The organism is Paraburkholderia sp. CI2 (assembly GCF_014201055.1).
In the GTDB taxonomy this organism is placed as follows: Bacteria; Pseudomonadota; Gammaproteobacteria; order Burkholderiales; family Burkholderiaceae; genus Paraburkholderia; species Paraburkholderia tuberum.
In genome coordinates this window covers 1-57,671 of sequence record NZ_JACHDL010000014.1, presented here as the reverse complement: position 1 = coordinate 57,671, position 57,671 = coordinate 1, and the positions used below count along the sequence as shown (strand labels likewise).

At 63.4% G+C, this 57,671-nt stretch carries 41 protein-coding genes and 5 pseudogenes (1 of these 46 running past the window's edge); 28 read left to right on the top strand and 18 right to left on the bottom strand.

Annotated features, from left to right (window positions below):
* Positions 1 to 151, bottom strand: the 5' end (the start) of a protein-coding gene (glgC, locus tag HDG32_RS19815) for a glucose-1-phosphate adenylyltransferase (protein ID WP_184070021.1). It extends 1,112 nt beyond the left edge of the window; the window shows 151 of its 1,263 coding nt (coding positions 1-151); its start codon is at positions 149 to 151; its stop codon lies beyond the left edge, outside the window.
* A 474-nt stretch (positions 152 to 625) separates the two neighbouring features.
* Here glgC and HDG32_RS19810 point away from each other — a divergent pair, with 474 nt between their 5' ends.
* Entirely contained in the window at positions 626 to 1,738 is a 1,113-nt protein-coding gene (locus HDG32_RS19810; protein WP_184070019.1) for an alpha/beta fold hydrolase, read from the top strand.
* A 336-nt stretch (positions 1,739 to 2,074) separates the two neighbouring features.
* Positions 2,075 to 3,118 carry an STAS-like domain-containing protein gene (locus tag HDG32_RS19805; RefSeq protein ID WP_221307809.1) on the top strand — a complete coding sequence of 348 codons (1,044 nt, stop codon included), beginning with the start codon at positions 2,075 to 2,077 and terminating at the stop codon, positions 3,116 to 3,118.
* Between the two features lie 243 nt (positions 3,119 to 3,361).
* On the opposite strand, the gene HDG32_RS19800 is transcribed toward HDG32_RS19805, so the two are convergent.
* The gene (locus HDG32_RS19800) at positions 3,362 to 3,805 is read right to left on the bottom strand and encodes a globin domain-containing protein (protein WP_184070017.1); all 444 of its coding nucleotides are present in this window, start codon (positions 3,803 to 3,805) and stop codon (positions 3,362 to 3,364) included.
* A 936-nt stretch (positions 3,806 to 4,741) separates the two neighbouring features.
* Here HDG32_RS19800 and HDG32_RS19795 point away from each other — a divergent pair.
* Complete coding sequence (locus HDG32_RS19795; protein ID WP_184070015.1) at positions 4,742 to 5,071, top strand: hypothetical protein; 330 nt, start codon at positions 4,742 to 4,744, stop codon at positions 5,069 to 5,071.
* Positions 5,072 to 5,337: 266 nt separating this feature from the next.
* Here HDG32_RS19795 and HDG32_RS19790 read toward each other — a convergent pair whose 3' ends face one another.
* Positions 5,338 to 5,664 (bottom strand): HdeA/HdeB family chaperone, encoded by a 327-nt coding sequence (locus HDG32_RS19790; RefSeq protein ID WP_184070013.1) that lies wholly within the window; start codon positions 5,662 to 5,664, stop codon positions 5,338 to 5,340.
* Between the two features lie 316 nt (positions 5,665 to 5,980).
* On the opposite strand from HDG32_RS19790, the pseudogene HDG32_RS36495 reads away from it, so the two are divergent.
* From HDG32_RS36495 to HDG32_RS19775, 3 genes and pseudogenes are all read left to right on the top strand, one after another.
* Positions 5,981 to 6,626: pseudogene (locus HDG32_RS36495) on the top strand (hypothetical protein).
* 539 nt (positions 6,627 to 7,165) lie between these two features.
* On the top strand, positions 7,166 to 9,442 hold the full coding sequence (locus HDG32_RS19780) for a filamentous hemagglutinin N-terminal domain-containing protein (RefSeq protein WP_184070009.1): 2,277 nt from the start codon (positions 7,166 to 7,168) through the stop codon (positions 9,440 to 9,442).
* Positions 9,443 to 9,869: 427 nt separating this feature from the next.
* A pseudogene (locus HDG32_RS19775) lies at positions 9,870 to 10,151 on the top strand (alpha/beta fold hydrolase); the annotation flags it as partial.
* Positions 10,152 to 10,463: 312 nt separating this feature from the next.
* On the opposite strand, the gene HDG32_RS19770 reads toward HDG32_RS19775, so the two are convergent.
* Entirely contained in the window at positions 10,464 to 11,666 is a 1,203-nt protein-coding gene (locus HDG32_RS19770) for an acyltransferase (RefSeq protein WP_184070007.1), read from the bottom strand.
* A 487-nt stretch (positions 11,667 to 12,153) separates the two neighbouring features.
* Entirely contained in the window at positions 12,154 to 13,086 is a 933-nt protein-coding gene (locus HDG32_RS19765) for a DMT family transporter (protein ID WP_184070005.1), read from the bottom strand.
* A gap of 129 nt (positions 13,087 to 13,215) precedes the next feature.
* On the opposite strand from HDG32_RS19765, the pseudogene HDG32_RS19760 reads away from it, so the two are divergent.
* Positions 13,216 to 14,134, top strand: a pseudogene (locus HDG32_RS19760) (LysR family transcriptional regulator).
* Positions 14,135 to 14,407: 273 nt separating this feature from the next.
* Here the strand turns inward: HDG32_RS19760 and HDG32_RS19755 are convergent.
* Complete coding sequence (locus tag HDG32_RS19755) at positions 14,408 to 14,608, bottom strand: hypothetical protein (protein WP_184044241.1); 201 nt, start codon at positions 14,606 to 14,608, stop codon at positions 14,408 to 14,410.
* A 493-nt stretch (positions 14,609 to 15,101) separates the two neighbouring features.
* On the opposite strand from HDG32_RS19755, the gene HDG32_RS19750 reads away from it, so the two are divergent.
* The gene (locus HDG32_RS19750) at positions 15,102 to 15,893 is read left to right on the top strand and encodes an SDR family NAD(P)-dependent oxidoreductase (RefSeq protein WP_184070003.1); all 792 of its coding nucleotides are present in this window, start codon (positions 15,102 to 15,104) and stop codon (positions 15,891 to 15,893) included.
* Between the two features lie 126 nt (positions 15,894 to 16,019).
* Here HDG32_RS19750 and HDG32_RS19745 read toward each other — a convergent pair whose 3' ends face one another.
* Positions 16,020 to 17,015, bottom strand: coding sequence for an LLM class flavin-dependent oxidoreductase (locus HDG32_RS19745; RefSeq protein ID WP_090805675.1), 996 nt, complete (start codon positions 17,013 to 17,015; stop codon positions 16,020 to 16,022).
* A 325-nt stretch (positions 17,016 to 17,340) separates the two neighbouring features.
* Between HDG32_RS19745 and HDG32_RS19740 the strand changes: the two genes are divergently transcribed.
* The 15 genes from HDG32_RS19740 to HDG32_RS19670 all read left to right on the top strand — a co-directional run bounded on the left by HDG32_RS19740 (position 17,341) and on the right by HDG32_RS19670 (position 34,809).
* On the top strand, positions 17,341 to 18,942 hold the full coding sequence (locus tag HDG32_RS19740; protein ID WP_184070002.1) for a rhodanese-related sulfurtransferase: 1,602 nt from the start codon (positions 17,341 to 17,343) through the stop codon (positions 18,940 to 18,942).
* Between the two features lie 606 nt (positions 18,943 to 19,548).
* The gene (gene bamE, locus HDG32_RS19735; RefSeq protein ID WP_090803993.1) at positions 19,549 to 20,100 is read left to right on the top strand and encodes an outer membrane protein assembly factor BamE; all 552 of its coding nucleotides are present in this window, start codon (positions 19,549 to 19,551) and stop codon (positions 20,098 to 20,100) included.
* 59 nt (positions 20,101 to 20,159) lie between these two features.
* Positions 20,160 to 21,113, top strand: coding sequence for a patatin-like phospholipase family protein (locus tag HDG32_RS19730; RefSeq protein WP_184069999.1), 954 nt, complete (start codon positions 20,160 to 20,162; stop codon positions 21,111 to 21,113).
* 355 nt (positions 21,114 to 21,468) lie between these two features.
* Positions 21,469 to 22,158 carry an ABC transporter permease gene (locus tag HDG32_RS19725; RefSeq protein WP_090805677.1) on the top strand — a complete coding sequence of 230 codons (690 nt, stop codon included), beginning with the start codon at positions 21,469 to 21,471 and terminating at the stop codon, positions 22,156 to 22,158.
* A gap of 5 nt (positions 22,159 to 22,163) precedes the next feature.
* Positions 22,164 to 22,877: an ABC transporter permease gene (locus HDG32_RS19720; RefSeq protein WP_184069997.1), complete on the top strand. Its 714-nt coding sequence runs from the start codon at positions 22,164 to 22,166 to the stop codon at positions 22,875 to 22,877.
* Positions 22,878 to 22,968: 91 nt separating this feature from the next.
* A complete protein-coding gene (locus HDG32_RS19715; RefSeq protein ID WP_184044229.1) occupies positions 22,969 to 23,760 on the top strand; it encodes an ABC transporter ATP-binding protein in 792 nt (263 codons plus the stop codon).
* A gap of 28 nt (positions 23,761 to 23,788) precedes the next feature.
* The gene (locus tag HDG32_RS19710) at positions 23,789 to 24,832 is read left to right on the top strand and encodes a GlxA family transcriptional regulator (RefSeq protein WP_184069995.1); all 1,044 of its coding nucleotides are present in this window, start codon (positions 23,789 to 23,791) and stop codon (positions 24,830 to 24,832) included.
* 157 nt (positions 24,833 to 24,989) lie between these two features.
* Positions 24,990 to 26,225 (top strand): aspartate aminotransferase family protein, encoded by a 1,236-nt coding sequence (locus HDG32_RS19705; RefSeq protein WP_184069993.1) that lies wholly within the window; start codon positions 24,990 to 24,992, stop codon positions 26,223 to 26,225.
* A gap of 67 nt (positions 26,226 to 26,292) precedes the next feature.
* Positions 26,293 to 27,345 (top strand): arginine/ornithine succinyltransferase subunit alpha, encoded by a 1,053-nt coding sequence (gene aruF, locus HDG32_RS19700; protein WP_184070215.1) that lies wholly within the window; start codon positions 26,293 to 26,295, stop codon positions 27,343 to 27,345.
* Positions 27,342 to 28,379 (top strand): arginine N-succinyltransferase, encoded by a 1,038-nt coding sequence (astA, locus tag HDG32_RS19695; RefSeq protein WP_184069991.1) that lies wholly within the window; start codon positions 27,342 to 27,344, stop codon positions 28,377 to 28,379. Before aruF ends, astA begins: the two co-directional genes overlap by 4 nt.
* A gap of 2 nt (positions 28,380 to 28,381) precedes the next feature.
* Positions 28,382 to 29,845 (top strand): succinylglutamate-semialdehyde dehydrogenase, encoded by a 1,464-nt coding sequence (astD, locus tag HDG32_RS19690; RefSeq protein ID WP_184069990.1) that lies wholly within the window; start codon positions 28,382 to 28,384, stop codon positions 29,843 to 29,845.
* A gap of 12 nt (positions 29,846 to 29,857) precedes the next feature.
* Positions 29,858 to 31,198: an N-succinylarginine dihydrolase gene (astB, locus tag HDG32_RS19685; protein ID WP_184070213.1), complete on the top strand. Its 1,341-nt coding sequence runs from the start codon at positions 29,858 to 29,860 to the stop codon at positions 31,196 to 31,198.
* Positions 31,182 to 32,240, top strand: a complete 1,059-nt coding sequence (gene astE, locus HDG32_RS19680; protein WP_184069988.1) for a succinylglutamate desuccinylase — start codon at positions 31,182 to 31,184, stop codon at positions 32,238 to 32,240. The genes astB and astE overlap by 17 nt, the downstream gene beginning before the upstream one ends.
* Positions 32,241 to 32,386: 146 nt before the next feature.
* Complete coding sequence (locus HDG32_RS19675; RefSeq protein WP_184069986.1) at positions 32,387 to 33,181, top strand: ABC transporter substrate-binding protein; 795 nt, start codon at positions 32,387 to 32,389, stop codon at positions 33,179 to 33,181.
* A 251-nt stretch (positions 33,182 to 33,432) separates the two neighbouring features.
* Positions 33,433 to 34,809, top strand: a complete 1,377-nt coding sequence (locus HDG32_RS19670; protein ID WP_184069984.1) for an EAL and HDOD domain-containing protein — start codon at positions 33,433 to 33,435, stop codon at positions 34,807 to 34,809.
* Positions 34,810 to 34,909: 100 nt separating this feature from the next.
* On the opposite strand, the gene HDG32_RS19665 is transcribed toward HDG32_RS19670, so the two are convergent.
* Both HDG32_RS19665 and HDG32_RS19660 read right to left on the bottom strand, forming a co-directional pair.
* Positions 34,910 to 36,367: an HDOD domain-containing protein gene (locus tag HDG32_RS19665; protein ID WP_184069982.1), complete on the bottom strand. Its 1,458-nt coding sequence runs from the start codon at positions 36,365 to 36,367 to the stop codon at positions 34,910 to 34,912.
* Between the two features lie 95 nt (positions 36,368 to 36,462).
* Positions 36,463 to 38,277, bottom strand: coding sequence for a bifunctional diguanylate cyclase/phosphodiesterase (locus HDG32_RS19660; protein WP_184069979.1), 1,815 nt, complete (start codon positions 38,275 to 38,277; stop codon positions 36,463 to 36,465).
* Positions 38,278 to 38,627: 350 nt separating this feature from the next.
* Between HDG32_RS19660 and HDG32_RS19655 the strand changes: the two genes are divergently transcribed.
* The 3 genes from HDG32_RS19655 to HDG32_RS19645 all read left to right on the top strand — a co-directional run bounded on the left by HDG32_RS19655 (position 38,628) and on the right by HDG32_RS19645 (position 41,205).
* Positions 38,628 to 39,929 carry an EAL domain-containing protein gene (locus HDG32_RS19655; protein WP_184069978.1) on the top strand — a complete coding sequence of 434 codons (1,302 nt, stop codon included), beginning with the start codon at positions 38,628 to 38,630 and terminating at the stop codon, positions 39,927 to 39,929.
* A gap of 171 nt (positions 39,930 to 40,100) precedes the next feature.
* Entirely contained in the window at positions 40,101 to 40,673 is a 573-nt protein-coding gene (locus HDG32_RS19650) for a peroxiredoxin (RefSeq protein ID WP_184069976.1), read from the top strand.
* A gap of 67 nt (positions 40,674 to 40,740) precedes the next feature.
* Entirely contained in the window at positions 40,741 to 41,205 is a 465-nt protein-coding gene (locus HDG32_RS19645) for a hypothetical protein (RefSeq protein WP_090804017.1), read from the top strand.
* A 17-nt stretch (positions 41,206 to 41,222) separates the two neighbouring features.
* Here the strand turns inward: HDG32_RS19645 and HDG32_RS19640 are convergent, their stop codons facing one another.
* From HDG32_RS19640 to otsA, 9 genes and pseudogenes are all read right to left on the bottom strand, one after another.
* Positions 41,223 to 44,549, bottom strand: a complete 3,327-nt coding sequence (locus tag HDG32_RS19640; RefSeq protein WP_184069974.1) for an efflux RND transporter permease subunit — start codon at positions 44,547 to 44,549, stop codon at positions 41,223 to 41,225.
* Positions 44,550 to 44,552: 3 nt separating this feature from the next.
* Complete coding sequence (locus HDG32_RS19635) at positions 44,553 to 47,687, bottom strand: MdtB/MuxB family multidrug efflux RND transporter permease subunit (RefSeq protein ID WP_184069972.1); 3,135 nt, start codon at positions 47,685 to 47,687, stop codon at positions 44,553 to 44,555.
* A gap of 23 nt (positions 47,688 to 47,710) precedes the next feature.
* Positions 47,711 to 49,090 (bottom strand): MdtA/MuxA family multidrug efflux RND transporter periplasmic adaptor subunit, encoded by a 1,380-nt coding sequence (locus tag HDG32_RS19630; RefSeq protein WP_184069969.1) that lies wholly within the window; start codon positions 49,088 to 49,090, stop codon positions 47,711 to 47,713.
* A gap of 433 nt (positions 49,091 to 49,523) precedes the next feature.
* Positions 49,524 to 50,369, bottom strand: coding sequence for an IclR family transcriptional regulator (locus HDG32_RS19625; RefSeq protein ID WP_184062044.1), 846 nt, complete (start codon positions 50,367 to 50,369; stop codon positions 49,524 to 49,526).
* Between the two features lie 450 nt (positions 50,370 to 50,819).
* Positions 50,820 to 51,317: pseudogene (locus HDG32_RS19620) on the bottom strand (IS5 family transposase); the annotation flags it as partial.
* A gap of 636 nt (positions 51,318 to 51,953) precedes the next feature.
* On the bottom strand, positions 51,954 to 53,198 hold the full coding sequence (locus HDG32_RS19615) for a sodium:proton antiporter (protein ID WP_184069967.1): 1,245 nt from the start codon (positions 53,196 to 53,198) through the stop codon (positions 51,954 to 51,956).
* 256 nt (positions 53,199 to 53,454) lie between these two features.
* Positions 53,455 to 54,579, bottom strand: a complete 1,125-nt coding sequence (locus HDG32_RS19610) for a mechanosensitive ion channel family protein (protein ID WP_184069965.1) — start codon at positions 54,577 to 54,579, stop codon at positions 53,455 to 53,457.
* Positions 54,580 to 54,914: 335 nt separating this feature from the next.
* A complete protein-coding gene (locus tag HDG32_RS19605; RefSeq protein WP_184069963.1) occupies positions 54,915 to 55,136 on the bottom strand; it encodes a hypothetical protein in 222 nt (73 codons plus the stop codon).
* A gap of 149 nt (positions 55,137 to 55,285) precedes the next feature.
* Positions 55,286 to 56,719 carry an alpha,alpha-trehalose-phosphate synthase (UDP-forming) gene (gene otsA, locus HDG32_RS19600; RefSeq protein ID WP_184069961.1) on the bottom strand — a complete coding sequence of 478 codons (1,434 nt, stop codon included), beginning with the start codon at positions 56,717 to 56,719 and terminating at the stop codon, positions 55,286 to 55,288.
* A 245-nt stretch (positions 56,720 to 56,964) separates the two neighbouring features.
* Between otsA and HDG32_RS19595 the strand changes: the two genes are divergently transcribed.
* The gene (locus HDG32_RS19595) at positions 56,965 to 57,420 is read left to right on the top strand and encodes a hypothetical protein (RefSeq protein ID WP_184069959.1); all 456 of its coding nucleotides are present in this window, start codon (positions 56,965 to 56,967) and stop codon (positions 57,418 to 57,420) included.
* Positions 57,421 to 57,497: 77 nt separating this feature from the next.
* Positions 57,498 to 57,671, top strand: a pseudogene (locus HDG32_RS36490) (ISL3 family transposase); the annotation flags it as partial.

Sequence of the window (57,671 nt, the reverse complement as noted above, 5' to 3'; positions counted from 1 at the left end):
CGAAGTCGATGATCCGGTATTTTCCGCCGAAGTGCACCGCCGGCTTCACGCGCTTGTTCGTGAGCGGTCCGAGCCGGGTACCGCGTCCGCCGGCGAGGACGATCGCGAGGGTAGTGCGCTGTAAGTCGTTCAGCCGTGCCGGAGTATTCATATTTGTCTCCTGTCGATCGGAGTGGCCCTTCAGCACTCGCTCCGACCGCATGCAAGATGGTTGCTTGATTGATATACCCCCGGGATGATCTGGTCGCTTCCTCTGCGCTGATGATTCGGGCTGCCTGGCAGTCGTGCCGCATTGCCGTTCTTCGCTGCCTGTTTTCGCAGGTCCGTCAGTCAGTTCTAGCACCGATTGGACGCGAGCGAATAATGTTTATTGCGGGGGCCGCGTGGCGGACCATCCTCAAACGATCGCCTGTTAGGGCGCGTTTTTCGGTGCGGCGCAACACATTGGCCACGAGGTCGTGTCCGGACGATGCTTGAGCCCAGAAGGCGCAATATGCATGCCATCTCGCCGCGGCCGCGTGCCGTGCCTGCAGTGCGCGACTGGCGGCGGAGTTCGGCGGCGCATCGTAGAATCGTGCGCTTCCTGCCTCGTGCATCCCTATTGCGTTTTTTGCAGAGCATCCCGATGAATCTTCACCGCCCATTCCTGCTTGCCCTGTCGAGTGTCTGCGCCTGCGCCATGTTGTGCGCGGCGTCTGTCGCGGAGGCCGCCACGCCGGCGGGCGTGCCGGTCAGCGAGGCGAGCCCGGCCGTCGCGAGCGCCGCGGCCGCGTCTTCGCTCGACGATTCCGGGCCGGCCTACGGTCCGGAGCTGCAGGGCTTCAGCTACCCGGCGCCGGTCGAACGGTTCGAATTCACCTCGCAGGGCGTGCCTTTGCAGATGGCCTACATGGACGTGAAGCCCGCGCATGCGAACGGCCGCACCGTGGTGTTGCTGCACGGCAAGAATTTCTGTTCGGCGACGTGGGACGCGACGATTCGCCGGCTGAGCGATGCCGGCTATCGCGTGATCGCACCGGACCAGATCGGCTTTTGCAAATCGAGCAAGCCCGAGCATTACCAGTACAGCTTCCAGCAACTCGCGCGCAATACGCATGCGCTGCTCGATTCGCTCGGCGTCAGCGAGGTGACGGTGGTCGGCCATTCGACGGGCGGCATGCTCGCCGTCCGCTATGCGCTGATGTATCCGCGCGAAACGCAGCAACTGGTGCTCGTGAACCCGATCGGACTCGAGGACTGGAAGGCGAAGGGCGTGCCTTCGCTGTCGGTCGACCAGTGGTATCAGCGAGAGCTGAAGACCACCGCCGACGGCATCCGCCGCTACGAGCAGGCGACCTATTACGCGGGGCAATGGCGCGCGGACTACGAACCGTGGGTGCAGATGCTCGCGGGCATGTATCGTGGGCCGGGCAAGCAGATCGTCGCGTGGAATTCCGCGCTGCTCTACGACATGATTTACACGCAGCCGGTGGTGTACGAACTGGGGCAGTTGAGCATGCCGACGCTGTTGCTGATCGGACAGAAGGACACCACCGCGATCGGCAAGGACGCAGCGCCCGCTGCGGTGCGCGCAAAGATCGGTCATTATCCGGAACTGGGCAAGGCGGCCGCGAAGGCGATCCCGCATGCGACGCTGGTCGAATTCGCGGAACTGGGACACGCGCCGCAGATGCAGGACCAGCAGGCGTTTCACAAAGCGCTGCTGGACGGGTTGGCGGCGGTGCCGGGGAACCGGTGAGCATTCAAACGATTTGTTGTCTTCCCACCGAACTCCCAGGTTGTGCACGGCCAGGCTAAAAGGTCTAGGGGCTATTTTTTTCGGCTCTTCGCCGGATTTCCCGGGAGACCGCTCGCGGACGGGGTTTAGTCGGCCACGAGGCGAAAATCGCCAATGTGCAGAGAAGAATACCGTTTGCCCTCCGTTGGGCGAGAGCGCTCCGCGTGCGTTCGATTGCCAAAGACCGCATTAACAACCAATAATCAAGAAAACCGTTGCTGTCTCCGAAAGACAAGGTTGACGAAGGGAGTGCCAAGGTTGACAATCTGGAAGAACAAGGTTGTCAAAAGGTGGCATATGATCAGCAAGGTTCGAGAGAAGGGAGAGTTGGTGCGCCGGTTCATACTGGAGCACATCGAGAGTCATAACGGTGACATCGCTGCGCTGGCAGCGGAACAGTTTGGAATCACTCGACAAGCGGTGAACAAGCACCTCACAAGACTGCGCGACCAAGGAACAGTGACAAAGGACGGAACGGGGCGTGCGTCGAGTTACAAGCTCGTACAGCTATTTGAGCAAACCTTCTCCTATACGATTACTGAGTCACTAGCAGAGGATGTCGTCTGGCGGCAGGACATTAAAGACACTATCTCGCCACTGCCCGATAACGTAGTTAATATCTGGCATCACGGCTTTACTGAGATGTTCAACAACGCGATCGACCACTCCGGCGGCACGACGATTGCCGTCAAAATTACAAAGACTGCGATTTCTACGGAGGTCGTAATTTCTGATGACGGCGTCGGAATCTTCAAAAAGATTCAAACTGAATTCGGTCTGCTCGACGAACGTCATGCGATTTTCGAGCTTGCGAAAGGAAAGTTGACCACCGATCCTCGCAACCACTCCGGTGAGGGTATCTTCTTCACTTCTCGGATGTACGATAAATTTGAAATCCTTTCGGGTGGCTTGTATTTCAATCACGAGAGAGGCAAACCGGAGGACTGGCTACTCGAACGCTCTAAGGCACACTCTGGTACTGCTGTCTTTATGGAACTGAACAATCACACGGCAAGGACCACAAGGAAGGTCTTCGATGAGTTTACGGAGAGCGACGACTACACTTTCGACAAAACGATTGTGCCCGTTAACTTGGCTAGATATGGCGGCGACGAACTTGTGTCCAGATCACAGGCAAAAAGATTGTTGGCACGAGTCGAGCTTTTCAAGCACGTAATTTTCGACTTCAAGGATGTCGACTCTATCGGGCAAGCATTCGCCGATCAGATTTTCCGCGTTTTTGCCAAAGAACATCCGGAAATCGAGCTTGTACCGTTGAACACTAACGCCGAAGTGGCAAAAATGGTCAAGCGCGCGCAGGCGGCAAAGGACGGGGAGTGACGCTCACAAGAGGACTGCGCGCCCGCTGTAATAGATCCGGCGCCTCTGTTTCATTTGCAACACTCCCGCCGCTCATGCGACGTTCATTGTGTTGCATCGACCGGTTGAATCCGCCCTCGCGAATAGACATGTGCGCGCCGATCCTGTCCGTCGCATCGTTGGCCAACCACTCTGACGTTCACATCTTTTTGTCTCGCGAGACTTTTGCAATCTAGCTGTGGTCGCTGACGAAGCCGAATTGCATCATTCACTATGCGTATAGAGCCTGTTCTCGCGGCTCTTCAAGACTTCTGCCAGAAACCAGTACGCCTCGCCCCAAGCGTTCAGGACGCGCTCCTCCGCGGCGTCGCCGAGCACATCCTTGATGGCGGGAAGCAACGCGTTAGCGACCGCAGGATAGTGCTCAGGCTTAACACGCATCGCTACGTGGCGTGCGGCGATGTGCTCTATCGCCGCTGTCAAAATGTCGAGGTTGTCCGCGTTACTCGCAAACGCGAGTAACGCGGCAGCCAGTCGCTTCGGTTGCTCCCCCGACCTTTGGGCCGCCTCATCGAAAAGCTCTCTCATTTCCGGATCGACGAAAAGTCGCTCGTACATCCGGGTCGTGATCGCCACGCCATACTGTTGTATGACGGGAGCAGTAGATTTAACGATGGCAATCGTTTCTGGCGAAAGAGGAGCGCTCATGCTTTTCTCCGAAAGGAAGCTAATGAAAGAGCGAGAGCAGCCAAGTCTGGCTGGCTCGCCTGTGTCTGACGAATGTACTTACCCGGGCAAGGTGCCTCTGGCCGCCAAAAATCTGCCGAAGCGTGTCAATAGAGTGGTAGAGGTTCCTATTGCGAAGTCAAGCCTCGTTTGCGACACCGTAGAGATGCTTGGTGCGGTGGCCACCACGCCGTTGTCGACAGCCCTCTGTTCGACTGCCGCATAGCCCGCTGCCCCCCCTGAACTCCTACCAAAACTACGAATTGCGGGTAAACGGCCAGGCAAGATAACCGCGGCATGAATCGCACAAGAGAGCGCGCCAATGCGCTCCGGAATCGAGCGCACAAGTCAGGCGCGGCATGAGCACCACTTCGACGATTGCTAAGTGCGGGCCTCGTTACATTTCCGGTGATCGCAACGAGAATCTGCCTTGGGCAATCGCTGGTGACCTGCGGGCAGTGCTCGGTAGGGTCAATTCGCGGCCCTCGATAGCCGACATTGCAGATTGCCCGCAACCGAGATGGCGTGAATGGCGGCTGTACCTTGAACGCGGCCGCTTACCCTGCGGAAGACCGAACGACGGCATCGGGTCGAACTGGGACGTTCAAAGTTGCTTTGCCCCTTCACGTGGGCGATAGTTCAGAGGGTGGAATGACAAACCCAAGGCCCGCCAGATATAGCCGCTCACTCAAGCTGTAGCAATTCTGTAGCAAACCAAAATTCACCCCGCGGTACCGCGCCCATAGCCCCGCGCGGCAACAATCGACCGATATCCGAACGTTGCGATATGACAGCGCCTCTTCATCCAAAAAAACCGTCTTATTTTCGCTCGAAATCTGTCACCATTTCATGCGACACCGACCGTGAGCGTAGCGTTGGTCCTGCATTGCGGAAGTGTGTCCTAACGGGAGAGTCCTGATGAGCAAGAAGTCCGAAACGAGCGGTAAGAGCGGCACGAATGAGTCGACCGCTGCGACGCTGGCCGCGCTGGCGAATTACATCAGTGAGTTCGTCGTCAATGGGACGCTCGACACCAGATGCGCCGCGAAACTAGTTAAGCGCCTGAGAAAGGAAGCCGAAACCATTTTGGAAAATGGAAGCGCGACAAAGCTGGCACAAAAGGATCTGAAGAAAGCGTTCGACACGGTTGACGCTGCAGTCCAAGACCACGATGCGAAACTGCTGGTCACAGCTAACGCAGCACTACGTACAGCAGACGAGGGGAAAAAGGCGGAAAAGTCGCACTGAAGACTCGCACGCCTTGACGCTGTAGTAGCTGCGTCCTTCAGATAATGTCTTCAACGGCGAGATACGCCGCAGAATCACCTGTAGAACGGTCAGTACCGGCCAGGAAGCGCCGGTCGCCTGTATCGCCAGGCAGACTTTCGGGTGAGCATTTTGCACCAGCAAGCGGCCGTTCGCGCGCCGACCTCGTCCACGCAACCGCGGGCATCCGCAGTCCGCGCGGCCGCCTCGTCCTCTCACGTGCACTGACATGGACCCGACCGGCCCGCTCAGTGATGGTCGAAGATCGCGAGTTGACCGCTCTTGTACATCTGCCGGACCTTCGTACGAAACGACGCCTTCGGCGACTTCTGGCACTCGGCAACAAGCGCGTCGATTGGTGTCGCAGTATCCTCCACCATCGTGTCAGTTTCCGTTACGCCGAGCTTGTCCACTCCCGCCACGTAGTAGACGACAGCGGGTCGGTAAGCTTCATCTACCGCCACGAAGTCCTCGCATTTCATTTTCAGCGGATTCATTTTTGTCGGGGCTTGCGCCCATGCCGGCATCACGATAACGGCTCCCAGAAGACAGGTGGCAGTCACAAAGCGCTTCATGTAACACTCCCAGACTCATGCGGGGGACGGCAAAAAAGGCCACCCGCTATTGATGACCCTCGGAAAGAACAAGGGAACTGACCGATTCGGCGATTCCGCAAGGTCTGCGTGCAGCGTGCGGAATTTCCTTCAAGCAGTATCGGCGCCGTCGGGAGTGAAGGCAATTGGACTTTGGTATATATCGCGCCAACTTGACTCAGAACCTGGGCGGCGTCGGTTCGGCGTGGCCTCCCCCGAAATTGCCCGCCTCTTGTAACGAACGCGAAGAGCGATAACGCCGCCCACGTCCCAGCAGTCGGAGTCAGACGCGCGCCAAATGTTTCTTTTCCCTGGCCTTGGCAGTTTGGTCTACTTCTTTGTCATTTACTTGCCCACTCTGCGGCAGTCGCGTGGTGCGAGGGCGGCAACGAGGGCCCTCTCGCAGCTTGTCGATCCCAACCGAGCGGTGCGCGAGGCGCGCACGGAATTCGATCGCGCGCCGACCGTCGCGCATCGCATGCGGCTGGGTGCCGCGCTGCTCGATGCCGGAAATGCCGCCGAAGCCCTGGAGCATTACCGATCGGCGGCCAATGGGCCGTTCTCATCCAATCCGGCTGTACTCCAAGGGCTGGCGCGCGCGCAGTTTGCCAACGGCAATGCTTCGGCCACGCAGACACGCTGGAAAAACCGTTCGCCGTTCATCCCCTCGCCCGCCAGCAACCCGAGCCTGCCTTGCTGTATGCACGGCTTTGGCCACGATTTGAGCACCGGGCACGCGCGCCGCGGTCGAGACGGCGCTCACCAGCGCAAGCGACGCTGCACCCCGTTGCGTGTACGCCGATTGGCTAACGGCGCAGTCCGACGATGCCGACCGCCAGCGTGCGCGCGAACTTTTCGTGCACGATGCCAAGCATTGGCCACGCCACGCCCGTGATCATAATAGCGAGTGGCTGCAACGGGCCCAGGCCGCCCTAAGCCGATAATCCACGGGCGCTCGCGGCAGAGCGGCAGACTTTGAAAGGCGCCAGGCGTCAACGAATGGCAGCTGGACTTTTAGAACGGGACGTTGGGGGCACGAAGACCCGAAGGTCTGCAAGGGGTCGGCATGAGCCAAAACGCATCGGGCAGCACGCGGCCATCAAGCGTCATTCGCCCCTCCCGTCAGACAGACGTTCAGACGTCGGCTCCGCATTGCAAACGGTCCCTGGCCTTTGGGACACGAGCGCCGGTATCGTCCATCGTCATAGGCTGTCCACAGCACGTGTCACAGGCGACTGGCAGAACCCAGTCGCGTCGTGGCGCAGTTTCGCGTTGATTTCGTAAAAGCATCCGGAGATGCCGGTCCGCGCCAGGCGGCCACAAGCGCACAGAATAAAAGCGCGAAGAAGGCGCAAAAAGCAGAGGTATCGGCATGCATCCGCCACTCCAGCGGCTATTCTTCAGACGCTACGACTAACGCGGTTCAGGCCGGCTCTGCGGGTCGTCGTCGGCCATTCCGCGCCCCACGCGGAAAGGGGGGTGTATGTCACGTCCAGAACTACCTCGGCCCGCGCGACGCGCACTGCATCGTCGGCAGTCAGCCGGACGCCGGTGGCTCGTCATCGGCAGCGCGCTCACCGGACTGTCCTTTGCCCATGCGACGCTCGCGGCGGGCAAACTTCCACAAGGCGGCACTTACGTGGCCGGCGCCGGTGCGATAGCAAGCCATGGAGACGGCCTCGTGGTCACGCAACCGGGTTCGACGCGCGGCGTGATCGAGTGGAACAGTTTTTCGATCGGCAGGAACAACAGCGTGACGTTCGACAACGGCTCGGGCGCGACGCTGAACCGCGTGACGGGCGGCTCGCCGTCCGCCATCTTCGGCAGGCTCAGTGCGACGGGCAGCCTGTATGTGATCAATCCGCAAGGCATCGTCGTGGGGCCATCGGGCGTGATCAGCACCGGTGGCCGATTCGTCGCGTCAACGCTCGATGTCTGCAACGACGCGTTCATGCAGGGCGGTGGTTCCCTCACGTTGTCGGGCGACCCGAACGCAAGCGTGATCAACCTCGGCAAGATCAGTTCGAGCAGCGGCGATGTGTTCCTGATCGCGCGCGGCGCCGTCATCAACGCGGGCACTATCGCAGCGCCCAACGGCACGGCCGAACTGGCTGCAGGCAAACAGGTGTTGTTACAGGACTCGGGCAGCAGCAGACAGGTGTTCGTGCAGATGGGCAGTCAGGGCACCGTGGTCAATAGAGGGCACATAAAGGCCGCGCAGGTCAGCCTGCAGGCCGCCGACGGCAATGTCTATGCGCTCGCTGGCGGCGGCACGCGCATCCGCGCGACGGGTACCGCGAATCGTGATGGCCACGTGTGGCTCGTCGCCGATGGCGGCCGTGTCAGTCAACTCGGCAAGATCTCCGCGAGCAACGCGGATGGCAGCGGCGGAACGGTCGACACGCAAGCGGCACAACTGGCCTTTGGCAGGCATGCCGCCGTTCACGCGGGCAGATGGAGCCTTTTGACGCCGGCTTTCACGATCGATGATGCCGCCGCGCGCGCGTTGCAGCGCAGCCTGAACGCGGGCACGTCGATCGATGTCACGACCACAGGCGCGAACGGCGCAACGGGCGACCTGGGCATTGCTTCGAGCCTGAACTGGAGCGGTCCGGCTTCGCTCACGCTTGCCGCGTACCACAACGTCTCCGTGACGACGGGCACGACGATAGCGAACAATGGTGCGGGCAATCTGGCCTTGCGCTCCGACGCTTCGGGCATCGATAACGGCGGCAGCGTCATCAACAATGGCACCATCGACTGGTCGAAGAGTGCGGGCATCGTCAGCACGCTCTACGATATGAACGGCAGTTACAGCCCCGGCACGCTTGTCGGCAATGCGGCCTGGAGCGCGCCGCTTTATAGCGGCCTTGTGACGCAGATCACCGGCTATCAACTCGTCAATTCGGTCACGGACCTGCAGAGCATCGCGAACAATCTTGCCGGCAACTACGCACTCGGCAAGGACATCGATGGGAGCAATGTCGCGTTCACAACACTCGGTCCCTCATCGATTCCGGCGTTCAGTTTCACGGGCCAGTTCGACGGTATGTGGCATACGATTTCCAACGTCTTGCCGAGCGATTTCGCGATTTTTGGTGAGATTGGCGCAACCGGTGTCGTGCGCGACGTGAACGTCAAGTCGAACGTCAGCACAACGGCTAACAATCTTTCCTACGCCGGGATACTTGCCGTTTACAACTACGGAATGATCGCCAACGTCTTTACATCCGGGGCCATTGTTTCAGAGACCGGCGGTTCAACCGACTGGTTCGCCGGACTTGTCTTTGAGAACGACGGGCTGATCGCGCGCTCGGGCAGCAGCGCAACCGTCCGGGCTGGTGTTGCCGGCGGGCTGGTCATCAATAACGGAGGCACGATCACTGAGTCATACACAACCGGATCAGTCACCGCAGATAACGTTTTCGGGTACGCAGGAGGACTCGCGGTGACCAACGCCGACCACGGAACGATCACACAGTCCTTCGCGACGGGTCCCGTGAGTTCGGCCTCGATCTTCGTCGGCGGCATCTGCGGCTACCCCGGCTGCGTTGGCATTGGGAGCGACGTCTACTGGAACGTACAGACAACGGGACAGTCGTCGGGCGGCGGCAACCTGCCAGCATCGAACGGGCTCACTACCGCCCAGATGAGCGCCCCGGCGAGTTTTGTCGGCTGGGACTTCGGTCCGAGTGGCGCCTGGACGATGCCGCCCGGGGCCACGCACCCCGTCCTGACCTGGCAAGTCACCGGGCAGTGAGCGATACCACTGCACCGACGCTTGCATGAGCGTCGGACGCGTCTCGCGACGCGGCAGACGAGTTTTTCGCGAGTTTCGCCTTGCCGTGGTCGTTCTTCCTTCCGGATGACATGCACCGATTCACGCAGAGCGTACGACCGAAAGCCGTCTTGCTACCCGTACGCATGGCCGGGAATCGCGAACGTTCGTTGGCGAAGCAGATCCGGCCAACTATCCGCCTGACACCGATCAATTGGACGACCGAGGTACTCCGCAAACCGCCATTCGGTCGGCGAAAGCGCGAGCGGCCGAGATGGGTCTGGAAGCACCTTTCCCGGGAGATCCGCGAGCAACCATTTTACTGCCTCTGGCACACCTGTATTCCGCTCAAAGCCTTACGAGATAGGGATTTGGGGGACATCGGCGAAAAGTCTATTGTGATGACCGTTATGCGCAACCTGTTTTTTATGAGCTGGGCCAGCTCAGCATGCCGACGCTGCTGCTGATCGGCCAGAAGGATACGACGGCGATCGGCAAGGACGCCTCGCCGCCCGAGGTGCGCGCGAAGATTGGCCGTTACCCGGAACTCGGCAAAGAGGCTGCGAAAGCGATTCCGCACGCGACCTTGATTGAATTCCCGGAACTCGGGCATGCGCCGCAGATGCAGGATCCGCAGGCGTTTCATAAGGCGCTGTTGGACTGGTTGGCAGCGGCGCCGGGAAACCGTTGATCGATCACGTGGGCTTCTGTCCCGCCGTCATATTCCAGCGTCGCTCTCGGTTAAGCGAAGCTGCCTGGGGCTATTTTGCGGTCCATCGCGGTGTTCCGGAGAGGGCCGCCTGCGGACAGGCGGTAGTCGGGCAGGAACGGTCCGTCACGTAGCTCGCTAACCTGACACCCAATGGCGGTTTGTCGCCGTTGAGCGGTCGCTTGTGCGCCGACGGTTCATGTTGCTCGGACTGTCGCGTGACTGGCAAGATGACGATTTCAACCCGCAGACATATAGCCTTCGGCAAGACATACGCAAGCTGGGGCTTCTCTGTCACTCCCGCGCGGACGGGCGCCTGCTTGCGCCGCTTGGTGACTTGCCAGTGGTAGACCCGCGCGAAAACTGTTCCTTGCTCGCTGCGTAGAAGATCCGGCCGAGGCGTTCCCCGGGCCGTTCGACATAACGGCGCGAGAGCGCTGCCACGAAGATCGTTGTGCAAAGGGCGACAACGGTGAGAACGAGCAGAGACGCCAACGGATGCGCGCGTACCTGTGTCGGTCCGAAACCCTCGACGACTAGCGGCGTCAACGCGAACAGAATTGGGAAATGCAGCACATAGACGCTGTAGGAGATGTCGCCGATAAATGCGAACGGCCTGGCTTCAAGTGCCTGCATCGACCTTCCGCTGTGATACAGGCAATATACGGCGACGAACGCGACCAGCATCTCGATGTTCTCGGCAGCTTTCATGTCTATACCGAGCCTGTCCGCGGGCATCTGCAAGAACAACAGCGCAATCAATGCGATGGTAGCTGTGGCGCGGTATGGAACATCGCCCGCGCGCGGCAGGAAAGGAATGGCGGCGCCGAGTCCGAAGGCTAACGCATAATGCATACAAAACTCCCGCGGAATCGGTAACAGGGCCAATAGGGAAACACAAGCGAGTAACGCCCACCGCTTGCGTGGATTCCGGGCAAGCAGATAAATAACTGGAAATGCGAGAGAGTAGAACAGCTCGACACGCAAGGTCCAAAGCGGCCCGTTCAGGTGTACGTAGAGCCCCAGCATGGAGAGCGCGATGAGTTTTGCAGTGGGCGGCGAAGGGTACGCTTGCCACGCTCCCCACGCGCTATACAGCCCAGAGTCCAACGCCTGCGGGGATCGAATCAAATGCCAGAGACATATCGTCAGTACAATTGAAGCCCATAAGGCTGGGTAGATCCTGAAAAAGCGCCGCACGTAGAACTTTTTAACCGGCGGCGCCTGTTGCGTTGGTTCATTTGACAGCGACACAGCAAGCACGCATGCGCTCAACACGAAAAACATCTGAACGGCGCCCGAAGCATTGAACAAGCCGCCAATGAATCGATACGAAGAGAGGACTGAACGATCGTTGGCAAAAAGGCGCGGCCAGTCAAGGATGCTCCACACGTGCGCCATAACAACGATCAGGCATGCGATACCGCGCAACGAAGTGAACACTTCGATATTCTTCCGCGCGTTGGCGGGACGGACTGACACGACGGCGTTAGTCATAGCCAGGACCTGGCCTCCACATAGCATGCCCTTGTTATATTGTTTGCGGTCGATCCGACCGAGGGATTCCACGAAGCTCACCCAAGGATAAGACGATAGGTCAGACACGAATGCCGGATCGTCAAAAACACCCTACGGATTGGCGTATTCAAACGATTGGCGCATTCAACAGGAGGCTTATCAGGCAATGACCGCTGTTCGCGAAGTTGCGACCTTGCCGTCGCGGGCCGGACCTCCATAACAGGTCGAACGAGGCGGATGGCCCTTCTTTCCGACGGTCGCTGAACTGTATGAGAGGCTTTCTATAAGGCGGATATGGCTGTTGCGCGTCCGAACTGGCTTTCACAACCCCAAAGGCCCGATTGGTCGGCCCGAGTTACACAGCCGAGCCACGGAGCGGGATACAACGATGCGGCCGGCCGTAGTTGCCTGGGTAGCGGTCATTCGAAGCCTCAGGTCGAACGGCTGCTTGCGACCTGAAGACAGCCTAACCGTCAACCGAAGTAGCGGGATGCATTTCAAGCGCCGCGTTGGCGTCCCTTTTAAACGGAACCGCCGCCAGCACCGATGCAAGTACCATCAGACCTCCGCCAAACCATGCCCAGCCAGAAAGATGCTCACCGAGCCATACGTATGCGAATAGCGCACCGAACGCGGGCTCGCTTCCCATCAGCAAAGCGACGCGCGTTGGGTTGCTGCGCTTGACGGCAAAGTTCTGTGCGAAGAAAGCGAACAGCGTACAGGCGAGCACGAGGTAAGCGATGCTCGCCCAGAAGTCACCGTGCCCACTGAGCGACGGCAGCGCACCCCAATGTTGTGACGGCAGCACGAACGCCGCCAGGACACTGCCCAATGCAACGACGCCTGCCTGGACCGCCGTCACCGATAGCGCAGCAAGTTCCGATTCGCGCATCACACGCTTGGTCACGCACACCATCAGCGCACGCAGTAACGCCGCAAGAAGAATCAGCGCGTCGCCCGCGGTCGGAATGATCACGCCTGCGCTCACGAACGCGGCGCCCGTCAGCGACAGGCCCACGGCGATCCATTCGCCACTCGACGGCTTTCGTCGTAGCAACACCCATTCGACCAGCGGCGTAAGCGCGACACACAGACTGATAAGGAACGCCGCATTCGACGCGCGTGTGTGCGCTATCCCGAAAGTCTCGGCCAAAAAGATGCCGAGCAGGATTGCACTGGAGCCGAGCGCACCCAGCAAGGCGGACGCTTTGACGTGTCGGAGCGAGCGCAACGCCGGCGACAACATGAGGAACGTCAGCCCGAAGCGCAAGGCCAGCAGACCGAGCACGGGATAGATCGTGAGCGCGCCTTTCACGACCCCATAACTGGTGCCCCACACCATCGCGACCGCAAGCAGCATGAGGTCGGATATCCACAAGGCGCTCTTTTGCTTCGACATGACGGACCTTCTGTTTTCATTCGAACGGCCCAAATTGTCGGGTATTGCATTGACAAATATAATCCGGGTCAGTGGAACATCTTTTATGTTTGAGATGCACGAATGACTGGTGCGGGTGCGAGGGTCGCGATGAATCCCAATGAACTCTTTGCGTTGCTACCCGACATGGCGACGTTTGCGAGGGTTGTCGACGCCGGCAACTTCTCCATTGCCGCGCGGCAACTGGGCAGTACACCGTCGACTGTCAGTCGGCAGATCAAGCGCCTTGAGGATTCGCTTGGCACGCGGTTGTTTGAGCGCTACGACCCGTAGCATCCGTTTGACGGATTCAGGCGCGCAGATCTACCGGTATTGCCGGGATAGGGTCGGCGCAGCGTCGGGCGCCGTCGACGTCGCTGGACAAGTGACGGGTGATCCGCGAGGCAAGATCAGCATCAGTGCGCCGATTTCATTTGCGAGATCTGTCATCCATCCGCTTGTTCCCGAATTTCTGCGCATGTGGCCCGACGTGGATGTCCATCTGGTCTTCGCCGACCACGAAGTCGATCCGCTACGTGACGATGTCGATATGGTGATCCGACTCACGCGTTCGCCTCCGCCGGGCCTTGCTGCCCGGCGACTTGGAGCGGTCAAATGGGTTCTATGCGCGTCACCTGCTTATCTCGCGGACCGGGGGACACCGGCCGAGCCGCGCGACCTCGCTCGGCATGCATGCATGTATCCAGGGGAGACGGTCGACGACAAACGATGGCATTTCCGCCGCGACTCTGAGACACAGTCGGTCGAAGTGAAGGGGCGATACATCGCCAATGATGCGGGCGCGCGATTGGATGCTGCGCTGCATGGCCTGGGCATTGCGAGCTTGCCCGATTTTGCTGCCGCGCAGGCGATTTCGAGGGGCGACATTGTCCGGGTGCTGACCGACTGGGAGTTCGAGGCCCGTACATATATGGGACCGGTCTGGCTGCTTTATCCGTCGAGCCGTTTTTTACCGTCTCGAGCACGTGCGCTCATCGATTACCTGGTGAGCCAGCTCCACGACACGTAGGCTGGGTGACGAATCGCAGCGACGAATGACCGGTTTTCACGCAGCAATGCAGCCGTACGACCGCAGCATGCCTCCCAGGTGAACCCCAACGCGAAATAGCCCGATCCTGATATGGTCGCAAGGTCGTGCGGGGTCCCGGGCGTTGGCCTAGGATTGCAGTTAGGGATGTCATGTGCCAAAGCGTGGCTCGATTCGAACTTCCAGGGTGCCGTCACGCACGCACTGGCCACACCGACGGCATCAGGCGCGCAGGGCTGCGCGCCTCCTTTGCTGTCAGCCGTGGTAGAAGCCGTCGGTGACCGAGTTTTGCAGCACGCCGTCGACATAGACGCCGACAGGGTCGCCATCAGCGGACGTGAGGATCGAGCCGATGTGCTGGCCGGGTAGTTTCATCCGGCCACCTTGGATTTTGGTCATCTCCTGGTGATCAAGTTCTGCAGCGTTCTGGATGTCGTCGATGGTCAGCGTATTCATGATGTGTCTCCTTGAACAAGAGGGTTGTAGAAACATTTAAGCGGCCGGCTGCTTGCAGCACACAACGCACATGTCATGCCATCCGGGCGTGATCTGCGCGGAGCGCGCATCCCCAGTGAATCGCGATGATGCGAGTTTGGGCGCCACCATCACTTAGCCAAACGAAGTTGGAAAATCGCTGACATGGCCTTGTTTTCCTTCTCCTGCACGTACTTCAGGTCTGCCTGTTTCGCTGTGCGCCCGCCACTCATGTGCGTTCCCCCACATACACACCGAGGAAGCCGCCGCGCCAAGGTGTTCGTTACGCCCCGGATTACCGTGCACAGGGCATCTGTGCTCGTGCCACTTTTCGCCGCAGACGGGAGACAGAGACGATGCAGACGCGTGAACACTGGCACCAACTCGCGTTTGCCGGCACTGCGGCCTACGCGGCATCCGACGTTCAAGACCCGAAGTCGCCATTTTTAATTCATCCACTGAAAGGAAATCACCCATGGACCTGAACCTGACAGGCAAGCTCGCACTGGTGAGCGGCAGCACAGCCGGCATCGGTCTCGCGATCGCCAGCACGTTGGCGCAGGAGGGCGCTCGTGTGATCGTGAACGGCCGCGCCCAGTCATCTGTGGACGACGTGGTCGCGCAACTGAAAGCGCAGACGGGCAGCGACGTGCAGGGATTTGCGGGCGATCTCAGTACCGCCGCTTCAGCAGAAGAGCTCGCGCGACGCTATCCGGACGTGGAAATTCTGGTCAACAACCTGGGCATCTTCGAGCCCAAGCCGTTTGAAGAGATTCCCGATGCGGACTGGCAGCGGTTCTTCGACGTCAATGTCTTGAGTGGGGTACGCCTCGCTCGCCTGTTTTTGCCTGCGATGAGGCAGGCCAACTGGGGGCGCATCATTTTCATTTCGAGCGAAAGCGCGGTGCAGATTCCCGCTGAAATGATCCACTACGGGATGACGAAAACCGCGCAGCTGGCGGTCTCGCGGGGGCTCGCCGAAGCCGTTGCCGGCACGGGCATTACAGTCAATAGCGTGCTGCCGGGGCCGACGAAATCGCGGGGAGTCGGTGAATTCGTGGAGACCCTTGCCAAGGCCGACGGCAAATCGTTTGAAGCGTTCGAAACAGAGTTCTTCGAGAAGGTCCGTCCCACCTCGCTCATCAAGCGATTTGGTTCGCCGCAGGAAATCGCGTCGCTCGTGGCCTATATCGCCAGTCCGCTTTCGTCGGCCACGACGGGAGCCGCGTTGCGGGCCGACGGGGGCGTTATAAAAAGCGCCTTCTAGACCCCGAAGGCATTGGGCCGGCTTCTCACACGACCGGCCCCAACTCAGTGCAAAGACAAGCGCGGCTTGCCATGAGTCGCCCTTTTTTCGTGCGTCGCCGTGTCCGCCGATCGGTTCGCGAACCGCTTATCTGGCCGCCATCATTTCATCGCGCACCTCGGCGCCGATCTCGAACGAGCGCAGCCGCGCGGCGTGATCGTAAATCTGCGCGGTCAGCATCAACTCGTTCGCGCCGGTCTGCTCGATGATCGATTGCAGACCTTCGCGGATTGCGTCGCGATCGCCGAGCACCGTGCAGGCGAGCGCACGCGCGACGTTGTTCAACTCCATCTCCGACGCGTCGAGCCGCTCGACCGGCGGCTGCAATTGTCCCGGCGTGCCGCGCCGCAGGTTGATGAACTGCTGCTGCAGCGACGTGAACAGCCGTGCGGCTTCGTCGTTCGTGTCGGCGGCGAACAGATTGACGCCGACCATCGCATAGGGCTTCGCCAGCGTCGCGGACGGCCGGAACTGCGTGCGATACACCTGCAACGCGGTCATCATGTAATCGGGCGCGAAGTGCGACGCGAACGCGAACGGCAGCCCGAGCGCCGCGGCCAGTTGCGCGCTGTACAGCGACGAACCGAGCAGCCACAGCGGCACGTTCAGGCCCGCGCCCGGCACCGCGCGAATGCGCTGGCCCGCGACCGGCTCGGCGAAATACCGTTGCAATTCGACGACGTCGTCGGGGAAGGTTTCGGCGCTCGCCTGGAGATCGCGGCGCAGCGCGCGAGCGGTGGTCTGATCGGTGCCGGGCGCGCGGCCGAGGCCGAGATCGATCCGCCCCGGATACAGCGACGCGAGCGTGCCGAACTGCTCGGCGATCACGAGCGGCGCATGGTTCGGCAGCATGATGCCGCCGGAGCCGACGCGAATCGTCTTCGTGCCGCCGGCCACGTAGCCGATCACGACCGAGGTCGCCGCGCTCGCGATACCGGTCATGTTGTGATGCTCGGCGAGCCAGTAACGCTTGTAGTTCAGCTTTTCCGCGTGCTGCGCGAGTGACAGTGTGTTCCTGAACGCGTCAGCCGGCGTGGCACCCGCGGTGACCGGCGAAAGATCGAGAACCGAGAAGGGGATCATTGTCTGTTGATTGCGATGGGCGGCGCTTTCGCGCGATGGGGCATTGTGGCAAAGCGGCGCCTTTTCTGCTGGCGGCGCGGCGATGCCCCTGTCGACCGAAGGGTCGGCAGGACCGATGAGGCGCGCTGAGGCGCGACCCATGGCGCGGAAATTGCGCATGCGTAGCGTGTTCGTGCGGCGGTGCTTCGCATTCGCAGTGCGCCCGAATCAGCAATCCAGCGAGTGACCGTGCGCCGATCGGAATTCGAGTGTACGGTTAAGTATCGGTGCGGTGACGCGACCCGTTGCCGGACATCCGGAATGTAGCGAAGGAGTTCCCGATCCCATGAATGTCGTCAAAGAGTTTCGTACCCGGTCATTCCAAGACGTGTCCCATGCATTGCTCGACCGCGAGGAGATCGCGCTTGTCGACGTGCGTGAGGAAGATTCGCACGCGCGCAGTCATCCGTTGTTCGCCGCCAATCTGCCGCTGTCGCGGCTCGAACTCGACGCGCCGCTGCGGCTGCCGCGCCCGGCCGTGCCGATCGTCGTGTTCGATGCCGGCGAAGGCCTCGCGAGGCGTGCGGCCGAGCGCTTCGCCGAACTCGGCTATACCAACGTCGCCTTGCTGGAAGGCGGCCTGCAAGGCTGGCGCGAAGCGGGCGGCGAGTTGTTCAAGGATGTCAACGTGCCGAGCAAGGCGTTCGGCGAACTGGTCGAAAGCGTGCGTCATACGCCGTCGCTGTCCGCGCAGCAGGTGCAGGCGCTGCTCGATCGCGAGGCCGATGTCGTGGTGCTCGACGCGCGCCGCTTCGACGAGTTTCAGATCATGAACATCCCCGGCAGCATCAGCGTGCCGGGTGCGGAGCTGGTGCTGCGCGCGCGGCAGCTCGCGCCGGATCCGGCCACGCGCATCATCGTCAATTGCGCGGGGCGCACGCGCAGCATCATCGGCGCGCAGTCGCTGATCAACGCGGGCGTGCCGAATCCGGTGGCCGCGCTGCGCAACGGCACGATGGGCTGGACGCTCGCCGGTCAACCGCTCGCGCATGGCAGCGCGCGGCGTGTCGAAGGCGCGGTCGACGACGCTTCCCGTCTCGCCGCGGCAGACGGCGCGCGCGCGCTTGCCGACCGGGCGCGCGTGCGCCGCACGTCGCGCGACGAAGCGCGCCGCTGGGCCGACGAAGCGATGCGTACCGTCTATCGCTTCGACGTTCGCAACCCCGAGGAATACGAGGCGGGCCACGTTCCCGGTTTTCGCAGCGCGCCGGGCGGCCAGCTCGTGCAGGAAACCGACCTGTTCGTGACGGTGCGCGGCGCGCGCGTGATCCTCGCGGACAGCGACGGTGTGCGCGCGAACATGACCGCATCGTGGCTCGCGCAGATGAACGTAGAGGTGTACGTGGTCGATGGCCTGACGGCGGCCGATTTCGCCGAGAAGGGCATGGCGCCGTTGGCGCGCAACGCGGTCACGCCGCCCGACGTCGACGACATCGCGCCGGCCGAGCTCGCCGCGCTGCTGCAGTCGACGGGAACCGTCGTGCTCGACTTCACGAGCAGCACGCACTATCTGAGGCGGCATATTCCGGGCGCGTGGTTCGTGATCCGCAGTCAGCTCGCCGACGCGCTGCGCACACTGCCCGACGCGAAGCGCTACGTGCTCACGTGCGGCAGCGACGTGCTCGCGCGCTTCGTCGCGCCGGAGCTCGCCGCGGCGACCGGGCGGCCGGTGCAGGTGCTGCGCGGCGGCACGATCGCGTGGATCGACGCGGGCTTGCCCGTGGAGTCGGGCGGCACGCGGATGGCGTCGCCGCGGATCGATCGTTATCAGCGGCCGTATGAGGGCACCGAGAACGCGCTCGAAGCGATGAGCGCGTATCTGGAGTGGGAGCATGGGCTCGTCGCGCAACTCGCGCGCGACGGCACGCACGGCTTTCGTGTGATTTGATGGGCCGGCCATCCGGCGGCCGGCGATCCGGGGGCCGGCCATCCGGCGGCCGGCGATCCGGGGGCCGGCCATCCGGGGGCCGGCCATCCGGGGGCCGGCCATCCGGCACCCCTCTTGCGCCGCGCGAATCTTCTGCCGATTCGGTGTAAACGCGCTCTCGTCGAAACTCTCCGATGCGTTTAGATTAGCGGCATCTGGAAGGCTTTTCGAGGGACCAGGGCGGCCATAAAAGGCAGCGGTTTGTCATTCGGCGATGGCGCAAGGTGAGTAGCCAAGGTTGCTCATCGCTTCGTCTGGAGCAGACCGCTGCGCGTCGTCCGCGGTGCCTCGCGCAAGGCGGCTAATGAGCCGCCGTCACTTCCGGTTGATCCTATCGACCGACATGGCGACGCTGTACACAGCGTCGCCTTTTTGCTTCTGGCGTGCCCATCTCGACGGACCTCAGCCGATCCATTAGTGCTGCGCGCAACACGTTGCGTGCGTAGCCGCACCCGTCGCGCCCGCGTTGCTCGCGGTTTTCTCCGTGCGCGGTTATCCTTGTAGTACACACTACAGACCGGCCAGGCGCCGCGACGACAGATCCCACACATCCGGACAGGAACCGAAGTGAGCCTCAAACCACTGGGCGTCACGCTACTGATAGCGTGCTTTGCGCTGACCGGCTGCGACCAACAGCAGAGCGATCAAGCCGTGCAAAAACTCAAGGACTTTTTCAATGCCGTCAAACCGGACGCGTTGCTGCTCAAGAACATGACACCGGGCGTCACGACCGAAGCGCAAATCCTCGCGCAGATGGGCAAGCCCGAGACCACGCGCACCTTCACCGACGGCTCGAAGCGCTTCGAATATCCGCGCGGCCCGCAAGGCCTGAACACCTACATGGTCGACATCGATCGCGACGGCAAGCTGCAGGCGATCACGCAGGTGCTGACCGCGGACAACTTCGCGCAGGTTCGCTCGGGCATGACCGAGGACGAGGTGCGGCGCTTGCTTGGCAAGCCTGGACAGGTGGCGGTGTTTCCGCTGAAGCCGGAAACCGTGTGGAGCTGGAAATGGCGCGAGGGCGGCGTGACCGAAGAAGGCATCTTCAACGTTCACTTCGACCGGAACCAGAGGGTGTACACCACGTCACGCTCGGACGTGATCCGCGGGCGATAGGCGGGGGCAATGTCGATCAGAAGACGGCCGGATAAGCGGGCCGAAAAAGCGGGGCAGGCATGATACGTCGACGTCGATACAGCCGGATCGGGCTGGTGTTGGGGGGCGGCGCCGCGCGCGGCTGGGCGCATATCGGCGCGATTCGCGCGCTGCAAGACGCGGGCATCAGGCCCGACGTCGTGTGCGGCACGTCGATCGGCGCGCTGGTCGGCGCGGTCTATGCGAACGGCGATCTCGACTGGCTCGAGGAGTGGGTGTCGCGTCTCACGTGGCAGACCGTGGTGCGGCTGCTCGATCTGCGCATCTCGGGCGGCCTGCTTGGCGGGCGCAAGGTGATCCAGCTATTCGCCGACAAATTCGCCGGCCGCTCGATTGCGCAACTGCACATGCCGTTCGCGGCGGTCGCGACCGAACTCGACACGGGCCGCGAAATCTGGCTGCAGGACGGCAGCACGATCGATTCGGTGCGCGCGTCGATTGCGATTCCGGGCATCTTCACGCCGGTATGGCACAACGGCGTGTGGCTCGTCGACGGCGGGCTCAGCAATCCGGTGCCGGTGTCGGTCGCGCGTGGCATGCGCGCGGACTGCGTGATCGCGATCGATCTGAACAACGACATCCTGAACGGCCGCGACTTCGGCGGCGCGGTCATCGAAACGCCCGCGCTCGATCCCACCGCGCCGCCGCCCGTCGCGCTGCGCCGCAACGGCAAGCCGTGGCCGCGCTGGCTCGCGCCAGCCGAGGCGAGCGCCACCGACGACGTGCGCGTGCCGCCGAAGCCAAGCGCGCAGGTGCCGTCGATGCTGAGCTCGATCGCGCAAAGCATCGACATCATGCAGGTGCGCATCACGCGCAGCCGGCTCGCTGGCGAACCGGCCGATATCCTGATCCAGCCGCGTCTCGGCGGCATGGGCATCTTCGATTTTCATCGCGCGGCGCCAGCCATCGAGGAAGGGCGCGAGGCGGTCGAGCAGATGCTGCCGGCGATTCGCGCGCGGCTCGGGCTCGACTGAGCGCGAGCTGTCAGGCGTCGGAGCCGGCGTGGACGCGCTGATGCAACAGCGCGACGCCTTCGGGCGGTGCCACCGCCGTCGGCGCGGCCTATCGAAAAAGCGACCCAAAACTTGCGAAATCGCCGCACGGCCAGGCGCGCGCCGCGCGTACGACAAGACGATAACCCCTGTGAAACCAAGCGCTACGAGCGTTCCCTCGTGCGTCGAAGCGCCATGTTGCGTCGCAGCAAACCACCCGCCCGGTATTTGAGAAATTGATTTCAGCTTGCGAGACTCCGCGCCATGCCGGAGCAGCGAGCAGCCCATGAAGCCGCCGCCATCCGCGCCAATTCTACGAACCTGGATGGAGACACGCGTGTTCCTATACGGCTTTGGTCCCGTGCTGCTCGCCGGCACGCTTCAGACGATCGAGCTGTCCGTTCTGTCGCTGGCGGCCGCTGTGTTACTCGGCCTCGCGGGCGCGGCGGCGAAACTCTCGTTCAACCGGCCCTTGCGGGTCATCGCGACCGGCTACACGACGCTGATCCGCTCGGTGCCCGACCTCGTGCTGATGCTGCTGCTGTTCTACAGCATCCAGATCTGGCTCAATGATCTGACCGACATGTTCAGCATCGAGCAGATCGACATCGATCCGTTCGTGGCCGGTGTGCTGACGCTCGGTTTCATCTACGGCGCGTATTTCACCGAGACTTTTCGCGGCGCCTTTCTCGCGGTGCCGCGCGGCCAGCTCGAAGCGGGCAGCGCGTACGGCATGAGCGGCGTGCGCGTGTTCACGCGCATCCTGTTCCCGCAGATGATGCGCTTCGCGCTGCCCGGCATCGGCAACAACTGGCAGGTGCTCGTGAAGGCCACCGCGCTCGTGTCGATCATCGGTCTCGCCGACGTCGTCAAGGCCGCGCAGGACGCGGGCAAGAGTACCTTCAACATGTTCTTCTTCATCCTCGTCGCCGCGCTGATCTATCTGGCGATCACCACCGTATCGAACCTCGTGCTGATCTGGCTGAACCGCCGCTATTCGATCGGCGTGCGACACGCGGAGCTCTGAGCGTCATGATCGACATCTTCAATCAATTCTGGAAGGCGTATCTGTTCTGGGACGGGCAACGCCTGTCGGGTCTCGCGGTCACGCTGTGGCTGCTGGTCGCGTCGATCGCGATCGGCTTCGTGTGCGCGGTGCCGCTCGCGGTCGCGCGCGTGTCGAAGAAGCGCTGGCTGTCGACGCCGGTACGTCTGTACACCTACGTATTTCGCGGCACGCCGCTCTACGTCCAGCTGCTGTTGATCTACACCGGCGTGTACAGTCTCGCGTTCGTGCGTTCGCACAGTCTGCTCGACGCGTTCTTTCGCAGCGGCTTTCACTGTGCGATCCTCGCGTTCGCCTTGAACACCTGCGCGTACACGACCGAGATTTTCGCGGGCGCGATCCGCTCGACCTCGCACGGCGAAGTCGAGGCGGCGCGTGCCTACGGCATGAGCGCGTTCACGATGTACCGGCGCATTGTGATACCGTCCGCGCTGCGCCGCGCGTTGCCGTTGTACAGTAACGAAGTGATCCTGATGCTGCACGCGACGACGGTCGCGTTCACGGCCACGGTGCCCGACATCCTGAAGGTCGCGCGCGACGCGAATTCGGCGACCTACCAGTCGTTCAACGCGTTCGGGCTCGCGGCGCTGATTTATCTCGTGGTGTCGTTCGCGCTGGTTGCGCTGTTCCGGCGCGCCGAGCGTCGCTGGCTCGCGCATCTCGCGGTGCGCACGCACTGAGCGCGCGTTGACGACATAGCATCGGGCGCCTCGAGCTTCGGCAGGGCGGCGTCCGCACCAGACCGATCCGTATTCTCACTGGGAGAGCATCTTGCTCCATACCACTCAAACCGAAGCTTGCAAGCTCGCCGTACAGGACATCCACAAGCGCTACGGCGACAACGAAGTGCTCAAGGGCGTGTCGCTCAACGCGAACAAGGGCGACGTGATCAGCATCATCGGCGCGAGCGGCTCGGGCAAGAGCACTTTCCTGCGTTGCATCAATTTTCTCGAGCGGCCGAACGCCGGGCAGATCATCGTCGACGGCGAAGCGGTCAAGACGAAGACCGATCGCGCCGGCAATCTCGAAGTCGCCGATCACAAGCAGCTGCAGCGCATCCGCACGAAGCTCGCGATGGTGTTCCAGCACTTCAACCTGTGGGCGCACATGAACGTGCTCGAGAACGTGATCGAAGCGCCGATTCATGTGCTCGGTCTGAAACGCAAGGAGGCCGAGGACCGGGCGCGCGAGTATCTGGAGAAGGTCGGGCTCGCGCCGCGTCTCGAGAAGCAGTATCCGTCGCATCTGTCGGGCGGCCAGCAGCAGCGTGTCGCGATCGCGCGCGCGCTCGCGATGGACCCGGATGTGATGCTGTTCGACGAGCCGACCTCCGCGCTCGACCCCGAACTCGTCGGCGAAGTGCTGAAGGTGATGCAGAAGCTCGCCGAGGAAGGCCGCACGATGATCGTCGTCACGCACGAAATGGGCTTCGCGCGCAATGTGTCGAACCATGTGATGTTCCTGCACCAGGGCCGTACCGAGGAGGAGGGCAATCCCGCCGAGGTGCTGAGCGCGCCGCGCAGCGAGCGCCTGAAGCAGTTCCTGTCCGGCAGCCTGAAGTAACGCGCGGCTCGTTTTTCACGGACACCCGATGGCCCGCACGTCCACCCCGGCTCGCACGACCCAGGTCGCGATCGTGGCACTGCCGCCCGTGTCGATGTCGGGCGTCGGCCCGATCGTCGACGCGCTCAGTCTCGCCAATGAAATCGACGGCCGTGCGCTGTATCGCGTGCAGGTATGTTCGTGGGACGGCCGCGCGGTGCCGCTCGCGGGCGGCGCGCAATGGCCGGCCGATGCCGCGTTCGGCGACGCGATCGCATGTGACTGGCTGATCATCATCAGCGAGCGGTTCCAGCAGTTCGCCGACTACCGGCTGTTTCTCGCGAGCCTCGCGCGCGTCGGTCAGCGCACGCCGCTCGTCACCGGTATCCACCACGGCGTGTGGTGGCTCGCGATGGCGGGGCAGCTGTCCGGCTATCGCGTCAGCGTGAACTGGGAAACCTATCAGCAGTTCTCTGAACAGTTCGAACGCTCGATCGTCACGCAGCAGATCTTCGAAATCGATCGCGATCGCGCGACCTGCGCGGGCGGCCAGGCGACCGTCGACTTCATGCTCGCGATGATCGGCCGCGAGCACGGGCCCGAACTCGCGGAGCGCATCGCCGATACGCTGGGCGTAGGCGTGCTGCGCGCGGGCGAGGAGCGTCAGCGCATTCCGTTCGTGACCGCGCCGGGCGAGCGCCACCCGCGCCTGAACGACGCGCTGCTGCTGATGGAAGCCAATATCGAGGACCCGTTGACCACCGATGAAATCGCCGGCCTCGTCGGCGTCTCGCGGCGGCAGCTCGAGCGCCTGTTTCGCCAGTATCTCGGCTCGATGCCGTCCAAATACTATCTGGGGCTGCGGCTGTCGAAGGCGCGCACGCAATTGCAGCGCACCAGCAAATCCGTCGTGCAGATCAGCCTCGCATGCGGGTTTTCGTCGGCGGCGCACTTTTCGAATGCGTATCGGGAGCGCTTCGGCGTCACGCCGCGCGAGGATCGCCGCAACTGGATCGACCGCCAGACCGGCGCGCACGGCGGCGCGAGCGAGCCGCGGCCGGCCGCGCTGATCGAGCGGCCCGAGCTCGATTGACGCAAGCCATCTGAAAGCGAAACCGCGGCAAGTTCAGCGCAAAGCTCGACAGCCGCGACGCGCGGAACCTCATAGAAAGCGTCGCGTATGCGCAAGACGTGCCGCGCGCGGTTTCCTACACTAGCTGTATTACCTGTCACCCGTAAAAGGAATTGCCATGAACGACCTGACTGTGACACGCCAGACCTTCGACGAAGTCATGGTGCCGGTGTTTGCCCCCGCCGCCTTCGTACCGGATCGCGGTCTCGGCTCGCGCGTGTGGGACACGCAAGGCCGCGACTATATCGACTTCGCCGGCGGCATCGCCGTCACCGCGCTCGGTCATGCGCATCCGGAGCTGCTGAAGGTATTGCATGAGCAGGGCAGCAAGCTGTGGCACATCGGCAATGGCTACACGAACGAGCCGGTGCTGCGCCTCGCGAAGCGCCTCGAAAGCCTCACGTTCGCCGACCGCGCGTTCTTTGCGAATTCGGGCGCCGAGGCGAACGAGGCCGCGCTGAAGCTCGCGCGCCGCGTCGCGTTCGACCGTCACGGCGCGCAGAAAGATGAAATCATTTCGTTCGCGCAGTCGTTCCACGGCCGCACGCTGTTTACCGTCAGCGTCGGTGGCCAGCCGAAGTACTCGGAAGGCTTCGGTCCGGTGCCGGCCGGCATCACGCATCTGCCGTACAACGACATCGAAGCGGCGAAGAAGGCGATCGGCGCCCAGACCTGCGCGGTGATCGTCGAGCCGATCCAGGGCGAGGGCGGCGTGATCCCGGCCGATCCGGCGTTCCTGAAGGCGCTGCGCGAAGCGTGCGACCAGCACAACGCGCTGCTGATTTTCGATGAAGTGCAAACCGGCGTGGGCCGCAGCGGCTTCTTCTACGCGTACCAGGACACCGGCGTGACGCCGGACATCCTGACCACCGCGAAGGCGCTCGGCAACGGCTTCCCGATCGGCGCGATGCTGACCACCAAAGAGCTCGCCGCGCACTTCAAGGTCGGCGTGCACGGCACGACTTACGGCGGCAATCCGCTCGGCTCGGCGATCGCGGAAAAAGTGGTCGAACTCGTCAGCGACCCGAAGCTGCTCGAAGGCGTACGCTCGCGCAGCGAAGTGCTGAAGGGTCATCTCGCGAAACTGAACGAGCGCTTCGGGCTATTTACCGAAGTGCGCGGCAAGGGTCTCCTGATCGGCGCCGAACTGAACGACACGTTCCGGGGCCGCGCGAAGGACTTCGTCACCGCGGCCGGCCAGCACGGCGTGATCATGCTGATGGCGGGTCCGGACGTGCTGCGCTTCGTGCCGTCGCTGATCATGCCGCTCGACGACATGGCCGCAGGCTTCGCGCGTCTCGAGACGGCGTTCGGCGAACTCGTCGGCGCGAACGCGCAGGCGGCGTCGCATTGATGTTCAGGCAGTCCCGCACGCCCACGCTGATGCAGCGGATCATGCGTCACATTCAACAGGAACGATGATGCTCTTCGTACGTCCAGGCCGCCTTGCCGATCTCGATGCGCTCGAGCATATGGCGCGCACCGCGCAGCCGGTGCTGCATTCCCTGCCGCACGACCGGCGCGCGCTCGAAGCGCGGGTCGCGTTGTCGGAAGACTCGTTTCGCGCGGAGGTCGATTTTCCGGGCGAGGAGTTTTATCTGTTCGTGCTCGAAGACTCGGAGACCGGCAAGCTGATGGGCACCGCGAGCATCGTCGCGGCGGCCGGTTACGCGGACCCGTTCTACGTGTTTCGCAACGACGCGCTGATTCATGCGTCGCGCGAACTGCATGTGAATCGCAAGATTCACGCGCTGACGATGTCGCACGAGCTGACCGGCAAGAGCCGGCTCGCGGGCTACTACATCGACCCGTCGCTGCGCGGCGACGCGGCCGCGCAACTGATGTCGCGCGCGCGGATGATGTACATCGCCGCGAATCGCAAGCGCTTCACGCCCGAGGTGTTCTCGCTGCTGCTCGGCGTGACGGACGAAAACGGTGTATCGCCGTTCTGGGAAGCGGTGGGGCGCAAGTTTTTCGGCCGCGATTTCGCTGACATCGAAGTCGAATCGGGCGGCCGCAGCCGCACCTTCATCGCCGAAGTGATGCCGACCTATCCCGTGTATGTGCCGCTGTTGCCCGAAGCGGCGCAGCGCGTGCTCGGCGAGCCGGACGCGAACGCGCTGCTCGCCTACGAGATTCATCTCGAGGAAGGCTTCGAGACCGACCGCTACGTCGATATCTTCGACGCGGGTCCGGTACTGACCGCGCAGGTGGATCGCAGTGTCAGCGTGAAGCACAACGAAACGCGCGTCGTGCGCGAGGCATCTGCGACGCGCGGCGCAACGTACCTGATCGCGCACAACGGCGCCGCCGGCGAGTTCCGTTGCGTGCTCGGCGATCTCGCGCCCGGCAAGGAGTCGGGCGCCGGGTTGTCACAGGCGGCGCGCGCCGCGCTCGGCGTGCGGGAAGGCGATGCGGTGCGCTGCGTGCCGCTGCATCAGCCGCAGGATGAACAATCGGGAGAAGCGCAATGATCGTCGTTCGCGTAGTGCAACGAGGCGATGTGGATGCACTGATGCGGCTCGCGCAGGAAACCGGGCCGGGCCTGACCACCTTCAAACCGGATCGCGATGCGCTCGCGGCGCGTGTCGAGCGCGCACGCCGCACGATGGAAGATCAGGCCGCGCCGCACGAGGCCGGTTATTTCTTCGTGATGGAAGACACCGCGACCGGCGACGTGGCCGGCGTCTGCGGTATCGAAACGGCGGTGGGTCTGCAGCAGCCGTTCTACAACTATCGCGTGAGCACGGTCGTGCACGCGAGCCAGGATCTCGGCATCTGGACACGCATGCACGCGCTGAACATCTCGCACGACCTCACCGGTTATGCGGAAGTGTGCTCGCTGTTCCTGAGCCCGCGTTATCGCACGAGCGGCGTCGGCGGCTTGCTGTCGCGCTCGCGCTTCATGTTTCTCGCGCAGTTTCGCGAGCGTTTTCCGCAGCGTCTGTGCGCGGAGTTGCGCGGCCATTTCGACGAGCAGGGCACGTCGCCGTTCTGGCACGCGGTCGGCTCGCATTTTTACCAGATCGATTTCAACGCGGCCGACTATCTGAGCTCGCACGGCCGCAAGGCGTTTGTCGCCGAGCTGATGCCGCGCTATCCGGTGTACGTCGAACTGTTGCCGGAAGAAGCGCAGCGCTGCGTCGGCCTCACGCATAACGACACGATTCCCGCGCGCCGCATGCTCGAAGCCGAAGGGCTGCGCTATGAGAATCACGTCGATATTTTCGACGCGGGTCCGGTGCTCGAATGCCATATCGCCGATTTGCGCACGGTGCGCGAAAGCGTGCTGGTGGCGGCTGAAATTGGCGAGGCAGCGGAGCAAGCCGCGCAGGACGGGCCGAAGTCGATGGTATCGAATACGTCGCTCGGCGATTTTCGCGTAGGCGTCGTGGCGGGCGTGCCGCGCAACGGTGTGTGCCGCCTGAGCGCGGCCGAGGCCGACGCGCTTCGCGTGCAGGCGGGCGATCCGCTGCGGGTGCTGCCGTTGAAACACAAACAGGGATGATCATGAGCGAGCTTTTCATCGACGGCGAATGGGCCGCCGGCACAGGACCCGTATTCGCATCGCGCAATCCCGGCACGGGCGCGGTGGTGTGGCAAGGCAACAGCGCGTCGGCGGACGACGTCGATCGCGCGGTACGTAGCGCGCGCCGCGCGTTCGCCGCATGGTCGGCGCTGACGCTCGACGAGCGCTGCGCGGTGGTGCGCCGCTTCGCCGCGCTCGTGACAGAGCGCAAGGAAGCGCTCGCCGAAGCGATCGGCCGCGAGACCGGCAAGCCGCTGTGGGAAGCGCGCACCGAAGCGGCCTCGATGGCCGCGAAGGTCGAGATCTCGATTCAGTCCTACAACGAACGCACCGGCGAAAAGCGCTCGGCGATGGCCGACGGCACCGCGGTGCTGCGGCATCGTCCGCATGGCGTGGTGGCCGTGTTCGGGCCGTACAACTTCCCGGGCCATCTGCCGAACGGGCATATCGTGCCCGCGCTGATCGCCGGTAACGCGGTCGTGTTCAAGCCGTCCGAACTTGCGCCCGGCGTCGCGGCGCTGACCGTGCAGATCTGGCGCGACGCGGGGCTGCCTGCCGGCGTGCTGAATCTCGTACAGGGTGAGAAGGACACCGGCATCGCGCTCGCGAATCACCGGCAGATCGACGGACTGTTCTTCACCGGTAGTTCGGATACGGGAACATTGCTGCACAAACAGTTCGGCGGACGGCCGGAGATCGTGCTCGCGCTCGAAATGGGCGGCAACAATCCGCTCGTGATCGGTCCGGTCGCGGACCTCGACGCCGCCGTGCACCACACGATTCAATCGGCGTTTCTGTCGGCGGGGCAGCGCTGCACGTGCGCGCGCCGCATCTTCGTGCCCGACGATGCGTTCGGCGAGCGTTTCCTCGCGCGCCTGACGGAAGTGAGCGCGCGCATCGGCGTCGGTGAATACAACGCCAAGCCGCAGCCGTTCATGGGCGCCGTGGTGTCGGCGCGCGCGGCCTCGCGTTTGATCGGCGCGCAGGAGCGTCTGCTCGCGAGCGGCGCGAAGGCTCTGCTGAAAATGGAGCAGCGCGATCCGCAACTCGGCTTCGTCACGCCCGCGATTCTCGACGTGACCGACGTAAAGGACCTGCCCGACGAGGAGCACTTCGGTCCGCTCGCGCAGATCATCCGCTACCGCAATTTCGACGACGCGCTCGAACGGGCGAACGATACGGAGTTCGGTCTCTCGGCGGGCCTGCTCGCCGACGACGAAGCGCTGTGGACGCATTTCCAGCGCACGATTCGCGCGGGCATCGTCAACTGGAACCGACCGACCAATGGCGCTTCTTCAGGAGCGCCGTTCGGCGGGCCGGGCCGCTCCGGCAATCATCGGCCGAGTGCGTACTATGCGGCCGACTACTGCGCATACCCAATGGCCTCGGTCGAGAGCGCGCAACTGAACATGCCCGCGAGCGTCTCTCCGGGCCTTCAATTCTAAGGATCGACGATGCTGCAAGCCACTGAAGCCAATTTCGACGGCCTGGTCGGCCCGACTCACAACTACGCGGGCTTGTCGTTCGGCAACGTCGCGTCGCAAAACAACGAGAAGTCGGTCGCGAATCCGAAGGCCGCCGCGCGCCAGGGTCTGCGCAAGATGAAGCAGTTGGCGGACCTCGGCTTTCATCAGGGCGTGCTGCCGCCGCAGGAGCGTCCGTCGATGCGTCTGTTGCGCGAGCTCGGTTTTTCCGGCGACGATGCTTCGGTGATCGCGCGCGTCGCGAACAACGCGCCCGAACTGCTCGCGGCGGCGAGTTCGGCCTCGGCGATGTGGACCGCGAACGCGGCGACGGTGAGCCCGTCCGCGGATACGCACGACGGCCGCGTGCATTTCACGCCGGCCAATCTGTGCAGCAAGCTGCATCGCGCGATCGAACATGAGTCGACACGCCGCACGCTGCGCGCGATGTTCAGCGACACCGACCGCTTCGTCGTGCACGAGGCGCTGCCCGGCACGCCCGCGCTCGGCGACGAGGGCGCGGCGAATCACACGCGCTTTTGCGAGCAATACAAGGCGCGCGGTATCGAATTCTTCGTGTATGGCCGCAGCGAGTATCGTCGCGGGCCGGAACCGAAGCGCTATCCGGCGCGCCAGACGTTCGAGGCGAGCCGCGCGGTCGCGCATCGTCATGGCTTGCAGGAAGCGGCGACCGTGTACGCGCAGCAGAACCCTGAAGTGATCGACGCGGGCGTGTTCCATAACGACGTGATCGCGGTCGGCAATCGCAACACGCTGTTCTGCCATCAGCTCGCGTTCGTCGAGCAGCAGGCGGTGTACGACGAGCTGCGCGCGAAGCTCGCGAGCCTGCACGCAGGGTTCAACGTAATCGAAGTGCCCGACGCCCAGGTCAGCGTCGCCGATGCGGTGACGTCGTATCTGTTCAACAGCCAGCTGCTGACTCGGCCCGATGGCAAGCAGGTGCTGGTCGTGCCGCAGGAGTGCCGCGAAAATCCGCGCGTGGCCGCGTATCTGGATGAGCTGACTGCGCACAGCGGTCCGATCGACGAAGTGCTCGTGTTCGATCTGCGCGAGAGCATGAAGAACGGTGGCGGCCCCGCATGTCTGCGGCTGCGCGTCGTACTCGACGACACCGAACGCGCGGCGGTCGCGCCGGGTGTGTGGCTCGACGACACGCTGTTCGGCCGTCTCGATGCGTGGATCGAAAAGCACTACCGCGATCGTCTCGCACCCGCCGATCTCACCGATCCGAAGCTGCTGGTCGAGTCGCGCACCGCGCTCGACGAGCTGACGCAAATCCTCGCTCTGGGTTCGCTGTATGACTTCCAGCGCTGAGCACGCGATGGCGGCCCCGAGCGCGATGCTCGACGATTTTCTCGCGTGGACGCTCGCGGGGTCCCGGCCTGCCGAACATCAAGCGCAAGGCACGTGTGCGAACGGCGTGCGCTGGACGTGGCAGGGCGACGGTGTACTCGTCATCGAGCCCGCGGAGCAGCACGCGGACATCCGTAGCGTGCTCGTGTCGGCCGGCGTGCATGGCGACGAAACCGCGCCGATCGAACTGCTGTCGCGCATCGTCGCCGATATCGCGCAGGGCCGCGCCGTGCTTGCATGCCGGTTGCTCGTGATTCTCGGCAACATCGAGGCGATGCGCGACGGCGGCCGCTATCGCGACGACGATCTGAACCGGCTGTTCAGCGGCCGTCATCTGCAACTGCCGCACAGTCATGAGGCGCCGCGCGCGGCCGCGCTCGAACAGGCCGCGACGCGCTTTTTCGCCGACGCGTCAGCCGCGCCCGGCGCGCGCTGGCATATCGACATGCATACGGCGATCCGCGCGTCGGTGTTCGAGCGCTTCGCGCTGTTGCCGCATACCGGCAAGCCGTTTTCGCGCGCGATGTTCGAATGGCTCGGCGACGCGCGTATCAGCGCGGTGCTGCTGCACACGACGAAGGGCAACACCTATTCGCACTTCACCGCGCAAGCGTGTGGCGCTGCTGCGTGCACGCTCGAACTCGGCAAGGTGCGGCCGTTCGGCGAGAACGACCTGACTCGCTTCGAGGGCGCGGATCTCGCGGTGCGCGCGCTGCTGGCCGGCACGCGAGCCGACGCGCAAGCCGCTCTGCCGCGTGTGTTCACCGTCGTCGATCAGCTGACCAAGCAAAGCGACGCATTCGAGCTGCTGCTCGCGCCGGACGTGCCGAACTTCACGCCGCTCATAAAGGGCAGCTTGCTGGCGCGCGACGGCGACTATCAATACACGGTGCAGCGCGACGAAGAGCGCATCGTGTTTCCGAACCCGACGGTCAAGCCCGGCCTGCGCGCCGGTCTGCTCGTCGTCGACACCACCGCCGATACGCTGTCCAGGCTTGTCTAGACAGGTTCCATGTACAATCGCGGGCTTCGCGGCTGTCGCACCTAGGGGTCACGCCGGCCGCGCGAGTCCGAAGCGCGGCCGGCGTAATCCGCCTGTGCGCGCAGAATCGGCTCCGTTTCAGTCCACACCGTAAAGGAACATCCGTAATGAAGAAGAATTGGCCCAACCTGGCCGCGCTCGCGCTGTTCGCGACGGCGCTGTTGACGGCAGGCACCGCGTCGGCGGCCGAGATCAAGGAAGTGCGCTTCGGCGTCGAGGCGTCGTATGCGCCGTTCGAATCGAAGTCGCCCGCTGGCGAGCTGCAGGGCTTCGACATCGACGTCGGCAATGCCGTGTGCGCGAAGCTGAAGGCCAAATGCGTGTGGGTCGAGAACTCGTTCGACGGCCTGATCCCGGCGCTCGAAGCGCGCAAGTTCAGCGCGATCAACTCGGACATGACGATCACCGACCAGCGTCGCCAGGCGATCGACTTCACCGATCCGATCTACACGATCCCGAACCAGATGATCGCGAAGAAGGGCAGCGCTCTGCAGCCGACGCCCGCATCGCTGAAGGGCAAGCACGTCGGCGTGCTGCAGGGCACGATCCAGGAAACCTATGCGAAGGCGCGCTGGGCGCCGGCCGGGGTCGACGTCGTGCCCTATCAGACGCAGGACCAGATCTACGCGGACCTCGCGTCGGGCCGTCTCGATGCGTCGTTCCAGGACGCCGAAGCGGCATCGAAGGGCTTTCTGAAGAAGCCCCAGGGCGCGGGCTTCGAGTTCGCCGGTCCGGCCGTCAGCGACGACAAGCTGCTCGGCGCGGGTGTCGGCTACGGCGTGCGCAAGAACGACAAGGCACTGAAGGATGCGCTGAACGGCGCATTGAAGGAGCTGAAGGCGGATGGCACGATCGACCGCCTCGCCGCCAAATACTTCGACGTGAAGGTCGTGCTGAAGTAGCGATGCATCGAAGTGTGCAAAACGGCCGCTCGTTGCGAGCCGTTTTGCTTTCTGCACGCGTGTCGCAAACGTTCAACAAATATTTCGAGATATTGCCTCGTAAGCCTGTTCGTGCCCAATGACGCTGCGATAAAATTGCGACGCACACTGCCGCGCGCGACGGAGCTTGCAACGTCACTGAAACGCGCCAACGTGCAGCGAAAAACAGAACATAGCGGCCAGGCGCCAGCGGCGCCGAGCGGGGGACTGGAATGACCACCATCGCAATCGAGACTCTGAGCCACAGCGGCACGACCGACGACGCGTCGCTCACCGCCAGCTACGCAAGGCAGCCCATTCTGAATCGGGACGGCATGCTGTGCGGCTATGAGATCAAGGTGCGTGCGCCCGAGCTGCCGCTCGCCGACGCGGACCTCACCGCCCCACAAAACAATACCGATCTTCATCCCGACGTCGACTCCTTGCCGGGCCGCGCGCCCACGCCGGTGCAACGCGTCGCACGCGCGATCGTGCGCGGGCTCGTGCAGGGCGACGTGCGCGGCGCGCTGACCGGCCATCCGGCCTACGTCGACGTGAGCCGCGAGCTGCTGCTCGACGACGCGATCCTGAGACTGCCCGCCGAGCGCTTCATGCTCGAGCTGCCTTCATCGCTCGAAGTCGACGACGCGTTGATCGCGCGTATCGTGTATCTGCATGGCCGCCGCTACCGCTTCGCGCTCGACGACGTCACGCAGCCCAACGAGACTTTCGCGAAGCTGCTGCCGTACGCCGAAGTCGTCAAGATCGACGTCACGCGCACACCGCGCGCGCTGCTGCCGAAGCTCGCGAGCGTGCTGAAGTCGGCTGGCAAGCTGCTGCTCGCATCGGGTGTCGATGCGCAGGCCGACTTCGAAACGATGCACGAGCTCGGCTTCGACCGCTTCCAGGGTTATTACTTCGCGCGCGCGCAAAGCTCGGCGACGCGCCGCGTCAGCGCGCCGCGCCACGCGCTGCTCAATCTGCTGCAACTGCTCGCGGGCGACCCGACGGTCGCGCAGCTCGAAGCCGAGCTGAAGCTGAACCCGGTGCTCGTCATGCATCTGATGAAGCTCGCGAATTCGAGCGGCCTCGCGGTCGGTCACAAGGTGACGACGCTGCGCGACGCGATCAACGCGACCGGCACCGACCGTATCGCGCGCTGGACGCAGCTGCTGCTCTACGCAGACGGCCGCAAGGTCGCGCTGGAGGACGATCCGCTGCTGCAACTCGCGGCCACGCGCGCGCGCTTCATGGAACTCGCGATCGAGCGCATGCCCGAGGCGGGCCGCGACGAAGCCGATGCGGCCTTCCTGACCGGTGTGTTTTCGTTCGTCGATGCGGTGTTCGGCGGCTCGCTCGAAAATACGCTGAACATCCTTACGCTGTCGCGACCGATCCAGGCCGCGATCCTGCATCGCGAGGGCAGGCTGGGTCTGCTGTTGAGCGCGGTCGAAGCGCTCGAAGGCGGCGCATGGGAGCGCGTCGCCACGCTATGCGAGCGTCTTGCTCCGTTGACCGTGGAAGAGGTGGCGCAGATGGGTCTCGCGGCCGGCGCATGGGCCGGCGTCGCGGATCGCAGCGCGGAAGGGCTCGAGCGGATCGAGGATTGAGTGGGGTAAAAGCCCCGCACGGTGCCCGGATGAAATCGTTTTCGGGCAAACACGGAACGGATCGAAGTGAAGCGGCGTGGTCAACGATCACGCCAGGTCTTCACATCGTCTCCATTTCCCGCATCTGCCCCTGGCCGAAAAAACGTCCTAACTCCCGTGCCAGTTCGTTGAGCACGCTCATCTCCTTCTGCGAGATGCGGCGCGCCTCCTGCGTATGCGACCAGTCGCCGTAGAGCAGCGCGACCGTCTGATCGGTTTCGTCGACGATCGGCAGCAGCACGAACGCGCGCGCGTCGTCGAACGAGCGCCGGAACCACTCGGGCAGCCGCGCGACCATCTTCGGATCGCGCGCATTCTCGATGAAGATGCCCACCGAGTTCGCGATCGCGAGATGAAATACATCGGGTTCGAACGCGGTGCTGAACGAGAGCCGCGGCAGCGCCGCATCGATCTTCGGCCCGAAGCCGAGACGCGCCTTGAACGCGCCGCTGCTGTGCTTGACGTACACCACGGTGCGCGAGAAGCCGAGCGCCGCGAGCACGGTCTCGGCGGCCATCGCGAGCGTCGGTGCGAGCGGGCTGCCCTCGGGCAGGCCGCGCAGATCCTTCACCCCGATCTCGATGCGCGCTTCGGGTGTGAGCGCCTCGCGCGCGATCGCATCGGCATTCGCGCGCAACTCGACGATCTCGCGCATCACGCTGTCGCCGCCATCCTCACGCGATAGCGCGACGCTCATCTGCAGCAGCACCTCGGGGTCGGTGTTCAGCGCGCTGCTGTAGTCGTGCGCAAGCTCGCCGATGCGTGCCTCGCGCTCCCCCTCGGGCATGTTCTGCTGGGTGAGCACGTCGGCGACCGCGGTCGAGTAATTGGTGATCGCGCGCAGCCACTGTACCTGGCGCGGTTGCGTCACATCCTCCGGATCGAACTCACCCATGCCCGAGCGGATCGTGTCAGGCAGGCGCCAGCGCACCGCGGCTTCGGCGCCGATTTCATCGAACGTCACGCCGAGCACGAGCACGCACGCATCGGTTTCGAGTGCGCCGCCGTCGATATGGCGGCGAATCTGGTCCCATTCGGCGTCGAGATAGAACACGACCAGCAGCTTGCCGATCTGCCGCATCAGCGTGCAGACCACCGCTTCCTCACCGGCGCGCAGGTCGCCGCGCTCGGTCAGCTTGCGCGCGACGCAGCCCGACAGCAGGGTGCGGTTCAGTTCGAGTTTCGCGTCGATGCGGCGCGGCGCGCTTTGATGAAAGTGATCGACGATCTTCAGACCGACGACCAGATGGCCGACCGCATCCATGCCGAGCACCATCAGCGCGCGCGACACGGTCGTGATGTTGCCGCCGAACGCAATGTACATCGCCGAGTTCGCGAGCCGCAGCACCTTCTGCGTGAGCGCGAAGTCCGACAGCACCACTTGCACGAGGCCGGTGAAGTCGAGGTCGTCGTTGGTCACTGCCGCCATGGTGGTGCGCAGCGATTGCGACAGCATAGGGAAATCGCCGCGCTCGCTCATTCGCGTCCAGAGCCGGTCGAGCACTGCCGCCTTTACCATGTGAGTCCCGCAAAAGCCATACGTGTTCCAGTGAATGCCATGCCGGTCGTGAGCCGGCTTGTTGCGCTGCCTGGGCGTCGTGTCTGCATCGCCCGTTACGCGCGGTGCAACTGAAGCTCGCGCGATTCGAAGCGCTGCGCGAGTTCCTCGGACGGCAGCGCCTTGCAAACGAGCCAGCCCTGAATGTGATCGCAGCCCATCTCGGTGAGCAACGCGCGTTGCGCTTCCGTTTCGACGCCCTCGGCTACCAGTTCGAGGTCGAGCGTCTGCGCAAGGCCGACGACAGCGCTAACGATTGCCTGATCGTTTCGCGAGGTTAGCAGATTCTCGACGAAACTCCGGTCGATCTTCAGCTTCGCGAGCGGAAAACGCTGCAGGTACGCGAGGCTCGAATAGCCGGTGCCGAAGTCGTCGACGGCGAAGCGGATGCCCATCGCGGTCAGCTCTTCGAGCAAGCCTTTCGCGTGCGCCGGATCGTGCATCAGCAGACTTTCGGTGATCTCGAAGACGAGGCGGCGCGGATCGATGCCGGTCAGCTCGATCGCCTCGCGCACCGAGTCCTTGAAGCGCGGATCGCGAAACTGCTGCGGCGACACGTTGACGGCCACGTACTGCAGCACAATGCCCTTCGCGTCCCACTGGATCAGTTGCATGCACGCGACCTTCAGCACCCAGTTGCCGAGAAAGTTGATGAGCCCGATCGACTCCGCGAGCGGAATGAACATCGACGGCGGCACGAGGCCATGCACCGGATGCGTCCAGCGAATCAACGCCTCGACACCGACCACGCCCCGCGTGCGGCTGCTCGTGATCGGCTGGAAGTGTAGCGAAAACTCGCCGTTGCGTACGCCGTCGTAGAGGTCGGCCTCGAGCTTGAGGCGCTCGGCGTCGGCCGGATTGTCGTCGGGTACGTAGAACGCGAGCGTGTTGCCGCCCGCGGCCTTCGCCTGCAACAGCGCGTGGTCGGCCCAGCGCAGCAGGTGCGTGTCGTGGCCGCCGGTGTCGTTGACGTGGCGCACGTCCGGGTACAGCGCGATGCCGATGCTGGCCGACAGGTGCACCTGCTGACCCTTGAACACGTACGGCTGCTGGATCGCGGTCAACAGACGCCGCGCCAGCGCTTCGGCGGCCGCCGCCGCGTCGGTGCGGCTCGCGGCAGGCTTCACGAGGATCGCGAACTCGTCGCTGGCGACGCGCGCGATCGTTTCGTTCGGGCTCGTCATGTTCAACAGCCGCCGCGACGTGTCGCGCAGCATCTCGTCGCCGGCGTCGTAGCCGAGTGCGCGATTCACGCGCTGATAGTCGTCGAGATCGAGCAGCAAGAGCGCGACCGGCGTGCCGTGCGCGTCGGCCTTCTGTTGCGCGTCGAGCAACGCGTGCAGCAAGCCCGACTGATTCGGCAGGCTGGTCAGCCGGTCCAGATGCAGCGCCTGGGTCAGGCGCTCTTCGGTGGCGCGCCACGACGACACGTCGAAGCCGGCGATCGCGTAGCCGTCGACGCCGTTGTGGCTGCTGCGCACGACCCGCAGCTCGACCGTGATCGGATAGGTCAGCGACTTGACGAGCCCGAGCGTCGCTTTCTCGACGTTGCCCGAGGCCGCCGCGAGCTTGAGCAGCGCGTCGAGGCGCGGCACGTCGGCGGGCGCGACCAGATCGTGCAGCGTCGCGGTTTTCAGGTATTCGCGGTGATAGCCGATGAAGCGCAGGCTCGCGTCGGACACGTAGATGAAGCGCAGCGCATCGTCGACGTGCGCGAGCAGATCGACCGCGCCGACCACCTGTTCCAGTGGGGGCGGGCGGATCGCGCTGCTCGGCTGGTCGTCGTCCTCGCGCCGGCCGAACGCCCGCAGCCGGTCGATGACCGTGCGCAAGGAGCCCCGGCGGGGCGCGGTGATCGTGTTCGCTTCCATGTTTGTCGCTGGCAACCTCGGTTCGTCCGCGGGCGGGGCTGCTTGTCCGCCGGTCCGGGCGGCCAGGAGATAGCAGGCCGCCCCATCAGAACGAGATAACGACGCATGCGGGGAAATCTTTAGCGGCCCGTGGAGAAAAACATCTGGTAAGGAGAAGCCCGGCGCCGTCGCCGGGACGATTCGGTTAAAGTGACGTCGCCTCGCGGCCGTTAATACGGCGAATCCCCTTTATTTGGCGACGCTGATGACGTCGCGCTGCATCGACTTTCCGAACCTTGCAATGATCCATGTCCGAACGCCCCGTCGTCAGGTCCGCCAGAGCCCCACGGCCCTTCCCGCGGGACGTCGAGGTGCGTGATGTCCTCGCCGGCGCGTCGGCCGGCTCTCGTGAGCACGGGGAGCTGGACGCTGCCCCGCAGTACGTCTATGTCGGCCGCCAGCCGATTCTCGATCGCGATGGCGCGCTTCACGCCTACGAGCTGCTGTTCCGTGCCGGAACGTACAACTACGCCGAAATCAGCGACGACACGCAGGCCACCGCGCAGGTGGTCGCGCGCACGATCGGCGGAATCGGCGTGCCCGCCGTGCTCGGCCAGCATCGCGGCTTCGTCAATATCGACCGCGCGCTGCTCTTTAGCGACATCGTCCATCTGATGCCGCCCGAGCGCTTCGTGCTCGAAATCCTCGAAACCGTGCGCTACGACGCCTCGCTCGCGCGTCGTCTCGGCGAGTTGCGCGGCGCCGGCTTCCAGGTCGCGCTCGACGACGTGCACGATCTGTCCGACGAGCTGAGCGCGATGCTGCCGTACGCCGACATCGTCAAGATCGATTTCGTGCAGACGCCGCGCCGCACCGTCGCGAAGCTCGCGTCGACGCTGCGCGGCCACGGCAAGACGCTGCTCGCCGAGAAGGTCGAGACGCACGAGGACTTCGCGCTCGCCCACGAGCTCGGTTTCGATCTGTTCCAGGGCTACTTCTTCGCGCGGCCGCAGGTGCTGGCCGCGCCGCGCAACCGCTCGCTGCGTCCGGGCCTGCTGCGGCTGCTCGCGCTGCTGTCGCGCGACGCCGGCATCGTCGAGCTCGAGGCGGAGCTGAAGGTCAACCCGGGCGTGGTCGTGCAACTGCTGCGGCTCGTCAATTCGAGTGCATTCGGCCTCGGGCGCAACATCGCGTCGCTGCGCGAGGCGATCATCGCGACCGGCACGCGGCAGATCGCACGCTGGGCGCAACTGCTGCTGTACTCGGACACCGGCGAGTTGCCGTGGCGCGCCGATCCGCTCGTGCAACTGGCGGCGACGCGCTCGCGCTTCATGGAACTCGCCGCGAACTGGCTGCGTCCGGCCGACGGCGAATTCGCCGACGCCGCGTTCATGACCGGGATTTTTTCGCTCGTGCACATCGTGCTCGACAGCACGCCGGACGCGGTGCTCGAGAAACTCGGCCTCGCGCCGCAGATTCGCGACGCGATCGTCGCGCGCAAGGGCGAACTGGGCGCGCTGCTGCTGATCGCCGAGGTCGCGGGCGAGGGCGGCGACGCGGCGCCGGTCGCGACGGCGGCGGGCTTCCACGCGCTGACGCCCGACGTGCTGTCGGAGCTGAACCTGTCGGCGGCGGCGTGGTTCGGCGCGCACGTGGCGGAATTGGGCGTTTGAGGCGTCGAGCTCGCGCGCCGCACCCTTTCGATTCGCTTGTGCTCCGGGCGACGACCCGCGCCGCGTGCGCATCCGTGGTCCAATAGGAAGTTCAGCGAAGGCCTGTGACGTCGGCCGAAGCTGTCTCCGATGGACCCGATCAATTGCGTGCGCTCACGCGTGGAGGAGCAGATGAAGACAAAACACATACCGGCGGTACTGGCCGCCGTCATGGCGTTCGGATTCGCAATGCATTCGCCGCTCGCCTCGGCAACCCTGAAGCCCGGCGATACGGCGCCGACGTTTACCGCCGAGGCCTCGCTCGGCGGCAAGACCTACACGTATTCGCTCGCCGACGAACTGAAGAAGGGCCCGGTCGTGCTGTACTTCTATCCGGCCGCGTTCACGAAGGGCTGCACGATCGAGGCGCACGAGTTCGCCGATGCGGTCGACCAATACAAGAAGTACGGCGCGACGGTGATCGGCGTGTCGCACGACAACATCGATACGCTGACGAAGTTTTCGGTCAGCGAATGCCGCAGCAAATTCCCGGTCGCGGCCGACGCCGACGCGAAGGTGATCAATGCGTACGACGCGGCCATGCCGTTGAAGGCCGGCATGGCGAATCGCGTGTCGTACGTGATCTCGCCCGACGGCAAGATCATCTACGAGTACACGAGCCTGTCGCCCGACAAGCATGTCGAGAACACGCTGAACGCGCTCAAGGAGTGGTCGGCTGCGCATAAGGGACATGAGGGGCAGTGAGGAGCCGAACGCGCCGTCGCGTTTGCCCGCGCTAGCCGACTAAAACCATTTGCCGGATGAGCTTGCGATGCCGATTGTCGTTGCGTTGATTGCGCTGATCGCGCTGGGGTACGGCGCGGTGCGTGCCTTTTATGCGCTGCAGGCCGCTTTCGGGCTGGCGGTGGCGGAGGGTGTGGCTGTGCTGGTTGCGTTGCTGATCGCCGGTGCGCTCGCGTACTGGCGGCAGCGGCGCCGCGAAGTCGCGCCGAACGTGCGCGACGGCGACTGGACGCACGAATTGAAGGGCAGTTGGGGCTCGGTGCGGCTCGCGGCGGCCAAGCGGCTCTGCGAGATTCGCGTCGGCGACCAGCAGGGCGCGTATATCTTCGCCGATCTGCTCGGCGCCGAAGCACAGGGCCGCGACGCACAGGCGCGGCTCGCGCTGAAGGTCAAGGACTCACGGCACGGCGAGTGGCTCGTGCCGATGTCGAACGAGCGGGCGGCGCGCCGATGGCAGCGGATTTTCTCGCTGGCCATCGAGCAGAAGCTGTGAGCGCCACCTTCACTACGTCATGACGACGTCGGCGCCGCGCCACCCGCGCGGCGTGCCTTTCTCGCCTCCCAGCGCACGCGGATGCGATCCATGTACAGATAGACGACCGGCGTCGTATAGAGCGTCAGCATCTGGCTGACGATCAGCCCGCCGACGATCGAAATACCGAGCGGCGCGCGCATCTCCGCGCCTTCGCCGCTGCCGAACGCGAGCGGCAACGCGCCGAGCAGCGCGGCGAAGGTGGTCATCATGATCGGTCGGAAGCGCAGCAGACAGGCCTGGTAGATCGCGTCGCGCGACGACATTCCCTTGCGCGACGCGTCGATCGCGAAGTCCACCATCATGATCGCGTTCTTCTTCACGATGCCGATCAGCAGGATCACACCGATCAGCGCGATGATGCTGAACTCGGTCTTGAACAGCAGCAGCGCGAGCAACGCGCCGACGCCCGCGGACGGCAGCGTCGACAGGATCGTCAGCGGGTGGATGTAGCTCTCGTACAGGATGCCGAGCACGATATACACCGCCGCGAGCGCGGCGAGGATCAGGATCGGCTGGTCGGACATCGACTGCTGGAACGCCTGCGCGGTGCCCTGGAAGCTGCCGTGAATCGTGGCGGGCATGCCGATCTCGGCCATCGTGTCGTAGATCGCCTGCGTGGCGGTGGACAGCGACACGCCCGGCGGCAGGTTGAACGAGATCGTCGAGGCGACGAACTGGCTCTGGTGATTGACCGATAGCGGCGTGGTGCCCGGCCCGAAGCTCGCGATCGCCGACAGCGGCACCATCGTCTCCTTCGCGGTCGACACCGCCGAGCCCGACGACGCGCTCGACTTGCCGCTCGCCGCGATGGAGTTGATGGCCTGATTGCGCGCGGAGTCGGCTGCGATGCTGGCCGCGCTCGTCGCGGTGGTGGCGGCCGTGCCGCCGGTTGCCGCGCTCGTCGTGGTCGACGTGCTGGTCGCTCTGGACGTCACGGTGCCGGCCGGCGCGTTGGTGGTCTGCGCGCCGCTCGCGCTGCCGCCCGACGTGCTGATGAAAATCTGCTTCAGCATCTCCGGGCTCTGCCAGTATTGCGGCGCGACTTCCATCACGACGTGATACTGGTTCAGCGGGTTGTAGATCGTCGACACCTGGCGCTGGCCGAACGCGTCATACAGCGTGTTGTCGATCTGCGCGGGCTTGATGCCGAGGCGCGATGCCGTGGCGCGGTCGATCGTCACCATCGCTTCGAGACCGCCCTGCTGCTGGTCGGAGTTCACGTCCGCGAGCTCCTTGCGTGCCTGCAGCGCCTCGGTGAGCTTCGGCCCCCACTTGTACAGATCGGGCGTCGAGTCGGCGAGCAGCGTGAACTGAAACTGCGCGTTCGATTGCCGGCCGCCGACGCGGATGTCCTGCACCGCCTGCAGGAACGTGCGCGCGCCGGCCACGTCGCCGAGCGGCGCACGCAGTTGCTGGATCACCTGGTCGGCGGACAGCTTGCGTTCGCTCTTCGGCTTCAGCGACACGAACATGAAGCCCGAGTTGGTCTGCCGGCCGCCGGTGAAGCCGACCACGCTGTCGACCGCCGGGTTCTTGCCGACGATTTCCATCATCTGCGAGAACTTGCCCTTCATTGCCTGGAACGACGTGCTCTGGTCGGCCTGGATGCCGCCGATCAGGCGCCCCGTGTCCTGCTGCGGGAAGAAGCCCTTTGGCACGATGATGTAGAGCGCGATGTTCAGCGCGATGGTCAGCAGCAGGACGAGGACGATCAGCAGCGGATGCCGCAGCGCCCAGCCGAGCGTGCGCTCGTAGCCGCGCTGCATCGACGTGAAGCCGCGTTCGAGCCAGCGGCCGAAGCGATTTTCCTCATGCTTTTCGTACGGTTCGCGCAGCAGGCGCGAGCACATCATCGGCGTGAGCGTCAGCGATACGACCAGCGACACCGCGATCGCGAGCGACAGCGTCAGCGCGAACTCGCGGAACAGCCGCCCGACGATGCCGCCCATCAGCAGGATCGGCAGGAACACGGCGACCAGCGAGATGCTGATCGACATCACCGTGAAGCCGACCTCGCGCGCGCCGATGAACGCGGCCTTCATGCGCGGCACGCCGTCTTCGATGTGGCGCGAGATGTTTTCGAGCACGACGATCGCGTCGTCGACGACGAAGCCGGTCGCGATGGTCAACGCCATCAGCGACAGATTGTCGATCGAGAAGCCCATCAGGTACATCGCGCCGAAGGTGCCGATGATCGAGATCGGCACGGCCACGCTCGGAATCAGCGTGGCGCGCCAGTTGCGCAGGAACAGGAACACGACCATCACGACGAGCGTGACCGCGATCACGAGGGTGCGCTCGGTGTCGCGCAGCGACGCGCGGATAGTAATGGAACGGTCCGAGGTCGGTGAAATGTCGACGTCGGCGGGCAGCGACGCGTGCAGTTGCGGCAGCATCGCCTTCACGCGGTCGACGGTCTCGATGATGTTCGCGCCCGGCTGCCGGTACAGGATCACGAGCACCGAGCGCTTGCCATTGAAGAGACCGAGATTGCGCAGATCTTCGACCGAATCGACGACTTCGCCCATGTCGGAGAGTTTGACCGGCGCGCCGTTGCGATAGGCAATGACGAGGTCCTTGTATTGCGACGCCTTGCTCGCCTGGTCGTTGGTGTACAGCTGTACGCGGTTCTCGCCGAACTCGATCGAGCCCTTCGGGCTGTTGGCATTGGCCGCGGCGAGCGCCGCGCGCACGTCCTCGAGGCCGATGCCGTAATGCGACAGCGCATGCGGCAGCAACTCGACGCGCACGGCCGGATTCGCCGAACCGCTGACATCCACTTCGCCAACCCCCTGCACCTGCGACAACGACTGCTGCAGCACCGTCGCGGCCGAATCGTAGAGCTGGCCCGCCGTCAGCGTGCTCGATGTCAGCGCGAGAATCAGGATCGGCGCGTCGGCCGGGTTGACCTTGTGGTAGGTCGGGTTGCTGCGCAGGCTCGCGGGCAGGTCGGCGCGCGCCGCGTTGATCGCCGCCTGCACGTCGCGCGCGGCGCCGTCGATGTTGCGGTTCAGGCCGAACTGCAGCGTGATGCGCGTCGAGCCGACCGAACTCTGCGACGTCATCTCGGTGACGTCGGCGATCGAGCCGAGATGCCGCTCGAGCGGACTCGCGACGCTCGTCGCGACGGTCTCCGGGCTCGCGCCCGGCAGCGTCGCCTGCACCGAGATGGTCGGGAAGTCGACCTGCGGCAGCGGCGCGACCGGCAGCTTCGTGAACGCGAATACCCCCGACAACGCGATGCCGATCGCCAGCAGCGTGGTGGCGACCGGACGGGAGATAAACGGACGCGACAGGTTCATCGCTCAGTTCCCTGCATCGGTGGCGGGCGGCGTGGCGCTACCGGACGAATCGCCGCGGTTAAAGCGCTCGCGCAGCCGGCGGCCGAGCGAATCGAACGCGAGGTAGATCACCGGCGTCGTGAACAGGGTCAGCAGCTGGCTCACGATCAGGCCGCCGGCGATCGCGATACCGAGCGGCCGGCGCAGCTCCGAGCCCGCGCCGGTGCCGAGCATCAGCGGCAGCGCGCCGAGCAGCGCGGCGAGCGTGGTCATCAGGATCGGCCGGAAGCGCAGCAGACACGCCTGGTAGATCGCCTCGCGCGGCGGCTTGCCTTCCTCGCGCTCGGCGTAGAGCGCGAAGTCGATCATCATGATCGCGTTCTTCTTCACGATACCGATCAGCAGCACGATGCCGATGATGCCGATGATGTCGAGATCGTGGCCGGTGATCAGCAGCGCGAGCAGCGCGCCGACGCCGGCCGACGGCAGCGTCGACAGAATCGTGATCGGATGGATGAAGCTCTCGTACAGCACGCCGAGCACGATGTACATCGTGACGATCGCCGCGAGGATCAGGAACAGCTCGTTGGCGAGCGACGCCTGGAACGCGAGCGCCGCGCCCTGGAAGCGCGTCTGGAACGACGCGGGCAGACCGACGTCCTTCTCGGCCTGCTGGATCGCCTTGACCGCCGCGCCGAGCGACGAACCCGGCGCGAGGTTGAACGACACCGTGGTGGCCGGGAACTGGCTCAGGTGCGTGACGAGCAGCGGCGCGGGTTGCTCGATGAACTTCGCGATCGACGACAGCGGCACCTGGCCGCCCGTCGATGTGGAAGAGGGCAGGTAGATCGAGTTCAGCGACGTGGTGTAGTGCTGCATCGTCGGCTGCGCTTCGAGAATCACGCGGTACTGGTTCGACTGCGTGAAGATCGTCGAAATGATGCGCTGGCCGAACGCGTCGTACAACGCGTTGTCGATCGTGGCCGGTGTGATGCCGAAGCGCGCGGCGGTCGCGCGGTCGATCTCGATGAACACCGAGCGGCCGTTGTCCTGCAGATCGGTCGCGACGTCCGCGAGCTCGGGCGACTGCTTCAACCGGTCGACCAGCTTCGGCACCCACGTCGTGAATTCGCTGATGTTCGGATCGGTCAGCATGAATTGATACTGCGTCGGGCTGACGGTCGAGTCGATCGTCAGGTCCTGCACCGGCTGCATGTACAGCGACGCGCCCGGAATATGCGCGACGTCTTTCTGCAACTGGCGGATCACCTCGCTCGCGGTATTGCTGCGGTCGTCGCGCGGCTTCAGGTTGATCAGCATGCGGCCGCTGTTCAGCGTGATGTTGCTGCCGTCCACGCCGATGAACGAGGTCAGGCTTTCGACGTCCGGGTTCTTCAGGATCTGGTCGGCGAGCGCCTGCTGACGCTCGGCCATCGATGCGAACGACACCGACTGCGGCATCTGCGTGATCGCCTGAATCACGCCGGTGTCCTGCACCGGGAAGAAGCCCTTCGGCACGAACACGTACAGCAGGCCGGTCAGCACCAGCGTGAGCACCGCGACGACCAGCGTGGAGCGCTGACGGTTCAGCACCCACGTGAGCGCGACCGCGTAGCGCGCGATCACCCAGTCGATGAAGCGGTGCGCCTTCGCCTCGAAACGGTGACTGTCGTGCGGCGGCGTGTGGCGCAACAGCTTCGCGCACATCATCGGCACGAGCGTCAGCGATACGACCGCCGAGATGACGATCGTCACCGCGAGCGTGATCGCGAATTCGTGGAACAGGCGCCCGACCACGTCGCCCATGAAGAGCAGCGGAATCAGCACCGCGATCAGCGAGACCGTCAGCGAAATGATCGTGAAGCCGATCTGCTTCGAGCCCTTCAGCGCGGCTTCGAGCGCCGTGTCGCCTTCCTCGACGTAGCGCGCGATGTTCTCGATCATCACGATCGCGTCGTCGACGACGAAGCCGGTGGCGATGGTCAGTGCCATCAGCGACAGGTTGTCGAGCGAGAAGCCGCACAGGTACATCACCGCGAGCGTGCCGATCAGCGACAGCGGCACCGACAGGCTCGGAATGATCGTCGCGTAGATGTTGGCGAGGAACAGGTACATCACCAGCACGACCAGCACGACCGACATCGCCAGTTCGAACTGCACGTCGCGCACCGACGCGCGGATCGTCGTGGTGCGGTCGGTGACGACCTCGACGTCGAGCGCGGCGGGCAGCGACTGCTGCAACTGCGGCAGCAGCGCCTTGATGCTGTCGACCACCTGGATCACGTTCGCGCCCGGCTGGCGCTGCACGTTCAGAATGATCGCGGGCGTGTTGTCGACCCACGCGCCGAGCTTCGTATTCTCCGGTCCCGCCACGATGCTCGCGACGTCGGTCAGCATCACCGGACGGCCGCTCTTGTACGCGACCACGGCGCTCTTGTATTCGTCGGCGTCGGTCAACTGGTCGTTCGAGTTGATCGTGTAGTTGCGCGTCGGACCGTCGAAATTGCCCTTCGGCGTGTTGACGTTCAGGTTCGAGATCGTGGTGCGCAGGTCGTCGAGATTCAGGCCGTACGCGGCGAGCGCGCGCGGGTTCGCCTGAATGCGGATCGCCGGGCGCTGGCCGCCCGACAGGCTGACGAGACCCACCCCGGCGACCTGCGAAATCTTCTGCGCGAGACGCGTGTCGGCGAGATCCTGCACCTGCGTGAGCGGCAGTGTCTTCGACGTGATCGCGAGCGTGATGATCGGCGCGTCGGCCGGGTTGACCTTCGCGTAGATCGGCGGCGCGGGCAGGTCGGACGGCAGCAGGTTGCCCGCCGCGTTGATCGCCGCCTGGACCTCCTGCTCGGCGATGTCGAGCGGCAGGTCGAGGCTGAACTGCAGCGTGATGATCGACGAGCCGGCCGAGCTTTGCGACGACATCTGGTTCAGCGACGGCATCTGCCCGAACTGCCTCTCGAGCGGCGCCGTCACGGACGACGTCATCACGTCCGGGCTCGCGCCCGGATAGAAGGTCTGCACCTGGATCGTCGGATAGTCGACCTCGGGCAGCGCGGACAGCGGCAGAAAGCGCAGCGCGACGAGGCCGACCAGCATGATCGCCGCCATCAGCAGCGCGGTGCCGACAGGACGCAGAATAAAAGCGCGGGATGGATTCATGCGGTAAGTGCCGTGCCTTTACTTTATTGCGATGCTTGCGCCGCGTGCCGGCCGCGATGCGCGTGCGCGCCCGAGGCGCTCGCCGGAGCGCTCGCGCCGTGCGCGCCGGATGCGCCACGCGGCCGCTCGGCCGGAATCGTGATCTTCGCGCCTTCGCGCAGCCGGTCCGAACCGTCGATCACGACGCGCTCGCCGACCGCGAGGCCCGACTGGATGCTGGTGCGCTCGCCGTCGACCGGGCCGACCTTGACCTGGCGCACGGTGACCGTGTTGTCGGGCTTCACGACGTACACGAAGGTACCCATCGAGCCGTTGAGCACCGCCGAGGTCGGCACGATCACCGCGTTCCTGATCGTATCGACGAGCAGGCGAGTGTTGACGAACTGGTTCGGGAACAGGCCGTTGTCCTTGTTCTTGAAGATCGCGCGCAGTTTGATCGTGCCGGTGGTCGTGTCGATCTGATTGTCCATCGTCTTTAGCGAGCCGACTTCGAGCGGATGCGTGTTGCTGCGGTCGTACGCGGTGGCCGACAGCGACTCGCCGTTCTGCGTGTGCTGGATGATCTGCTGCAGATTGTCTTCGGAGGTCGTGAACAGCACGCTGATCGGATCGAGCTGCGTAATCACGACGATGCCGTTGGTGAGGCCCGAGGTCACGTAGTTGCCCGGGTCGACCTGACGCAGACCGACGCGTCCCGACACCGGCGCGGTGATGCGCGCGTACACGAGGTCGAGCTTGAAGCTGTCGACGTTCGCCTGATCGGACTTCACCGTGCCTTCGTATTGCCGTACCAGCGACGCCTGCGTGTCGACCTGCTGACTCGCGATCGAGTCCTGCGCGAGCAGCGTCTGATAGCGCTTCAGATCGAGACGCGCGGTGGCGAGCAGCGCCTCGTCGCGCACCAGCGTGCCCTCGGCGTTGCGCAGTGAAATTTCGTACGGGCGCGGGTCGATCTGGGCCAGTACGTCGCCCTGCTTGACCATCTGGCCTTCCTTGAAATAGACGTCCTGCAGCACGCCGCTCAGCTGCGGCAGCACGGTGACGGTGGCGAGCGGCGTGACCGTGCCGAGCGCGGTCAGCACGACCGGCATCTCGCCCTGCGTCGCGGCGGCGACGTGCACCGGCTGCGCCATGTTGGCCATCGCGTTCGGACCGCCGCGGCCGAAGCGGCCGCTGCGCGCGCCGCTCGCCGCACCCGGCGCGCTCGCGCCGCTGCCGGGCCCGCCCCACGGATGCCAGCGCCACAGCACGACGCCGAGCACGACCAGCGCCGCGACGATCAGCGCGACGGTGCGGCCGCGGTGGCGTTTCACCGCGCCGGGCGCGCTCGATTGCGCGCCGTTCGCGGACGGCTGGGGAGCGGCAGGGTGTTGGGTTTCCGGGTGCTTTTGTTGTTCGTCCATCGGTTCGGTCGGGTGGCTGGCTTGATGATGTGAGCCGCCGATGCGGTCGCCGCCATTCGAAGGGCGGTGGGCCGGCACATGGGCGGCATGTCAGGCGGTCGTGGCGGCGGGCGCCGCGCAATGTTCAGCGCGATGCTACCCGAGGCGCGGGACAGGGATGTTAACGCAATGCGGAATCATCACGGCTGGACGCGGCCGTTTCGACGGCGCTCACGGCTCGCGGCGCGCGGTCCCGCGACGGGATGCGTGATCGTACGTTGCGGCGTCTGTAACAGTCCAGCCGCGTATTTTTCGGTTGATTACGAAGGTTACAGCATGTCGGTGAATGGTCGGGCGAGGGCGGGCCGCCGTCGCCACTCCCGCAGATCGAGGGCGGCTGGCGCCGCGTTCGATCCGCGCGGCGCGCCGTTTGGCGCCGGTTGCCGCCGCCGGCTTATTCGTCGAGCCGGCGCCCCGGCGTGCCGCCGATCTCCAGGACGATCTTGTCGATGCATTCGAGCAGCGCGGGCGCGGCGCGCGCGATCAGCCAGTCGCGCGGACATTGGTCGGCCGAGCCGCCGCAATTGACCGCGTAGCGCTCGCCCGACGGCCCGACGAAGCCGAGCGCGATCGCGTTCAGCCCGTTGTACCACTCGCCGGTGGCGATTGCGAAGCCGCGCTCGAGGGTGTCCTGGATCGCGCTTGCGAGACGGCTGCCGATATAGCCCCAATCGTCACCTTCGGCCGTCTGCAGGCCGACCAGTAGACGGTCGCGGTCCGGCTGCGCGAGCGCCGCGAGGTACGCCCGGCCGACGGCGGTGCGCGTCAAGCTCATGCGCGAGCCGATTTCGAGTCGCGACACGAGCACCGCCGAACGCGGCCGGATCGCGTCGATGACGACCATGTCGTAGCGGTCGCGCACCGCCAGATGCACCGACAACGCGGTGCGTTCCGCGAGTTCGATCAGAAACGGCCGCGCGCGCGAGCGGATGTCGAAGTTGCGCAGAAAGCCGTTGCTCAGTTCGAGCACCGACGAGGTCAGCACGAAGCGCTCGCTGTCGGGTAGTCGCAGCAGAAAACCTGTGCCCACGAGCGTCGCGGTGATGCGCGACACGGTGGGCTTCGGGATGCCTGTCAACTCGGCGAGTTCGCGATTACTGAGTGGTGCGTGCGCGGCGGCGACGGCGCGCAGCACGGTCAGGCCGCGCGCGAGCGCGGTGACTTCATCGCCTGGGCCGTCTCGGTCTTTGCTGGCGGGGACCTTGGCGGCGACGGGTTGGTTGGGAGTGGATCGGTTCATGCGTTTTATGGAACAGCATTTCAAATTGTTCGTGCGACAACCTGATGATGGCCGCTCACAGAGGCACGGACATCTCCAAACCGGGGCACCCATTCATACATTTTTAAGAAAAGTCATTGTATCGGAAGAATTTGCCGATCGATGGTCGACTACATCTTTTTGCTTGACTTAGTCAGCATAACCATAAAAAATGGAACCTCATTTCGAAAGTCGCTTGTCTGCGCTGCATTGTGGTGCGCGCGAGCGGAAAAATCCCAAAATCCAGGAGCGATTGCCCGTCCAATGCGCTTGCGCCTTTCGAATTACCTTCTCTCAGGTTCTAGCACGGCCCTCGGAATGGCTAGAACTTTTTAAGGCGTCACGGCAACGTGACGCTTTTTTTTTGGTTGTTACGGGTGCACAACAAAGTCTGCAGGAACGTAAGCTTCGTCTTTCGGGTACTGCAAAGTTTTTCTGCGTTGATTGCATTTCCGGATCACGCGTGCCGGAGCCATTCTTTGTCGAACTGGGCGCGGCAATCAGAGTGGCGTCGACTGCCGATCCAGCCTTGAGCATCAGGCCTTTCTCCGTCAGGATTTCATTGACCAGCGCCAGCATTTGCACCGCCAGTCCGTGCGTTTCCAGCAGATGGCGGAACCGGAGAATCGTGCTTTCATCCGGCAAGCGAACCATCCCGCCGTCGAGACCCGCGAACTCGCGATACAGCGGAACGTCATAGAGTGCCTCTTCCATGGCAGGGTCTGACAGACCGAACCGTTGCTGCATGAAATGAATCTGCAACATCGTTGCAATCGGGAACGGCGGCCGACCGGTTTTGCCCGTGGGATAGTGCGGCTCAATCAGCACAATGAGCTTCAACCAGGGCACAACACGTCGCATCTCATCGAGAAATTCCCGTTTGCGCGTGCGCTTCGTTGACAGATCCAGACCAAGACCAAGTTGCGTCATCACACTGCTCCTCAACTAATTCGCTTTGTTTCCAGGATAGCTCAGCAGCAACGCAATGCCAGGACTTTTGCAGACCTTCCTTAACGCGGTGATGGGGTTCGGCTGAACGGTGACGGTGGATCGAACGGTCGCCCACATATCTGTTTCAAGTTGGGCCGGTTGCTTCATTGATCGTGGCGAGTTGATCCGACTCACGAGTCTGATAGAACTGAATGCGGCTGTTACCGTAACAGAAAACGGCTCCGTCACGTTTACGGGGCCGTCGGCTAAGTTGGTGTAAGGAAAAAGCGAAATCGCTCCGTTAGGATCATCGGTTTCGGATTGCCTTCTTAAGGCCAGGCGCGCGGAGCACCTGAAGCAAACGCTCCGTCGGCCGGCTAATGGGTGCCGCCTGTTATATGTTTGGCCTGGAGTCGAGCCACTGATGCCTGAATTCCAGCACGTGTGTTGAGCGGCCGCCGAAACGAATCAGACTCTCGGCGGGGTATTTGACTATCCACCTCCCGGGCAATCGCCGGATCTGATTCCCCGATACGGCGTCGCAGTCCTAATCGAGATCGCGTCTCACGCGCTGTCGTTAGCGGTCGACGCCTGGCAATCCTTTTGTCGTAACTGGCCACCGCATACGGACCGTTTTCATTCTTCCTTGACGCCTGCTGCCCGACGGATAATCCAGCCAACCGTGAGCCCCTGACCCAGGATCGACGAAACGACCACACAGTACGTCAACGCGAGGACGATGTCGCGCCCCGGTCCAGGCTGAATCGATAGTGCCAGTGCAACGGAAATGCCACCACGCAGCCCGCCCCATGTAAGCACACTCCACGCTCCTTTCGGTAGCCGGGACGCCCGCCCAAGCAGCATGACAGGCAGTCCCACCGACACCAGTCGCGCGAGCAGTGCGACCAGTGCCGCACCGGCGCCAGCGAGTAGTATCCTACCGGGGAACTCGACGAGCAGAACCTCCATGCCGATCAATACAAAAAGAACGGCATTCAGAATCTCATCGATCAACTCCCAGAACATGTCCACGTATCGCCGGGTCGTCTCGGACATCGCGTCGGCGCGGCCGCGGTTGCCGATCATCACGCCCGCAACCACCATGGCGAGTGGCCCGGAGACATGCAGATGATTAGCGAGCGCGTAGCCGCCGATCACCGATGCGAGCGTCATCAGGACTTCGACCTGGTAATGGTCGACGCTTTTGAGCAGCCGATATGTCAGATAGCCTACGACCCCGCCGAATAGCAGGCCGCCGCCGGCTTCCAGGATAAATGCAGCCAACCCCGTCTGGACGGATGGAGTGACGCCCGTGCTGGCCATCGTGAGCAGCAGAGAGAAAAGCACGACCCCGACGCCGTCGTTGAAGAGCGACTCTCCAGTAATGACCACCTTCAGGCCTTCGGGCGCGCCTGCGGACTTCAGGATGCCGATTACCGCGACGGGGTCCGTCGGCGAAATCAGGGCGCCGAACAGCAGGCAGAAGGGCAGCGCGAGTTCGACTCCGCAAAGGGGGAGCAGTTTCCACATCGCGAATCCGATCAGCAGCGTGGAGGTCGCCGTACTGAGCACAGCCAGACTGATGATCTGGGTCCGGAAAGCCCTCAGCTTGCGTAAATCCACATGCATCGCGCCGGCGAACAGCAAAAGCGACAGCATGCCTTGCAGAAGCACCTCACTGAAATTGATCGAGTTGACGAGATGCTCTTCTGCAACGCGCAGACCGTGCGCGACGCCAAGCTTGTCCAGTCCAACGATCGCAAGGGAGAGTCCGAGCGCCGTTACCATGACGCCGATCGTCGTCGGAAGCCTCAGAAAGCGGTGATTCACATACGCCAGTAGCGCGGTGACGACCAGACAGATGGCAATGATGTCGAGCATGCGGCGTGGTGGGGGATGAAGGTTCTGGGCTGGATTGAGCGGACCAGCGGCGCTGGATCATGTGATCGGATTCGCACGGGAAATCTATGTTGAATTTTCTGCATCCGGACTCCAGCCGTGCCTTGGGAAACGGGAGTATACGCGGTTGCCAAACGGGTCATCCGGCAGACGCGTGGGGCAGCCAGGCGCCTGAAATCCTGTCCCAGGCATTAACCCGGACACGCTCAGGAACGGCCCGAGCGGTATTCGGAAGCGTTTATTGTGCCTCTCGAGTAGCCAATTCCGCGTGCGGTGCGAACGATGACCTCTTTGCACCGTCCTCCGTCTGTTGCTTGTTCACGACGTGGAGCGTGCGCGTCGGGAAAGCGAATTCAATACCCCGTCTACCAAATTGCGTCATCAACTCGAGATTGATTCCCTGCTGTATGTCCATGTACAGGTTGTAGGCGGGATCGGTGACGTAATACACGACTTCGAAATCGAGCGAGCTGTCGCCGAACCCCTTGAAATGCGCACGATCAAAGCGGGTCTTTCCGGCGGATTCGACTGCCTTCTGTACCATGGCAGGAACGGCGCGCAATTGCTCGGGACTCGCATCGTATGTCACCCCGAAATTAAACAGAATGCGCCGCTCGGCCATTCGCTTGTAGTTGTGAATCGTGTTTTTCAGCAGTTCGGTATTGCTGCAAACGATCTGTTCTCCACTCAGACTCCGGATGCGCGTGGTCTTGAGTCCGATGTGCTCGATGCTCCCGGCAATCTCACCGAAGACGATGAAGTCGCCAATCTCGAATGGCTTGTCGAGTCCGATGGCCAGCGATGCGAAAAGATCACTCAGAATGCTTTGTACCGCGAGTGCGACGGCAACACCACCCACACCCAGGCTCGCGACAAACGCGGTGATGTTCACGCCCATGTTGGCGAGCACCGCCAGCATAAGAACGGACCACAGCAGCGCGCGCAACGTCCACGACAGCATGGTCGTGATGACCGGATTGTGGGCGAGCCTCTCTGTCGCTTCCAGCCGCCTCTCGGTCCATAGCGTCACGCCACGGTTTATCCACAGGGCCAGCTGAAAACCGATGATGAGAAACCAGAGATGGCCAAGACGGACGTCCCACCTGTCCGGCAATGTCAGAAACTTCGTGCCGACCAGCGCTGCTGCCGCGAGTAGCGTAAGCCGGTGCGTGCCTTCAATGACCTGAACCAGCATATCGTCGAGACGGGTTGACGTTCGTTGGGACAGCATCGAAAGGCGCGTGATGGCGAACTTCAGCAGATAGATCAACGCCAGGTAGCTGACGATGGTCGCGATCGCCGCATAGACCCACTCGCTGGCAGGGATACCCAGAAACACGTTCAGGTCGAGCCACTTTTTCATCGATTTTCCTCCCCAATTGATTCCGAGTGACGGAACTCATAGACGTGAGCGGTGTAAGCGCTCGTAGCGGTCTGTCAGGCCTCCAGGAAGATAGTTCCCCCAATCAGTTCGAGTCGGTCGCGTGGATGCGCATTCCCCTTTGACTCGATCTGGCGCGGCCCGGGCGCTCGTCCGGCTCACCTCTTCAGAAATCCAGTGTCGTGCATTTCCTGAGAAACTCGATGCATTCAGGCTGGTTTGGCCAGCACGACGAAGCCGTTGTACTCGTCAAGCTGCTCTCGCCGCTCAGCCATGTCGGTCTCCATCGTCAAGTATGCGGAACCGCCGTGCGCGGCTCAGTCCCGGTTTTCGTCGCACCATTTGATAGCCCACGCTTTCGCGCAAGATATGGCATCGGCCTCGTCGGCGAACGAATCGATATCACCTGAATCATGCGTTTCGACGCGGTCTTCCGCGTCGCCCGGTCCGCGACTGATTCTGGCTCTCGCAACGTAACGACCATCGTTAGCGCGGTGCGCCCGGCAATCGATGTGAAATGTTCCGTAGTCGTACTGCATCGCGGCACCTCAACATTCGTTTGTTACATCAGTTGTCACGCAATCAGTCTGCATGTGCTCTTCAGCGGGGCTGCAACGCGCTGTCGCGTGGGTACTCGAGCCGATTGCGTCGTCGGCGTAGGCCGGCACGATGCGCCAATCGCCGTCGGTTAGCTCGCGCGATCGGCTGAATGTCCCAGCACCGGTTCACGGTCGTCACTGCGCTCAGCAGCCGAGAGATCCCTCAGAAAACTCGAACTCCACCAGTGCACATCGAACTGGCGGATCCGCCCCATCAATGCTGCGTGACGACTGATCCGTTCTTCGATTGACATCGTCAGCGCGCGCTGAATGACGTGCGCTGTCCCGTGCGTATCGTACGGATTCACAAGAAGAGCTTCTTTCAATTGTTCCGCTGCGCCGGCAAATCGGGAGAGAACCAGCACGCCGGGATCGCCCGGGTCCTGCGCGGCGATAAACTCCTTGGCGACCAGGTTCATCCCATCGCGCAGTGGCGTGACAAGCGCGACGCGGCTTGCGCGATATAGTCCCGGTAGCCGCTTACGGGCGACGTTGCGATGAATATAACGAACCGGCATCCAGTCAAGTTCGCCGAAGTCACCGTTTATCGCGCCGCAGAGGCTGTCCATCTCGCGGCGCAGATCGTCATAGGCACCCACGTCTTCCCGGCTCGGGGACGCGATCTGGATGAGTGTTGCACTGTTGCGGTTCTCGGGGTAGTTCGCCAGAAGCTCACGAAACGCGTGCACGCGCTGCGGTAGACCCTTTGAGTAATCCAGCCTGTCGACGCCGAGAAGCAGGCGGCGTCGGGAGTACTCCTGTCGCATACGATCGAACATTTCGACACCCTCCCGGTCCTGCGCGAGAGCGGCGAACTCATCGACGTCGATTCCTATCGGATACGCCCCGACCCGCAACGTGCGATTGAAGGCCCGAAGCTGTGCGCCGGGTAGCGCGTCAGCGCCGGCTTCGGACTCTACGTAGCGCGTAAAATGCGTTACATCCGCTTCGCTCTGGAAGCCGGCCAGATCGTAGGCGAATAGTGAACGCATGAGCCATTCGTGCTCTGGAATGGCCGCCATGATGAGAGGCGGTGGCATCGGGACATGCAGAAAGAATCCGATCCGGTTGCCGCACCCCATCGCTCTGAGTTCGGCAGCAAGGGGGATCAGGTGATAGTCATGGACCCAGATGATGTCGTCGGGCCTGAGCAACGGTAGCAGCTTTCGCGCGAACAGCTGGTTGACCCGCCGGTACCCTGCTGCGAATCGTACATCAAAATTCGCAAGGTCCAGCCGGTAGTGGAATACCGGCCATAAGACATCGTTCGCGTATCCCAGATAGTAGCTATCGTAATCCTGCTGGTTCAGGTCAAGCGTCACCAGTTGTATGTTCCCGACTGTTTGCAGTCTGACGCTGGTCTCGCTGTCAGATTCGGGTGCCGCGTCGCGAATCTTGCCGCTCCAGCCAAACCACATCCCACCTGTCTGTTGCAGACTCTCTTTTACCGCTACAGCGAGACCTCCCGCTGCGGCCTTCCGGAGATCAGCAGTGCGATTCGAAACAACAACAAGACGGCTCACTCAATCCCCCGGTTGGATACCGCAGCGCAAGGCAAGGGCGTGAGCGTGTTATCAGCAGGTCCGATTTGCCCAGCGCTACCGCTTGTCGCGAGGACAAAACCGCCTTTACCAAGCGTCCGTTCTTTACTACAGTGTGTAAGCAATCGTAACACAGTAGTGTTAGCGCTATTCAAAGCCGCGAAGTTCACTACGAATGGGCTGGAAAAAGGCTCAAGGCCAGGGCCGGTGAGTGGGTGGGACAGGAATTGAGCAAGAAAAACACTTTCCATTCCTATCGAGGCGCCACGGCGAAGTACATCCTGCAGGCGTTGCTGCAGCCTGCAGCTGGCTGCGGGATGTTGGTGGCAATCGTCATGATTGCGCTATCCGCTTTCGTGCTATATCAGAGCCGTCGCGATGCCGCAGAATATACTCGAATCAACCTTCGCAATATCGCCCTGATTGCAGAGCGGTGGAATCGTCGTCCTGGTCATCAGTCTCGACTACTTTCGCGCCTTGCTGTTTCGCTAATCGGGAAGGATGGCGTCACGATCATGCGTCAACCTCTCGGTAATGGGATCCTTGGGAAGGACATCGGCCAGTCCCATACATTTCGGCGATTCATCTCGGCACCCGAGGGAAGCTTTAGGCCTCTTTTGAAACCCGAGTGGGTGATTTGGCGGGTCAAGGGCGGGCGTGAGCCCGGCGCAGCGAACCCTTGAGGCGCCCTGAACCGACAAGCTGGTGCATGGCTGGTTGCGGCAGAATGCGGCAACCAGCCATGCGAGACGAAGCGAACATGACGAATCAACTCTTTGAAGCCGCCTTGGGAATCAAGGCCCCGTGGTACGTGCAAGGCGTCGACTTCGACACGGCCAAACGGCAGCTCACGATTGCCGTGGACTTTGTCGCTGGCAGCCGCTTCGCCTACCCCGGGGTCGCCGGTGAGCACCCAGTGCATGACACGCAAATC

Excerpts from the sequence above, each read along its gene's own strand:
- HDG32_RS19810 (WP_184070019.1), top strand. The coding sequence starts at position 626 with ATGAATCTTCACCGCCCATTCCTGCTTGCCCTGTCGAGTGTCTGCGCC.
- HDG32_RS19805 (WP_221307809.1), top strand. The coding sequence starts at position 2,075 with ATGATCAGCAAGGTTCGAGAGAAGGGAGAGTTGGTGCGCCGGTTCATA.
- HDG32_RS19800 (WP_184070017.1), bottom strand. The coding sequence starts at position 3,805 with ATGAGCGCTCCTCTTTCGCCAGAAACGATTGCCATCGTTAAATCTACT.
- HDG32_RS19795 (WP_184070015.1), top strand. The coding sequence starts at position 4,742 with ATGAGCAAGAAGTCCGAAACGAGCGGTAAGAGCGGCACGAATGAGTCG.
- HDG32_RS19790 (WP_184070013.1), bottom strand. The coding sequence starts at position 5,664 with ATGAAGCGCTTTGTGACTGCCACCTGTCTTCTGGGAGCCGTTATCGTG.
- HDG32_RS19780 (WP_184070009.1), top strand. The coding sequence starts at position 7,166 with ATGTCACGTCCAGAACTACCTCGGCCCGCGCGACGCGCACTGCATCGT.
- HDG32_RS19770 (WP_184070007.1), bottom strand. The coding sequence starts at position 11,666 with ATGACTAACGCCGTCGTGTCAGTCCGTCCCGCCAACGCGCGGAAGAAT.
- HDG32_RS19765 (WP_184070005.1), bottom strand. The coding sequence starts at position 13,086 with ATGTCGAAGCAAAAGAGCGCCTTGTGGATATCCGACCTCATGCTGCTT.
- HDG32_RS19755 (WP_184044241.1), bottom strand. The coding sequence starts at position 14,608 with ATGAATACGCTGACCATCGACGACATCCAGAACGCTGCAGAACTTGAT.
- HDG32_RS19750 (WP_184070003.1), top strand. The coding sequence starts at position 15,102 with ATGGACCTGAACCTGACAGGCAAGCTCGCACTGGTGAGCGGCAGCACA.
- HDG32_RS19745 (WP_090805675.1), bottom strand. The coding sequence starts at position 17,015 with ATGATCCCCTTCTCGGTTCTCGATCTTTCGCCGGTCACCGCGGGTGCC.
- HDG32_RS19740 (WP_184070002.1), top strand. The coding sequence starts at position 17,341 with ATGAATGTCGTCAAAGAGTTTCGTACCCGGTCATTCCAAGACGTGTCC.
- HDG32_RS19730 (WP_184069999.1), top strand. The coding sequence starts at position 20,160 with ATGATACGTCGACGTCGATACAGCCGGATCGGGCTGGTGTTGGGGGGC.
- HDG32_RS19720 (WP_184069997.1), top strand. The coding sequence starts at position 22,164 with ATGATCGACATCTTCAATCAATTCTGGAAGGCGTATCTGTTCTGGGAC.
- HDG32_RS19710 (WP_184069995.1), top strand. The coding sequence starts at position 23,789 with ATGGCCCGCACGTCCACCCCGGCTCGCACGACCCAGGTCGCGATCGTG.
- HDG32_RS19705 (WP_184069993.1), top strand. The coding sequence starts at position 24,990 with ATGAACGACCTGACTGTGACACGCCAGACCTTCGACGAAGTCATGGTG.
- aruF (WP_184070215.1), top strand. The coding sequence starts at position 26,293 with ATGCTCTTCGTACGTCCAGGCCGCCTTGCCGATCTCGATGCGCTCGAG.
- astA (WP_184069991.1), top strand. The coding sequence starts at position 27,342 with ATGATCGTCGTTCGCGTAGTGCAACGAGGCGATGTGGATGCACTGATG.
- astD (WP_184069990.1), top strand. The coding sequence starts at position 28,382 with ATGAGCGAGCTTTTCATCGACGGCGAATGGGCCGCCGGCACAGGACCC.
- astE (WP_184069988.1), top strand. The coding sequence starts at position 31,182 with ATGACTTCCAGCGCTGAGCACGCGATGGCGGCCCCGAGCGCGATGCTC.
- HDG32_RS19675 (WP_184069986.1), top strand. The coding sequence starts at position 32,387 with ATGAAGAAGAATTGGCCCAACCTGGCCGCGCTCGCGCTGTTCGCGACG.
- HDG32_RS19670 (WP_184069984.1), top strand. The coding sequence starts at position 33,433 with ATGACCACCATCGCAATCGAGACTCTGAGCCACAGCGGCACGACCGAC.
- HDG32_RS19665 (WP_184069982.1), bottom strand. The coding sequence starts at position 36,367 with ATGGTAAAGGCGGCAGTGCTCGACCGGCTCTGGACGCGAATGAGCGAG.
- HDG32_RS19660 (WP_184069979.1), bottom strand. The coding sequence starts at position 38,277 with ATGGAAGCGAACACGATCACCGCGCCCCGCCGGGGCTCCTTGCGCACG.
- HDG32_RS19650 (WP_184069976.1), top strand. The coding sequence starts at position 40,101 with ATGAAGACAAAACACATACCGGCGGTACTGGCCGCCGTCATGGCGTTC.
- HDG32_RS19645 (WP_090804017.1), top strand. The coding sequence starts at position 40,741 with ATGCCGATTGTCGTTGCGTTGATTGCGCTGATCGCGCTGGGGTACGGC.
- HDG32_RS19640 (WP_184069974.1), bottom strand. The coding sequence starts at position 44,549 with ATGAACCTGTCGCGTCCGTTTATCTCCCGTCCGGTCGCCACCACGCTG.
- HDG32_RS19635 (WP_184069972.1), bottom strand. The coding sequence starts at position 47,687 with ATGAATCCATCCCGCGCTTTTATTCTGCGTCCTGTCGGCACCGCGCTG.
- HDG32_RS19630 (WP_184069969.1), bottom strand. The coding sequence starts at position 49,090 with ATGGACGAACAACAAAAGCACCCGGAAACCCAACACCCTGCCGCTCCC.
- HDG32_RS19625 (WP_184062044.1), bottom strand. The coding sequence starts at position 50,369 with ATGAACCGATCCACTCCCAACCAACCCGTCGCCGCCAAGGTCCCCGCC.
- HDG32_RS19615 (WP_184069967.1), bottom strand. The coding sequence starts at position 53,198 with ATGCTCGACATCATTGCCATCTGTCTGGTCGTCACCGCGCTACTGGCG.
- HDG32_RS19610 (WP_184069965.1), bottom strand. The coding sequence starts at position 54,579 with ATGAAAAAGTGGCTCGACCTGAACGTGTTTCTGGGTATCCCTGCCAGC.
- HDG32_RS19605 (WP_184069963.1), bottom strand. The coding sequence starts at position 55,136 with ATGCAGTACGACTACGGAACATTTCACATCGATTGCCGGGCGCACCGC.